Source organism: Planktotalea sp. (assembly GCF_965659345.1).
In the GTDB taxonomy this organism is placed as follows: domain Bacteria; phylum Pseudomonadota; class Alphaproteobacteria; order Rhodobacterales; family Rhodobacteraceae; genus Planktotalea.
This window is the reverse complement of sequence record NZ_CBFHVK010000021.1, coordinates 1-47730: the sequence shown is the minus strand read 5'-3', so window position 1 is coordinate 47730 and position 47730 is coordinate 1. Positions and strand designations below refer to the sequence as shown.

At 52.9% G+C, this 47730-nt stretch carries 52 protein-coding genes and 1 tRNA gene; 29 read left to right on the top strand and 24 right to left on the bottom strand.

Annotated features, from left to right (window positions below; translation table 11 throughout):
- Positions 1–309 precede the first annotated feature (309 nt).
- Positions 310–384 (bottom strand) — tRNA-Thr (locus ACTG3Z_RS15035).
- A gap of 281 nt (positions 385–665) precedes the next feature.
- On the opposite strand from ACTG3Z_RS15035, the gene murA reads away from it, so the two are divergent.
- The 7 genes from murA to ACTG3Z_RS15000 all read left to right on the top strand — a co-directional run bounded on the left by murA (position 666) and on the right by ACTG3Z_RS15000 (position 5987).
- Entirely contained in the window at positions 666–1934 is a 1269-nt protein-coding gene (murA, locus tag ACTG3Z_RS15030; RefSeq protein ID WP_439143851.1) for a UDP-N-acetylglucosamine 1-carboxyvinyltransferase, read from the top strand.
- Positions 1931–2392: a DUF2948 family protein gene (locus ACTG3Z_RS15025; RefSeq protein ID WP_439143850.1), complete on the top strand. Its 462-nt coding sequence runs from the start codon at positions 1931–1933 to the stop codon at positions 2390–2392. Before murA ends, ACTG3Z_RS15025 begins: the two co-directional genes overlap by 4 nt.
- A 72-nt stretch (positions 2393–2464) precedes the next feature.
- Positions 2465–2965 (top strand): anthrone oxygenase family protein, encoded by a 501-nt coding sequence (locus ACTG3Z_RS15020; protein ID WP_439143849.1) that lies wholly within the window; start codon positions 2465–2467, stop codon positions 2963–2965.
- 59 nt (positions 2966–3024) lie between these two features.
- Positions 3025–4326, top strand: coding sequence for a histidinol dehydrogenase (gene hisD, locus ACTG3Z_RS15015; protein WP_439143848.1), 1302 nt, complete (start codon positions 3025–3027; stop codon positions 4324–4326).
- Complete coding sequence (locus ACTG3Z_RS15010; protein ID WP_439143847.1) at positions 4319–4993, top strand: hypothetical protein; 675 nt, start codon at positions 4319–4321, stop codon at positions 4991–4993. Before hisD ends, ACTG3Z_RS15010 begins: the two co-directional genes overlap by 8 nt.
- Positions 4994–5050: 57 nt before the next feature.
- A complete protein-coding gene (locus ACTG3Z_RS15005; protein WP_375265652.1) occupies positions 5051–5530 on the top strand; it encodes a UPF0262 family protein in 480 nt (159 codons plus the stop codon).
- Position 5531: 1 nt separating this feature from the next.
- The gene (locus tag ACTG3Z_RS15000; RefSeq protein ID WP_375265653.1) at positions 5532–5987 is read left to right on the top strand and encodes an arsenate-mycothiol transferase ArsC; all 456 of its coding nucleotides are present in this window, start codon (positions 5532–5534) and stop codon (positions 5985–5987) included.
- A 20-nt stretch (positions 5988–6007) separates the two neighbouring features.
- Here the strand turns inward: ACTG3Z_RS15000 and ACTG3Z_RS14995 are convergent, their stop codons facing one another.
- The gene (locus ACTG3Z_RS14995) at positions 6008–6559 is read right to left on the bottom strand and encodes a TetR/AcrR family transcriptional regulator (RefSeq protein WP_439143846.1); all 552 of its coding nucleotides are present in this window, start codon (positions 6557–6559) and stop codon (positions 6008–6010) included.
- 58 nt (positions 6560–6617) lie between these two features.
- Here ACTG3Z_RS14995 and ACTG3Z_RS14990 point away from each other — a divergent pair, with 58 nt between their 5' ends.
- Positions 6618–7004 carry a hypothetical protein gene (locus ACTG3Z_RS14990; protein WP_439143845.1) on the top strand — a complete coding sequence of 129 codons (387 nt, stop codon included), beginning with the start codon at positions 6618–6620 and terminating at the stop codon, positions 7002–7004.
- Here the strand turns inward: ACTG3Z_RS14990 and ACTG3Z_RS14985 are convergent.
- From ACTG3Z_RS14985 to ACTG3Z_RS14970, 4 genes are all read right to left on the bottom strand, one after another.
- Positions 6991–8187, bottom strand: coding sequence for an RNA polymerase sigma factor (locus ACTG3Z_RS14985; RefSeq protein ID WP_439143844.1), 1197 nt, complete (start codon positions 8185–8187; stop codon positions 6991–6993). The genes ACTG3Z_RS14990 and ACTG3Z_RS14985 overlap by 14 nt on opposite strands.
- Positions 8184–8537, bottom strand: coding sequence for a YciI family protein (locus ACTG3Z_RS14980; protein ID WP_439143843.1), 354 nt, complete (start codon positions 8535–8537; stop codon positions 8184–8186). Before ACTG3Z_RS14980 ends, ACTG3Z_RS14985 begins: the two co-directional genes overlap by 4 nt.
- A gap of 12 nt (positions 8538–8549) precedes the next feature.
- On the bottom strand, positions 8550–9059 hold the full coding sequence (locus tag ACTG3Z_RS14975; RefSeq protein ID WP_439143842.1) for an SRPBCC family protein: 510 nt from the start codon (positions 9057–9059) through the stop codon (positions 8550–8552).
- Positions 9060–9228: 169 nt separating this feature from the next.
- Positions 9229–10917 (bottom strand): acyl-CoA dehydrogenase family protein, encoded by a 1689-nt coding sequence (locus tag ACTG3Z_RS14970; protein WP_439143841.1) that lies wholly within the window; start codon positions 10915–10917, stop codon positions 9229–9231.
- Between the two features lie 167 nt (positions 10918–11084).
- On the opposite strand from ACTG3Z_RS14970, the gene ACTG3Z_RS14965 reads away from it, so the two are divergent.
- The gene (locus ACTG3Z_RS14965) at positions 11085–11858 is read left to right on the top strand and encodes a sulfite exporter TauE/SafE family protein (RefSeq protein ID WP_439143840.1); all 774 of its coding nucleotides are present in this window, start codon (positions 11085–11087) and stop codon (positions 11856–11858) included.
- A 2-nt stretch (positions 11859–11860) separates the two neighbouring features.
- Here the strand turns inward: ACTG3Z_RS14965 and ACTG3Z_RS14960 are convergent, their stop codons facing one another.
- Together ACTG3Z_RS14960 and ACTG3Z_RS14955 are read right to left on the bottom strand one after the other, a co-directional pair.
- Entirely contained in the window at positions 11861–14254 is a 2394-nt protein-coding gene (locus ACTG3Z_RS14960; RefSeq protein ID WP_439143839.1) for an FtsX-like permease family protein, read from the bottom strand.
- Positions 14254–14910, bottom strand: a complete 657-nt coding sequence (locus tag ACTG3Z_RS14955) for an ABC transporter ATP-binding protein (RefSeq protein ID WP_439143838.1) — start codon at positions 14908–14910, stop codon at positions 14254–14256. Before ACTG3Z_RS14955 ends, ACTG3Z_RS14960 begins: the two co-directional genes overlap by 1 nt.
- A gap of 165 nt (positions 14911–15075) precedes the next feature.
- Here ACTG3Z_RS14955 and ACTG3Z_RS14950 point away from each other — a divergent pair, with 165 nt between their 5' ends.
- Both ACTG3Z_RS14950 and ACTG3Z_RS14945 read left to right on the top strand, forming a co-directional pair.
- On the top strand, positions 15076–16254 hold the full coding sequence (locus tag ACTG3Z_RS14950) for a hypothetical protein (RefSeq protein ID WP_439143837.1): 1179 nt from the start codon (positions 15076–15078) through the stop codon (positions 16252–16254).
- A gap of 14 nt (positions 16255–16268) precedes the next feature.
- The gene (locus ACTG3Z_RS14945) at positions 16269–16607 is read left to right on the top strand and encodes a VOC family protein (protein WP_439143836.1); all 339 of its coding nucleotides are present in this window, start codon (positions 16269–16271) and stop codon (positions 16605–16607) included.
- 12 nt (positions 16608–16619) lie between these two features.
- On the opposite strand, the gene ACTG3Z_RS14940 is transcribed toward ACTG3Z_RS14945, so the two are convergent.
- A complete protein-coding gene (locus tag ACTG3Z_RS14940) occupies positions 16620–16829 on the bottom strand; it encodes a SlyX family protein (RefSeq protein WP_439143835.1) in 210 nt (69 codons plus the stop codon).
- Between the two features lie 109 nt (positions 16830–16938).
- Here ACTG3Z_RS14940 and hisS point away from each other — a divergent pair, with 109 nt between their 5' ends.
- The 3 genes from hisS to hisG are packed head-to-tail and all read left to right on the top strand — an operon-like array spanning position 16939 to position 20179.
- Positions 16939–18423, top strand: coding sequence for a histidine--tRNA ligase (hisS, locus tag ACTG3Z_RS14935; RefSeq protein ID WP_439143834.1), 1485 nt, complete (start codon positions 16939–16941; stop codon positions 18421–18423).
- The gene (locus ACTG3Z_RS14930) at positions 18423–19487 is read left to right on the top strand and encodes an ATP phosphoribosyltransferase regulatory subunit (RefSeq protein WP_439143833.1); all 1065 of its coding nucleotides are present in this window, start codon (positions 18423–18425) and stop codon (positions 19485–19487) included. Before hisS ends, ACTG3Z_RS14930 begins: the two co-directional genes overlap by 1 nt.
- Positions 19484–20179, top strand: coding sequence for an ATP phosphoribosyltransferase (gene hisG / locus ACTG3Z_RS14925; RefSeq protein ID WP_439143832.1), 696 nt, complete (start codon positions 19484–19486; stop codon positions 20177–20179). The genes ACTG3Z_RS14930 and hisG overlap by 4 nt, the downstream gene beginning before the upstream one ends.
- Here the strand turns inward: hisG and ACTG3Z_RS14920 are convergent.
- The gene (locus ACTG3Z_RS14920) at positions 20172–20600 is read right to left on the bottom strand and encodes a DUF1489 family protein (protein WP_439143831.1); all 429 of its coding nucleotides are present in this window, start codon (positions 20598–20600) and stop codon (positions 20172–20174) included. The genes hisG and ACTG3Z_RS14920 overlap by 8 nt on opposite strands.
- A 155-nt stretch (positions 20601–20755) precedes the next feature.
- Between ACTG3Z_RS14920 and ACTG3Z_RS14915 the strand changes: the two genes are divergently transcribed.
- The gene (locus tag ACTG3Z_RS14915; protein ID WP_439143830.1) at positions 20756–23044 is read left to right on the top strand and encodes an adenosylcobalamin-dependent ribonucleoside-diphosphate reductase; all 2289 of its coding nucleotides are present in this window, start codon (positions 20756–20758) and stop codon (positions 23042–23044) included.
- 4 nt (positions 23045–23048) lie between these two features.
- The gene (locus ACTG3Z_RS14910; protein ID WP_439143829.1) at positions 23049–24212 is read left to right on the top strand and encodes an iron-containing alcohol dehydrogenase; all 1164 of its coding nucleotides are present in this window, start codon (positions 23049–23051) and stop codon (positions 24210–24212) included.
- 36 nt (positions 24213–24248) lie between these two features.
- On the opposite strand, the gene ACTG3Z_RS14905 is transcribed toward ACTG3Z_RS14910, so the two are convergent.
- Both ACTG3Z_RS14905 and trxB read right to left on the bottom strand, forming a co-directional pair.
- Positions 24249–26327, bottom strand: coding sequence for a bifunctional sulfate adenylyltransferase/adenylylsulfate kinase (locus ACTG3Z_RS14905; protein ID WP_439143828.1), 2079 nt, complete (start codon positions 26325–26327; stop codon positions 24249–24251).
- A gap of 165 nt (positions 26328–26492) precedes the next feature.
- Positions 26493–27434, bottom strand: coding sequence for a thioredoxin-disulfide reductase (gene trxB, locus ACTG3Z_RS14900; protein ID WP_375266354.1), 942 nt, complete (start codon positions 27432–27434; stop codon positions 26493–26495).
- 208 nt (positions 27435–27642) lie between these two features.
- Here trxB and ACTG3Z_RS14895 point away from each other — a divergent pair, with 208 nt between their 5' ends.
- Complete coding sequence (locus ACTG3Z_RS14895; RefSeq protein WP_375266355.1) at positions 27643–28143, top strand: Lrp/AsnC family transcriptional regulator; 501 nt, start codon at positions 27643–27645, stop codon at positions 28141–28143.
- Between the two features lie 9 nt (positions 28144–28152).
- On the opposite strand, the gene ACTG3Z_RS14890 is transcribed toward ACTG3Z_RS14895, so the two are convergent.
- The 5 genes from ACTG3Z_RS14890 to lgt all read right to left on the bottom strand — a co-directional run bounded on the left by ACTG3Z_RS14890 (position 28153) and on the right by lgt (position 32193).
- On the bottom strand, positions 28153–28836 hold the full coding sequence (locus ACTG3Z_RS14890) for a Hint domain-containing protein (protein ID WP_439143827.1): 684 nt from the start codon (positions 28834–28836) through the stop codon (positions 28153–28155).
- A gap of 394 nt (positions 28837–29230) precedes the next feature.
- Positions 29231–29374 (bottom strand): hypothetical protein, encoded by a 144-nt coding sequence (locus ACTG3Z_RS14885; RefSeq protein WP_439143826.1) that lies wholly within the window; start codon positions 29372–29374, stop codon positions 29231–29233.
- Between the two features lie 124 nt (positions 29375–29498).
- Entirely contained in the window at positions 29499–30254 is a 756-nt protein-coding gene (gene pgeF, locus ACTG3Z_RS14880) for a peptidoglycan editing factor PgeF (RefSeq protein WP_439143825.1), read from the bottom strand.
- Positions 30251–31315 carry a class I SAM-dependent methyltransferase gene (locus tag ACTG3Z_RS14875; RefSeq protein WP_439143824.1) on the bottom strand — a complete coding sequence of 355 codons (1065 nt, stop codon included), beginning with the start codon at positions 31313–31315 and terminating at the stop codon, positions 30251–30253. The genes pgeF and ACTG3Z_RS14875 overlap by 4 nt, the downstream gene beginning before the upstream one ends.
- Positions 31312–32193 carry a prolipoprotein diacylglyceryl transferase gene (lgt, locus tag ACTG3Z_RS14870; RefSeq protein WP_439143823.1) on the bottom strand — a complete coding sequence of 294 codons (882 nt, stop codon included), beginning with the start codon at positions 32191–32193 and terminating at the stop codon, positions 31312–31314. The genes ACTG3Z_RS14875 and lgt overlap by 4 nt, the downstream gene beginning before the upstream one ends.
- Positions 32194–32289: 96 nt before the next feature.
- On the opposite strand from lgt, the gene ACTG3Z_RS14865 reads away from it, so the two are divergent.
- From ACTG3Z_RS14865 to ACTG3Z_RS14845, 5 genes are all read left to right on the top strand, one after another.
- On the top strand, positions 32290–32529 hold the full coding sequence (locus ACTG3Z_RS14865) for an accessory factor UbiK family protein (protein ID WP_375266361.1): 240 nt from the start codon (positions 32290–32292) through the stop codon (positions 32527–32529).
- Between the two features lie 188 nt (positions 32530–32717).
- Positions 32718–33218 (top strand): YbjN domain-containing protein, encoded by a 501-nt coding sequence (locus ACTG3Z_RS14860; protein ID WP_375266362.1) that lies wholly within the window; start codon positions 32718–32720, stop codon positions 33216–33218.
- A 30-nt stretch (positions 33219–33248) separates the two neighbouring features.
- Positions 33249–34061, top strand: a complete 813-nt coding sequence (gene proC, locus ACTG3Z_RS14855) for a pyrroline-5-carboxylate reductase (protein WP_439143822.1) — start codon at positions 33249–33251, stop codon at positions 34059–34061.
- The gene (locus ACTG3Z_RS14850; RefSeq protein ID WP_439143821.1) at positions 34054–34392 is read left to right on the top strand and encodes a tRNA-binding protein; all 339 of its coding nucleotides are present in this window, start codon (positions 34054–34056) and stop codon (positions 34390–34392) included. Before proC ends, ACTG3Z_RS14850 begins: the two co-directional genes overlap by 8 nt.
- Positions 34392–35339 carry a 2-hydroxyacid dehydrogenase gene (locus ACTG3Z_RS14845; protein ID WP_439143820.1) on the top strand — a complete coding sequence of 316 codons (948 nt, stop codon included), beginning with the start codon at positions 34392–34394 and terminating at the stop codon, positions 35337–35339. Before ACTG3Z_RS14850 ends, ACTG3Z_RS14845 begins: the two co-directional genes overlap by 1 nt.
- Positions 35340–35348: 9 nt before the next feature.
- On the opposite strand, the gene ACTG3Z_RS14840 is transcribed toward ACTG3Z_RS14845, so the two are convergent.
- Positions 35349–35927, bottom strand: coding sequence for a thymidine kinase (locus tag ACTG3Z_RS14840; RefSeq protein WP_375265894.1), 579 nt, complete (start codon positions 35925–35927; stop codon positions 35349–35351).
- A 310-nt stretch (positions 35928–36237) separates the two neighbouring features.
- Here ACTG3Z_RS14840 and ACTG3Z_RS14835 point away from each other — a divergent pair, with 310 nt between their 5' ends.
- Positions 36238–36696 carry a hypothetical protein gene (locus tag ACTG3Z_RS14835; RefSeq protein ID WP_439143819.1) on the top strand — a complete coding sequence of 153 codons (459 nt, stop codon included), beginning with the start codon at positions 36238–36240 and terminating at the stop codon, positions 36694–36696.
- Between the two features lie 79 nt (positions 36697–36775).
- On the opposite strand, the gene phbB is transcribed toward ACTG3Z_RS14835, so the two are convergent.
- From phbB to ACTG3Z_RS14820, 3 genes are all read right to left on the bottom strand, one after another.
- Positions 36776–37498, bottom strand: coding sequence for an acetoacetyl-CoA reductase (phbB, locus tag ACTG3Z_RS14830; protein WP_375265896.1), 723 nt, complete (start codon positions 37496–37498; stop codon positions 36776–36778).
- A gap of 130 nt (positions 37499–37628) precedes the next feature.
- Positions 37629–38804: an acetyl-CoA C-acetyltransferase gene (locus ACTG3Z_RS14825; RefSeq protein ID WP_439143818.1), complete on the bottom strand. Its 1176-nt coding sequence runs from the start codon at positions 38802–38804 to the stop codon at positions 37629–37631.
- A gap of 190 nt (positions 38805–38994) precedes the next feature.
- Positions 38995–39831, bottom strand: a complete 837-nt coding sequence (locus ACTG3Z_RS14820; protein WP_439143817.1) for an EAL domain-containing protein — start codon at positions 39829–39831, stop codon at positions 38995–38997.
- 119 nt (positions 39832–39950) lie between these two features.
- Here ACTG3Z_RS14820 and ACTG3Z_RS14815 point away from each other — a divergent pair, with 119 nt between their 5' ends.
- Positions 39951–40523: a DNA-3-methyladenine glycosylase I gene (locus ACTG3Z_RS14815; RefSeq protein ID WP_439143852.1), complete on the top strand. Its 573-nt coding sequence runs from the start codon at positions 39951–39953 to the stop codon at positions 40521–40523.
- 18 nt (positions 40524–40541) lie between these two features.
- On the opposite strand, the gene ACTG3Z_RS14810 is transcribed toward ACTG3Z_RS14815, so the two are convergent.
- The gene (locus ACTG3Z_RS14810) at positions 40542–41498 is read right to left on the bottom strand and encodes a transferrin-binding protein-like solute binding protein (RefSeq protein ID WP_439143816.1); all 957 of its coding nucleotides are present in this window, start codon (positions 41496–41498) and stop codon (positions 40542–40544) included.
- 338 nt (positions 41499–41836) lie between these two features.
- Here ACTG3Z_RS14810 and rpsD point away from each other — a divergent pair, with 338 nt between their 5' ends.
- Positions 41837–42457, top strand: coding sequence for a 30S ribosomal protein S4 (rpsD, locus tag ACTG3Z_RS14805; protein WP_375265899.1), 621 nt, complete (start codon positions 41837–41839; stop codon positions 42455–42457).
- A 186-nt stretch (positions 42458–42643) separates the two neighbouring features.
- Here rpsD and ACTG3Z_RS14800 read toward each other — a convergent pair whose 3' ends face one another.
- Entirely contained in the window at positions 42644–43006 is a 363-nt protein-coding gene (locus ACTG3Z_RS14800; RefSeq protein WP_439143815.1) for a winged helix-turn-helix transcriptional regulator, read from the bottom strand.
- A 125-nt stretch (positions 43007–43131) separates the two neighbouring features.
- On the opposite strand from ACTG3Z_RS14800, the gene ACTG3Z_RS14795 reads away from it, so the two are divergent.
- The 4 genes from ACTG3Z_RS14795 to ACTG3Z_RS14780 all read left to right on the top strand — a co-directional run bounded on the left by ACTG3Z_RS14795 (position 43132) and on the right by ACTG3Z_RS14780 (position 46986).
- Entirely contained in the window at positions 43132–43773 is a 642-nt protein-coding gene (locus tag ACTG3Z_RS14795) for an NAD(P)H-dependent oxidoreductase (protein ID WP_439143814.1), read from the top strand.
- Positions 43774–44114: 341 nt separating this feature from the next.
- Entirely contained in the window at positions 44115–45200 is a 1086-nt protein-coding gene (hisC, locus tag ACTG3Z_RS14790; protein ID WP_439143813.1) for a histidinol-phosphate transaminase, read from the top strand.
- Positions 45197–46111, top strand: coding sequence for a prephenate/arogenate dehydrogenase family protein (locus tag ACTG3Z_RS14785; protein ID WP_439143812.1), 915 nt, complete (start codon positions 45197–45199; stop codon positions 46109–46111). Before hisC ends, ACTG3Z_RS14785 begins: the two co-directional genes overlap by 4 nt.
- Positions 46108–46986 (top strand): extensin family protein, encoded by an 879-nt coding sequence (locus ACTG3Z_RS14780; RefSeq protein WP_439143811.1) that lies wholly within the window; start codon positions 46108–46110, stop codon positions 46984–46986. The genes ACTG3Z_RS14785 and ACTG3Z_RS14780 overlap by 4 nt, the downstream gene beginning before the upstream one ends.
- An 87-nt stretch (positions 46987–47073) precedes the next feature.
- On the opposite strand, the gene ACTG3Z_RS14775 is transcribed toward ACTG3Z_RS14780, so the two are convergent.
- On the bottom strand, positions 47074–47571 hold the full coding sequence (locus tag ACTG3Z_RS14775) for an SH3 domain-containing protein (RefSeq protein ID WP_375265905.1): 498 nt from the start codon (positions 47569–47571) through the stop codon (positions 47074–47076).
- Positions 47572–47730: the final 159 nt, after the last annotated feature.

The window sequence follows — 47730 nt, the reverse complement described above, 5'->3', positions numbered from 1 at the left end:
TGCTCATGTCCGCGAGCTATCACGCTGGATTCACACAGTGAATCCTACAGTGCCCGATTTGTGCAACAAAGCCGCTCGAACGCATAGAGTCGATGCTAGGAAACAATTCGTTTCATGTTAGAGCTTTTCGAAATATCGCATGTTCGTGCCTCAGAAATGCCTTTTTTCGAATCAGAGTCAGGTCGTTTTCAAAGCGACAAGGCGTTGGTGGCAAACCTAAAGATATAGCTAACAGCTGGGCAGCTAAAAACCCTAACTGTGGGGTTCATGTGAACCGTTCGTTTCATAAAATTCTGATGTGGAAGACCCTGGTGCTGCTAGAGAGAATCGAACTCTCGACCTCTCCCTTACCAAGGGAGTGCTCTACCTCTGAGCTATAGCAGCGCCGTGTGGGCGGGTGATTAGTCCCAATCTGCCACTCGCGCAAGGGTAATCTGGACCCGCTGGGCAGGCTACGTTACAGAAGTTATATGAACACGAAAAATGACCCCAAAAAGCCCCCATCTGAAGCTGCCGCGCGTGAAGCGCGTTTAAAGGCAGCCTTGAAGGCGAATTTGGGTCGGCGTAAAGCGCAGGCAAAAACGCGTACGCGCACAGAGCAAGGATCCTCAGAGGCGTCTCAAAAAGACGTCGAGTAGGGCAAAGATAAAGAGTAGGTCAGGCACATGGATTCAATTCTCGTAAGAGGTAACGGCGCACTCAACGGGCAAATCCCGATTGCAGGTGCTAAAAACACAGTTCTCAAGCTCATGTGCGCCGCGCTTTTGACCGATGAACCGCTGACACTGACCAATGTGCCACGCCTTGCTGACATTAAGACGCTCAGCGACGTGCTTGAATCGCTTGGGTGCGAGATTGCGCAACTGGCCAATGGCCGCGTACTGGCGCTGAATGCAAGAACGCTGACGTCAAATAAGGCTGACTATGATCTTGTGCGCAAGCTGCGCGCTTCTTTCAATGTGCTCGGCCCCATGCTCGCCCGCTCGGGTGAGGCGATAGTCTCCATGCCGGGTGGTTGTGCGATTGGCGCGCGTGCGGTTGATATGCACTTGGATGCGCTCGAGCGTCTCGGCGCGTCTATTGAATTGAAAGACGGCTATGTCCATGCGACTGCGCCGAGTGGCCTGAAGGGTGCGGAAATCCCGCTCCGCTTCGCGTCTGTTGGGGCGACGGAAAATGCGATGACAGCGGCAACTCTCGCCAAGGGTACAACCGTTATCAAAAACGCTGCGCGCGAACCGGATACAAAAGCGCTGGCCGATTGCTTGATTGCGATGGGCGCACAGATCGAAGGTGCGGGCACTGACACGATCACGATCACCGGCGTTGAAAAGCTTCACGGCGCGACCCAAGCCGTCATTCCGGATCGCATTGAAATGGGCACCTTCATGATCGCGCCAATGATCGCGGGCGGTTCTGTAGAACTCCTTGGCGGTCGCTTGGATTTGATCCCATCGTTCGCTGAAAAGATGCAAGAGGCCGGCGCAATCATTGAAGAAACAAAGCTCGGCCTGAAAGTCACCAATCCCGGTAATGGCATTAAGCCTGTTAATGTGACAACAGAACCATTTCCCGGCTTCCCGACGGACCTTCAAGCGCAATTCATGGCTATGATGTGCTTTGCGGATGGCGTTAGCGTTTTGGAAGAAACCATTTTTGAAAACCGCTTTATGCACGCCCCAGAGCTGCTGCGCATGGGCGCAAACGTGGAAGTGCAGGGCGGCACAGCCACGGTCACTGGCGTTGACAAGATGACTGGTGCACAGGTTATGGCCACCGATCTGCGCGCATCTGTTTCGCTTATTCTTGCGGGCCTGCGCGCTGAGGGGGAAACACAAGTGAACCGTGTCTACCACCTTGATCGTGGTTATGAGCAGATCGAGCAGAAACTTGGCGCAGTCGGCGCAAATATTGAACGGGTCCCGGGATCATGAGTGAAGACGCACGTTTTGAAGATGGTCGTGAAGCACCGCTAAACGTTGGTGCACTTGATGCGGAGGACCTCAAGGTCCTTTCCGCTTTGGTGCAAGATGGAGTGTTTCCGTCATCTGAAATGAAGTTCGCTGCCAAAGATCGCCGTTTTGCGATTTTGCTCAATCGGTTCCGTTGGGAAGATGGTGGTAAGCGCACGCCAGAGCGTGTGCAGTCGCTGCTGAACATTTCCGAGGTGCGCAAAGTTTCGAGCCAAGGCATCGATCGCACGGACAAAGATATGATCCTCTCAGTGCTTAGCATGGAGTTTGAAGAAAGCGATGCGCCTTCTGGTCATCTCATTCTCACGCTTGCGGGTGATGGCGCGATCCGCGTGGACGTGGAAGCGTTGGACGTTTCGCTAAAGGATGTGACCCGTCCTTATCTTGCACCGTCCAAGAAAGTACCAAACCACGAATAACGTGGTGCGACGGAAAAAGCGCTGCGTTGCGTATTACCCTGCACAATCAAAAAAAGAACAGGGACACAAACGATGCAACGCCTTTTAACACCACTGGTTTTTCTTTCATTGCTGCTTTGCGGCGCGATCTTTGGTTTTTTCTATGCTTGGGTCTGCTCGACGATGTGGGGCTTGGACACGCTTGAACCCAACGTGGCGATCATGGCGATGAACGCGATGAACATTTCTGTGCGTAACGGAGTGTTCATGCCAGCATTCTTTGGCACACCCGTTGTCCTAATCGCTACATCTGTTTTGGCCTTGCTCGCAGGACAGCGCAAGGTTGCGATGCTGATTGGCGCAGGGGGACTTGTGTACATCTTTGGTGCATTTATCCCAACGGCAAGCATTAACGTCCCCATGAACATCGCGCTCGAGCAGTATAATACGCCGCTGATCGCTGAAGATGCCGCCGCAATCTGGGCGGAGTACTCGCCGCGTTGGCAGTTCTGGAACACCTTTCGCACTATTGTCTCCGGTATCACGCTCTTACTGGTAAGTTTCGCGCTTTATGCGTTGCCGCGTCGCGCTTAAGCGCTCTTGAGGCTCCCTATGTCGCGCGCTAAGTCAATGCCGAGACATGAGGGATGCAGATGCCACAATTTATAAGCACAACCGACGCTGATTTTGAAAGCCGTTTCAACGGTCTTCTAAATGCTAAGCGTGAAGATAGCCCGGATGTGGATGCCATCGTCGCTGACATTATCGCAGATGTACGCGCGCGGGGCGATGCTGCGGTGATTGAGCTTACGTCGAAGTTTGACCGTTTGGATCTTAAGCCTGAAACGCTTGCCTTCTCGCCCGAGGATATTGAAGCCGCTTGTGCCGCTGTCCCAGATGCAGAGCGCGCAGCGCTAGAACTCGCAGCGCAACGCATTAGAGCTTATCACGAAAAACAGATGCCTCAGGATGCAAGTTGGACGGATGATGCCGGCGCAACGCTTGGCTGGCGTTGGAGCGCGGTGTCAGCTGCGGGTCTTTATGTGCCCGGCGGTCTCGCGTCCTATCCTTCGTCGGTCCTGATGAATGCAATTCCCGCTAAGGTGGCCGGTGTTCAGCGTCTCGCCATCGTTGTGCCAACCCCTGATGGCATTGCCAACCCAGCGGTTTTGCTTGCCGCGCGTATCGCCGGCGTAGACGAGATTTACCGTATTGGCGGTGCGCAAGCGGTTGCAGCCTTGGCGTATGGCACCGACACCATTCAGCCTGTCGATAAAATCACAGGTCCGGGGAATGCTTTTGTTGCGGCCGCCAAGCGTCGTGTGTTTGGTAAAGTCGGTATCGACATGATCGCGGGTCCGTCCGAGATCCTTGTGATCGCTGATAAGGACAACGATCCAGACTGGATCGCACTTGATCTGTTGAGCCAAGCAGAACATGACGAAAGCGCGCAATCGCTTTTGATTACAGACGATACAAGTTTCGGAAAAGCGGTTGCCGCCGCTGTTGATAAACGTCTTGAAACATTGCAGCGCCGCGAGATTGCAGGAAAAAGCTGGCGAGATTTCGGCGCTATCATCACGGTCTCGGATCTCGACGAAGCAGCGATGCTGTCTAATCGCATCGCGCCAGAGCACTTGGAACTCTGCGTCGCTGATCCAGAAGCGCTTGGCGAAAAATGTGTCCATGCGGGTGCGATCTTCCTTGGTCAATGGACCCCTGAAGCCATCGGCGACTACATCGGTGGCCCTAACCACGTGCTGCCTACCGCACGATCAGCGCGCTTTTCTTCCGGTCTTTCCGTAATGGACTTCATCAAGCGCACAACACTCGCGCGTATGACACCCGAAGCCTTGCGCGCGATTGGCCCGTCTGCTGAAATTCTTGCAACATCTGAAAGCTTAGAGGCGCATGGCCTGTCTGTTACAGCGCGTTTGCGAAAGTTGAATGAGTAAATCGACAAGCTATCGACTGAGATATCCACGCGCGACTGTCATTTTGACAGCACTGTTCTTGGGCGCTTTCGTCTATCTATTCCAAACATTTTGGCTTGATCGCGCAACTCTGCTCGTACCTTGGAAGACAGCGTTAACCGCAATGGTTTTGCATGTTTGGACCCTGCCTGCGGTCGAAGGCAATATGCTTGCCTTGAATCGGCGCGGAACCAGCTGGCAAACATACGCAGCGAATGTATATGCCAGCGGATATACTTGGGGGGCGCTGATGTTTCTTGTGCTCGCGCAGCCCTCACAGATCTTTATCGATGGTGTCGTCTGGCTGTCTGCGGGAATGATATACGGGTTTGCTCTGGCGATGCTCGCGAAACCCGAACAAATCGCACAGCACGGCATCTTTTATGATGATGAGCATATTTTGGATCAGGGCGGCGCGCGCCGCGTGCTCTTTATTATCTGGCCGTTTGTCACGATAGGGTTTGTTTTATTGCTCTTGGGCCTTCCGCCAGCGGAGGGTTGGAATGACGCCTATATCCCCTCACAACTCTTGATCTTTGCAATGCTATGGCCGCGTCCTTACGCACCGTCCTTGGCGTGCAAACGTGATGATGTGATCTTTACGTTCGCAGGGTTGGGAATGTTGCTTGCCGTGTTGTTCATCGACTAACTTGCTGCGCGCGCATGCTTGCGATATTCCAAAGAGATTAGAAAACTGAGTTTAAAAATGTCACGCATCGCCCACATTGAAATCGACGACAGCAATCTGCCTGCGCCCACGCCCGAGATCGAGCAGGAGCGCAAGGTCGCCGTGTTCGATTTACTCGAGGACAATTCATTTGTTCTGCCTAAGCGCAAGGACTGGGACACGCCGGAAGGTCCTTATGATCTGACACTTGCCATCCGTGAAAAACGGCTGGTGTTTGACATCAAAACCGAAGCCAAAGAAGTCGCTGCCGAATTTCATCTCTCGCTAGGCCCATTTCGCCAAGTGGTTAAGGATTATTTCCAGATTTGCGAAAGCTACTTTTCTGCGGTGAAGAACCTGCCGCCAAGCCAGATCGAGACAATTGATATGGCGCGACGCGGGATTCACATGGAAGGCAGCCGAATTTTGCAAGAACGCCTCGAGGGCAAAGCAGAAATCGACATCGATACAGCACGCCGGCTCTTTACGCTGATCTGCGTTTTGCACTTCGGAGGTTAGGTTGGTCAAAGAGCTTCCTCAGTCCGTTCTCTTTTGCTGTGATCATAATGCCGTGCGCTCCCCTATGGCCGAAGGGATCATGAAGAAATTCTACGGTCTTGAGACATATGTTCAGTCTGTCGGTGTCCACAATGATCTCGAGATCGATGGATTCTCAATCGCAGCCTGTGCTGAAATGGGCGTTGAATTGCAGCGGCATCGTTCGCGCTCTTTTGATGAGATGGAGCAATATGGCGATGACCTGAGCTCGTTTGATTTGGTCGTAGCTTTGTCGCCTGTCAGTCAAGCGCGGGCATTGGAATTGACGCGTGTGTTTCATCTAGAAGTGGAGCTTTGGCCAATTGCGGACCCAACTGCCGTCGGCGAAACACGCGACGCAAAGCTTGACGCATATCGACAGTCGCGTGATCAGATCATCCAACATTTGAAAGCAAAATGGGGCGAGCCTCAGGCTTAGGGTCAAAACTCTTTTGCGGCTCAGTCTGTTTCAGACATTGCAATCATTAAATCGGTAAGCGTCGATAGCGCTGCACTTCCGGTTTTATCGCCAACCTCCGCGATTTCTTGAAGCCCGATCAAGCTTGCGTAAAACAGTCTTGGCAAATCTGGATTGCCCAAGCCCAACTCGTTGAAAATGTCGCTGACGTAGGCCAGCCTTGCTTGATCAACGTCGTGAACCGCTTTTGCAACGTTCTCATCGCCTTTGGCCCATGCGCGTATTGCGGGTTCTGCGCCAATGCCGCCGTAATGGTCTTCCGGCGTGGCGGAGGCCTGAGACAAAGCGCGCAGTTTTAGAACGGGAGAGGGGATCGCCTCCACCAGCGAAATGATTGCTTGGGTTGCCTGCTCTTCCCAATGCGAAAGCATCGCGGCCTGAAAGGCAGGCACATCTTTAAAATGCCAGTAGAAGGAGCCTTTGGTGGTCTTGAGATGACGTGCCAACGGTTCTGCCTTCAAGGCCTGCGGGCCCTGTGTGGTAAGCGCGCGAAATCCGGCTGCGATCCAGTCAGTTTGGGATAATCTACTCATTCGTAAAACATACGTCAGCGTATTGACAGGTTCAAGCAGTCTTACTATACGCATACGTATGGAAAATCGAAAAGCAAATATCGCGCTTTGGAGTGCAGCAGCTTTGATGGGTCTCACCACAGGGGTTCACCTTTTTGCGGGCACACCCGAAATTATGGGTCCAATTCTTCAGGCAGATTTGCATTCTTTTATCAAAGCAACAGCGATGGTTGTTTGGCATGTGGCCACGCTTTTGCTGGCGCTCATGACATTTGGCATCGCCTATCTCGCAAAGCGCCGAAACGCTGCGTTATCGCTCTTTATAATCTTGATACACCTTAGTTTTGCAGGGCTTTTTCTGTGGTACAACATCACAGTGTTCAGCGGGCTATTCGCGCTTCCGCAATGGACCGTTTTTCTGATCGTGCCAGGGTTGATGGGCTATGCACTGCTTAAAGACGCGTAACAACAGCTAAGCGCCGTGCAGCCAAGAACGCTCGCAATGCGGACTCAGGCGTCAAAGCCAATGCTGTATCATAAGCACTGATAGCGGCATTCAAATGCCCTCTCGTGGCCAAAAAATGTGCGCGTGCGGCGTGATAACTTTGATGGCCCGCGACCAATTTAGGATCAAGAGCATCAAGCACCGCAAGGCCCGCATCCGGCCCATGCACATGGGTCAGCGCCGCCGCATATCCGATTTGCGCGCCAAGGCTGGGATAGAGCTGACATAGCCCCGCATATAACTGCGTGATGGCGCGCCAATCCATGTCATGCCCATCAATGCGCCGCGCGTGGACGGCTTGGATCGCGGCCTCTAGCTGAAAGCGACCCATCTTTTCCAAGGCACTGGCACGCTGCAACAACGCCTGCGCACCCCGCAGCAAAGGTTCGTTCCATTTCCTCGGCTCCTGCTCATCCAAAGGCACAAACATGCCCTCGCAGATCCGTGCCTCGCGCCGTGCCGCGGCAAAGCCAAGCAGGGCCGCCAGCCCCAAAGCTTCTGCAGTATTGGGGAGTTGCGTGCTAAGGACATCCGCTAAAAACAGTGCTTCAATTCCCAGATCATTACCGGTTTCCAGCCAATCCAGCGCGTATGCGCCATAAATCGCTTCCATAACGCTGCTCAGTCGCGGGGCGAGTGCATCATCCTTGGGAATAGCAAAGGGCATGGCATTCGCTTTAATCTTCGCCTTCGCGCGCACCAAACGTTGCGCCATTGTGGCTTTGGGTACAAGAAAAGCACGGCCAATCTGTTCCGCGTCCAAGCCCATCACACATTGCAGCATCAAAGGTGTGTGCATTTTCCGATCAATCGCTGGATGCGCGCAAACGAACATCAATTGCAAACGCTTGTCAGGCACTGTGCGCTCCGGTTCTGCGATCAGCTCTGGCATATCATCCTCGGGGGCAAGTTTGGCATCACGCCGCTGGCCATCAATCATGCGATTGCGCGCAACGCGGATGAGCCAAGCGTCGGGATTGTCGGGAATGCCTTCAACGGGCCAACGGGTTAGCGCTTTGGAAAACGCATCGCTCAAGGCGTCTTCGGCCGTTGCAATATCCGAACTGCGCGATGCAAGAATGGCAAGCAAACGGCCGTAGCTGGTGCGCGCAACATCTTCCGCTGCGCGCACCGCGTCGATCATAAACTGTCCATCGCGGAGGCGCGGATTTCGACCTTGCCAAATTGCGCGGCGGGGCATTTGCCAGCCCATTCAATGGCCGTATCCAAATCCGGCACATCAATCGCAAAGAAGCCGCCAAGCGTCTCTTTGGTTTCTGCAAAAGGGCCGTCTTGCACTTGGACAGAACCGCTTGCCGCGCTCAAAGTCGTCGCGGTTTCAACGCCTTGCAGCCAATCGGTATCTACGAAGACGCCTGCCTGTTGTAGCGCGCCAATGTAGGCACCGTAGACCTCTTTCTGTGTGGCCCAATCTTCGGGCGTCATGTCAGCAAAGTCAGCAGGGTTCGAGTAAAGCAAAAATGTATAACGCATGATTTTAAGTCCTTATGCAGCAGTGTTGAGGTTTGAGAGGCCCTGATCGAGAGTTTTCCCGATCATTCCGTCCATGAACAGCCCAAAAATGCGGGCGATGGGATTGCGACCAAGATCGGCTTCCATGCGCCATTCGACGGCGGAACCACCAGCGCTGGGGCGAACTTCGACGATTTGCTTGGGTTGTCCCATTGCGCCCATGTCGATGTCGAACGTGATGGACGTGTCTGTCACGCGCGCCACGGTCTGGCTGCCTTTGCCGTCTTTGCCGTCAAAGTGAAAACCGGACCCAACGCCGCTGGATGGCCCGAACAGCGTGATCTTGAGGTTTTCATCCGATGCTTTGTAGGGGTTAATCTTTTGATACCCTTCATTGGAGGCAAGCAACGCAATCACGTCGCTTGGGCTAGCATCTACCTGCGCCTTGCGCATGACTGTCACATCACGTGGCAAAAGCTGTGTGGCGAGTAGGGCTGCTGTGATAATGCCTGCGCTGATGGCTGCTGTTGTAAGAATGGTCATTTTAAGTCTCCTCATTGGTGAAAAGCAAAAGCGCTTTCATGAGGATGACGAACGAAGATCACGCCAATCGACACAATCGACAAATTTTTTTGAAAAAAGTTTTTGCGCATAGAAAAACCCCCGAAACAAAGTCTCGGGGGCTCATCAAACTATAGGCGCTCTGCGCGTGCTACCCGAGAAGACGACGCGCAATGACCTGAGCTTGAATTTCTGCGGCACCTTCAAAGATATTGAGAATACGCGCGTCACACAGAATGCGTGAAATTTTATATTCCAACGCGAAACCATTGCCGCCATGGATCTGCAACGCATTGTCGGCAGCCGCCCAAGCAACACGGGCACCCAACAATTTCGCCATGCCTGCTTCAAGATCGCAACGACGGCCTTCGTCTTTCTCGCGTGCAGAAAAATACGTGAGCTGACGCGCCACCATGATCTCCACTGCCATCATAGCTAGTTTGCTAGAAACGCGTGGGAAGTTGATCAGGCTCTTGCCAAATTGTTTGCGATCCTCGGCATACTGCATCCCGATATCGAGCGCGGATTGCGCGACACCAATCGCACGCGCCGCCGTTTGGATGCGCGCGCTTTCAAACGTCTCCATGAGCTGCTTGAAGCCTTTGCCCTCTTCGCCACCAAGCAAGTTTTCACCTTTGATGTGAAAGCCGTCAAACGCCAGTTCATATTCTTTCATGCCGCGATATCCGAGCACCTCGATCTCGCCACCTGTCATCCCGTCGGTTGGGAAAGGGTTCTCTTCCGTACCAGGCGTTTTCTCTGCAAGGAACATCGACAGACCTTTGTAATTGTCCGTCTCAGGGTCCGTACGCGCGAGCAATGTCATGATCTGCGTGCGCGTCGCGTGTGTGATCCATGTCTTGTTGCCCGTGACCTGATAATCACCGTTCTCATCTTTCACAGCGCGCGTGCGCAATGCACCAAGATCAGACCCTGTATTCGGTTCCGTAAACACAGCTGTTGGCAAAGTTTCAGCAGAGGCCAATTGTGGCAACCACTTCTGCTTTTGCTCTTCCGTGCCGCCGGCTATAATCAATTCCGCAGCAATCTCAGAACGCGTGCCCAAGGATCCAACACCGATATATCCGCGTGAGAGTTCTTCAGAGACAACACACATCGACGCTTTGGAAAGACCAAAGCCCCCGTATTCTTCAGGAATCGTCAGACCGAAAACACCCATCTCGGCCAATTCGTCGATGACCTCCATCGGGATCAGCTCGTCCTTGAGATGCCAATCATGCGCGTGTGGCTCGATCTTCTCGAGAGAGTAGCGGCGGAATTGATCGCGGATCATTTCCAGCTCTTCATCAAGACCGGACCCACCAAACATTGTTGCGCCGGCTTGCTCTTGCATCAGCTCAACCAAGCGCGAGCGCGCAGCTTGCGTGTTGCCACCCTGCGTCAGCGTCATCACAGAGTTATCCATCATGGAACGCATATCGTCTTGCCCAAGACCGATATCTTGCAGGCGCAGAATCTCTCCCTGATTCATCGGGATGCCGCCATAAATCTGCCAGAGGTACTCGCCAAAGGTGATTTGCAAAAGCAGTTGCTCTAGTTCGTTGAACTTGCCATCCGCCTGTTGACGCTCTGCCCAGCCTTGCATTTGGCGCAGGCTTTCTACATATGTCGCCAACCAAGCCAGCCCGTGGCTAGCCGTTTGATTTTGCTCAATAAGGCTTCCAGAAATGCGGCCATCTTCGGTCACGGTCGCACGCAATTTCTCTCGCGCAATGTCAAAGATTGCCTCAACAGGGCCAAGGGCTGCTTTTGTCAAATGCAGCAGATCCGGCAAAAGAACGGGGGCTGTTAAAGTCATGTCTTGTCCATCATGGGGCATCGCGGGTCTCCTAAAATCGGTTGCCTTGGAATAATCCTTTCGCACTTGCAGCGCAACTTAAATGCGCGACCAGTGCAAAATTTGTTTTTATATTGCGCATTGACCCGTCGAGCTTACGCCCTAGCAAGGCGCTCGCACGTCGCCAAGCGCGCTGCTAAGACGGGGCCATGGACGCATTCTTTTCGATTCTGTCGCTACCACTATTAATTATAGCACTTTGCATCGCCTTTTTCGCGGGGGTGATCAAAGGTATTGTGGGTTTTGCGATGCCAATGATTTTGCTCTCTGGCATCAGCACGTTTGCTGACCCTGAATTGGCGTTGGCCGCGTTAATCCTGCCGACTTTGGTCACCAATGCGATGCAAGCGCTTCGATACGGTCTGAGCGATGTTTGGCGAACTATGAAGCGGTTCAAGGTATTTTTAAGCGTCGGTGCATTGATGCTTTTTGGAGCAGCGCAGCTTGTTCCTGTTTTGCCAACCAATCTATTGCTGTTGGTCATTGGACTTGCGGTAACTTGTTTTGCACTCTGGCAGCTCTCCGGACGTGCGCCAGAACCGGGCAAATGGTCACAGAATAAAATCCTCGATGTAGGGATCGGCGCGTTTGCTGGTCTGATTGGTGGACTTTCGGGTATTTGGGGGCCGCCTACAGTTGCATATCTCACCGCAATCGGGACCCCGAAAAAGCAGCAAATGCTCGCTCAAGGCGTGATCTATGGGTTGGGCGCAATTCTGTTGATGCTGGGTCATTGGAAATCGGGTGTGTTTAACAGCGCGACCTTCCCTTTGTCGCTTTCTCTCTTGCCCCCCGCGGTCCTTGGCATGTGGCTGGGGGCGCAGATTTCTGATCGCTTTGATCAGGCAACGTTTCGTAAAGTGACGCTTTTGGTGCTCATCTTAGGCGGGTTAAACCTTTTGAGACGTGGCTTGTTTGGCTAGCGCTAGCGCCCGCTGGAAAAGACTTGCAACAATTGATGCGGAGCAATGCGCGCCAAACGCAGGGCTGGCCAAGTCGCCGCAATCACGGCTGCAAGTAGGGCAATTGCTGCAAGGGTTAGATAGGATTTCGGGAAAACGAACATCGGCAATTGCCATCCGAACGCCGCAACATTCACGACCGCCAAAAGCACCCAAGACAAAGCCAGCCCCAATGGAATAGCCAAGACGGTGACGACAAGCGCCAATGCGACCGAGCGGAGCAATTCGAGCCGCCCCAGCTGTGCGCGCGTCACACCAAGTGCCCAGATCGGCGCAAGTTGTGGCAGCCGCATCTGCGCCAGTGTCAAAAGGCTCATCATGATCGAAAAGCCAGCAACGCTGAGCGTCAGAATATTAAGCGCAGCAGTGACAGTGAAGGTTTGCTCGAAAATTCCGAGTGACAGCGCTTTGATCCGCGCTTGATTGGCGACAGCATCAGGTTGCACGTCGACGGTTTCAATAAGCTTTTGAGTGATTTCTTCGATGTTCTCGGGGGCCACACGTAAACCAAAGCGCACTGCCGACACATCCGGATAAAGCGTTCTAAAGGATGCTTCGCCGATGATTATCTGCGGTGCTGGGTTGCCGTAATCAGAATAGATCCCGATGATCTCTTGACCCTCTGCACTTGGCACCAAATCACCAACAGAAAGCTCAGCGCGCAACGCGAGTTGCTCGTTGATAATTGCTGTTCCTGGCTCTTGCAGGCGATCCCAAACATTGTCGGTCTGTGCTAAAAGGGGCCAGTGATCGCGGTAGGTCGCATGATCATTCACGCCGTAAACATCACCCGATTGACCATTCAAAATAGCAGGCGCGCTGACAATTGGTAAGAATGCGTCAACGTCATTGGCCAAAACGCGTTGCATCGTTTCGGCCTGATCAGCGCTTTCTAAGGTCACATATAATTCTGATGCCAACCGCTGATCGAGCCACCCTGTGAAGGTCAGACGAAAGCTTGAAACCATCGTGCTGACCCCGACGTTGGTGGCAATCGCCAGCATGAGCGCCATCAGCGCCATCGACAGTCCCGGCACTTGTGAACGCGTATCTGCCCAGAACCATTGCGGCATCGCCTTTTGGCTCAAGGTTTCCGCCAGGGCCAAGCAGCGATTCAACGTCCAAGGGAGCAGAAAGGCAGCACCGATCAAAAGACATCCAAGCAATAGAAACCCTTGGACAAGACTGCCCGCAAGGGTGCTAAGCAACACAGCAACGCCCAAAAGGGCAATGCCCAAAAGCGCCAAAATCGTCATAATCCGGCGTGACGCATGCGCCCAAGCTTGTGGTGTCCCCGCATCCATCAAAGGCAAGCGCGCAAGGCGTATGAATGTCCCAATGCTGGCAATTAATGTGCCACCGACTGCCATACCAAGACCCGAAACCCACCAAGACGCACGAATTTGAAGCGTTCCAGCAACATCCGCCCCATACAGCCCACGCAGGGTCGCGGCGACGTCGGGCAACAAGGCTGCGGCGATAAGATAGCCCAACAAGATACCAAAAAGGCCCGCGAGTGTCGCAAAGATTAAAAGCTCCGCAATCAGCAAACTAATGAGCAACCGCAAAGAAACGCCAAGCGCGCGCAAAGTGCGAAACATTGTCCTACGCTGCTCAAAGGCGAGACCAATCGCGCCGTAAACGATGAACAAACCCACTGCAAAAGACAGCAGGCCAAAGGCTGTGAGATTCAAATGAAAGCTGTCTGTAAGACGCGCAATCTCTCCGTTGTCTTGCGTGGCGGCCCTGTAACGCAAGGATTGTGGCAGGGTCGTGGTCTCTTTCATATTCGTGGGCAAAACAAGCAAACGATCCAAAGTATTCCCACGCTCAGATAACTGTGCAACAGCACCGATGTCGGCGATGGCTGTTCCTTCAGCAAGGTCTGGCGCGACCCTATAGTCCCAGCCCAAGGCATCTATCGCTGCTTCACTGCCCTTTGCCACCAATGCAAAGCCGGAACCGCCAAAGAATTGGTTGATTGGAACGCTCTGGATATCAAACGATCCTGGCAGGGTAGGGGCGGTCAGGGGATCAATCCCGAGGATACGCAGTGTTTGGCCATTCAGTTCTAGCGTTTCGATAATTTGCGGTGTGACAAGCCATCCGTCTCGCCGCAAAGCGACGTACTGTGCAACCCGCAAGGCCTGCCCATCGTTTGATACGATCTGCGCTAACTGGCTTTGATCTACCTGTGCTGCCGCTGCGCCATAGGTTGCGCGCGCTTCGCTGTTGATGGCTTGCACGCCGGACCAAAGTGCTGTGGCCAACGCGAGGCCAACCAGCAACGTGAACAATTGCAAAGGTGAACGCCACCAATGCGACAGCAATGCGCGAAGGGCAGGGACGGCGCGCATCAGCTGATCACACCGCTGCGCAGGGTAAGTTGACGATCAAGGGCACCTGCGTGTTTTGAAGAATGGGTCACCATCAACAACGCTGTTTCAGTTTCGCGCGTGATCTCCAAAAGCAGGTTTAACACCGTTTGCGCAGTCTCTTCATCAAGATTTCCTGTCGGCTCATCTGCCAAGAGCAAAGCGGGCTTTGCAGCCAATGCCCGTGCAATCGCGACGCGTTGTTGTTGCCCACCGGAAAGCGCTTCGGGAAATTTGTTCAGTTGATCACTGAGCCCCATACGCATCGCTAATGTCGCGCACCAACCCGCGTCGTAGCGTCCTGCAAGTTGCGCTTGAAAAGCGATGTTTGCATCAATGCGTAAACTTGGGATCAGATTGAACTGTTGAAAAATGATGCCAACCAAACCGCGCCGCAGTTCTGCGCGTTTGGTATCGCTGGGCACAGCCATATTTTGTGCTTCAACCAGAATGCTGCCTGCGTCTGGTACATCAAGGCCCGCAATCATGTGCAAAAGCGTGCTCTTGCCCGATCCGGATTCCCCCATAAGCGCAAGGCTTTCACCTGCCTTGAGCGTCACTGAGACTCCACGCAAGACTTGCGTACGCGTTCCTGCAACTGCGTAGCTTTTATGAACATCACTTGCGTCCAAGATCATGTGATCACTCCAATGGCTCCGTCCTACTAGATAGGGGTGGCTACCCGCTTTCAAGCAAACCTCAGCTTATTGGACAGCTTTGACGATGCTTTCGTTTACGAAGCGCTACAATTCATCTAAAAGCGCGCCTACTTGCTTTTCTGGGCCAACGTGTGGATCGATCTGTTGAAGAAAACTTTTACTCTTATCGCGGCGTGTACTCTGCTCACGGCTTGTGGCGATCCGCTCGCTAAGGTGGACAAGTTGTCCTCGGTCGAGCTCGCACCTGACACAGAAACTGTTGCCGCTCTTCCTGATCCTGCACAACAAGTGCGCACAGGTGGTTTGTTTTCCAATCTGTTCAATCGTGGCGCAAATCCTGAACCCAGCACTGCGGCCATCGCGCAAACGGATAGTGCTGTAAGTGAAGCTTTGGGTCTCGAAACGCCTATGGTCGCAAGTGCCGCGGCAAATGAAAGCCTAACAGAAGTTGCTGCAGCCGTTGCGGAACCGACGCAACCGGCACTCCCCGAAAGACGCGGGCTGTTTGGTTTCTTGCGCGCGAAAGAGACGGCTCAACCAGCGCAACCAGTCGCACAAATTGTTGCTGATGCGCCTGCCGCTACCGCAACATCAGTTGAGCAAGCGGTTGCTGTTGAGCCTGAAAAAGTTGCTGAAGTGACGCAAACAGTTCCTGAAGCCATAGCGCAACCGCGGCGTGGCTTGTTCGGTCTTCTTGCAGGCGCGCGCGCAAAAGACAAAAGCGATGATGAAATCAAAGTGCGCACGGCGGCTTTGACCCCCACAATTGAGCCAAAGTCGCTTCCAAGAAAAACACCGCGTTCCAACACGCGCAATCGCAAGCACAAAGGTCCCGACGCTCAGATTGTTGCCTTTGGGACGAGACTCCCGTCCGGTGTCGTAGCGCGCGTGTGCGATTTGCCCGGCGGCCGTCTTGGTAAAGAGATTGAAAGGTTTCCTGCGCGCGGACGCGGTTACAAACTCATCGATAGTAAACCGGGCTCCAGCGCCACGCGCCCCTTCTACGTGACAGGGTTTGATGACAACTGTGCACGTACGTTTACAGCCGCTTTAGCGCTTTTCGGTAGCCCAACGATGCATGAACAACTACGCTATGGTTTGCCGAGCAAAGTGCAGCCTTACAGCCTGACCGATAAAGCCTACGAGGGCATCAAACGCTCTGTCTGTGGTGCCGCTAAGAACAAGCCTTGCGGTGCGAGCATCTCTAAGCTTGAGAAAAACACCGTCTTCATTTCTATGTACGATCGCATTGGCAGCAATGCGTCATGGTCGAATATTCTTGTGCATGACGGCTGGGTGTTGGCGGCTGATCGTAAAGGCTAGCTTCGGAGAAAAAAGTGCTCAAATTTATGACCTTGTTTGCGGCAGATATGGGTGCCACCTGTGAGGTCTATCGTGCCATTGGCCTCACTTTTGTCAAAGAAAAGCATGGCAATGGGCCTGTACATTATGCGCATGAAAGTCAGGGTCTCGTTCTGGAAATCTACCAGCGAGCAGGGGTTCAGAATGATGGTCTGATGCTCGGGTTTGATGTGACTGATCTTGCTCTGACAAAGAGTAATTTACAAAAGACAGCAGCAAAGCTGGTGAAAGATATCAGCGCTATTGAAGCTGGGAAAAGAATGATCTTTTCAGACCCCGATGGGCTTCAAATCTATATTCAGCAAATCGATTAAGTGGGTGCTTGATCAATAATGCGGCGGACGCTCATCGCCCAGAACAATCCCACCGCCGCCTTGGCTTTCTCGCTCACCTTCGCGCTCCATGAGCATTTGCACGCGGTGCGTCAGGATCGCAATCGCACGTTCTTGGCGCGCAACGACGTCAGACAAATCATCTGTCGTTTTCAACAAGTCTGCGATTTTCTCTTCGAGCGTTTGAAGTCTAATATCTGTCATAATTTGGCGCTATCACGGCATCACGCCAAGCGCAATTCGCGCGCGCCTGTTGCCCCGCTCGCCCTTGGGCGGTAAAGGGCAAGCACGCATGGATAGAAAAGAGAGACCCATGGCCAAAGTCAAAAAAGCCCCCCGTCCCAAGGCGCAAGCGCCCAAAGGATTTCGCGACTATTTCGGCGCCGAAGTAACAGAGCGCTCCGAGATGCTGCAAAAAATTGCAGGGGTTTACCATCGCTACGGGTTTGACGCGTTGGAAAGCTCTGCTGTGGAGACGGTTGAGGCACTGGGTAAGTTCCTACCAGACGTGGATCGACCGAACGAGGGCGTGTTCGCGTGGCAAGAGGACGAAACAGCCGATTGGCTCGCACTGCGCTATGACCTGACCGCTCCTTTGGCGCGGGTTTATGCGCAAAATCGCAATGACCTACCAACACCATATCGCCGTTACGCAATGGGTCCGGTGTGGCGCAATGAAAAGCCGGGTCCGGGGCGCTATCGTCAGTTTTATCAATGTGATGCGGATACGGTTGGCGCTGGTTCTGTCGCGGCCGATGCTGAGATTTGCGCGATGCTTTCTGACACTTTGGAAGTCGTTGGCATTGAGCGTGGCGACTACATTGTGCGCGTCAATAACCGTAAAGTTTTGAACGGCGTGATGGAAGTCTGCGGCATTGCAGGCGATGACAAAGCGGATGAACGTGGCATAGTTTTGCGCGCGATAGACAAGCTGGATCGTCTGGGCGAAGACGGCGTGCGCGCGCTTCTTGGGGAGGGGCGCAAAGATGAAAGTGGCGATTACACAAAAGGCGCGGGTCTAAGCGGTGAGCAAGCAGAAATCGTCATGGGGTTCATGTCGGCAAAACGTGCCACTGGCGCTGAAACAGCGGCGCGGTTGAACGAGTTGGTTAAAGGGTCTGTCGTCGGCGAAACGGGTGTGAGCGAACTGCTCACGATCGCAGAGCTGCTGGAAGCACAAGGATATGGATCTGACCGGATCGAAATTGATCCATCGGTTGTGCGCGGACTTGGCTACTACACAGGCCCTGTTTTCGAGGCAGAACTGACATTTGAGATCCAAGATGAAAAGGGCCGTCCGCGAAACTTTGGTTCTGTTGCGGGTGGTGGTCGTTATGACGACCTGGTGAAGCGTTTCACGGGGCAAGAAGTTCCTGCAACGGGCGTTTCTATCGGCGTTGATCGCCTGCTTGCGGCGCTGCACATGAAAGGCCGAATTGAGAGCCATTCAGCTGGTCCCGTCGTCGTGACAGTCATGGATAAGAACCGCATGGCGGATTATCAGGCAATGGTTGCGGAGCTGCGAAACGCTGGTATCCGGGCTGAGGTCTATCTGGGCAATCCCAAGAATTTCGGAAATCAGCTAAAGTATGCGGACAAGCGCAACGCGCCGATTGCCGTGATCGAAGGTGGTGACGAAAAAGAGAATGGCGTCATTCAGATCAAAGACCTGATCCTTGGTGCGAAAATCGCTGAAAGCGCGACTTTGGAAGAATGGAAAGGCCGTCCCAGCCAATACGAAGTGCCGCGCGGTGATCTTGTTGCGAAAGTGCGCGAAATTCTGGAAAGCCAGTCCTAATGACCAAAGTCTCTGCGAAAGCGGCGTCCTTGCGCGCGCACTTTGAAACGCTTGGTGCGTTGCCTGTCGAAACGGCGATCTTGCAGCCTGCTGGCACTTTGCTTGACCTGTACGGCGAAGACATCCGTGGGCGCGCCTACATCACCTCTGATGCTCTACGTGGGGAGCAAATGCTGCGCCCGGATTTCACAGTACCCGTCGTTCAAATGCATATGGAACGCGGGGCGGATCCTGCGCGCTACACCTATTCCGGCACTGTTTTTCGCCGTCAGGAAGAAGATGAAAGCCGACCAAATGAATACACTCAGGTGGGCTATGAAGTTTTTGATCGCGCAGAACCTATTTCTGCGGATGCAGAAGTTTTTGCATTGATTGCGTCTGCACTAAGTGATGCGCCTGTGCGCGCGTCCACGGGTGACATTGGTATTTTGGTCGCGGCAGTTTCTGCGTTGGAAACCTCTGATGCGCGCAAATCTGCGCTGTTGCGACACATCTGGCGGCCACGCAAGTTTCGTGCGCTGTTGGAGCGCTACTCAAAACCGGTGAAGGCACGTGATGTTTTGGCTTTGGCTGATCCGTTTGAAAGTGCTGGTCCTGAAATCGGTTTGCGGCGTAAATCTGATATATCTCAGCGGCTTGATGAGCTTCGCGCAGACCAAGAGATCGCCCCAATTTCCAAGCGAGAAATGGAACTGATTAACGCGCTTTTAAACGTGCGTGAAATGTTGCCATTCGCGTTGGAACAACTGCGGGATCTTGCGGTTGATTTGCCTGCGATTAGCCCCGCTGTTGAACGTTTGGGCGCACGTATGATCGCGCTGAAAACGCGCGGAGTGGATGTGAATAAGCTTGAATTTGAAACAAGCTACGGACGCTCATTGATGGAATATTATGACGGTTTCGTCTTTGGTTTTTATGCTGAAACCCATGCTGATCTGCCACCCGTCGCGACAGGTGGGCGCTATGACGCACTGACAAAGCAATTGGGCCAAGGTGCTGAAATTCCAGCGGTTGGTGGCGTTATCCGCCCTGATCTACTGATCGAATTGGAGCGCGCAACATGACCCTCAAATTAGGCGTGCCCTCAAAAGGGCGTTTGATGGAAAAAACGTTTGAATGGTTCGGTGCGCGCGGCATCGAGTTAAGCCGAACTGGGTCTGATCGTGAGTATGCGGGTGCTGTTCGTGGCGTTGACGGCGTCGAACTTGTCTTGTTATCAGCGGGTGAAATTCCGCGCGAACTGGCTGCGGGCCGCATCCATTTGGGTGTGACTGGCACAGATTTAATCCGTGAAAAGCTAAGCAACTGGGAACAACGCGTCGAAGAGCTTGCGCTTTTGGGGTTTGGACATGCGGATTTAATTATTGCCGTGCCTGACTTTTGGGTCGATGTGCGCACGCTTGAGGATCTTGATGCCGCCGCGGCAAAGTTTCGCGCGCGAAACAACTTCAGATTGAGGATTGCTACGAAGTATCACCGTTTGATCCGTGAGTATCTACGTCAAAACGGCGTCGCCGATTACCAATTGGTGGATAGCCAAGGCGCAACTGAAGGCACGGTAAAGAATGAAACGGCTGAGGCCGTTGCTGATATCACGTCCACGGGTGAGACGCTTCGTGCGAACCATTTACGTTTGCTGGATGATGGTCCCGCGCTAAAGTCGCAAGCGACTTTGTTGCGCTCGAGAACGGCGGATCTATCCAAAGATGAGGCTGCTTCTATGAAAGTGATGATTGCCAAATTAGGGCTTACCTAACGCCAATTTCGGCCAAGGCAGCGCTAAGTTCTGCTGGGATCGGCTCTTCATGTGTCCGTCCTTCAGGAAGATCAGCGGGTGCATCCTCTGGTTTGAGATAGCGCCAGCCTTGGAAAGGGCGTTTCAGGGCGTGTTGTGTGCGAATTAAACATGGCTTTAGCACAATCGCGCATCGGCGAATGCCATCGTCGCCAATCACTTCATCAAGGCGCAAAACAGGTTGGCGTGCTTGAATAACGCCCTTGATTACCCAATAGATCGAGCCACCTCGCACAATCTCTGGCTCACGTTTGGGCCACATGCGGGTGACATGCCGGCAAAGACCATCATTCGCCGCAGCGCGCATTTGCTGCCATTCCTCGAGTCCTTCGACCGATTCTGTGCCAACGCTTAGTTTTATAAGGTTAATGTGCTTGTTCACAGGTTTTTTCCAATTTTGACACAACATATGGTATGTGAGTTATGCGCAACATCAAGGGCTTGTATTTTCGCGATATGCCTAAAAGTTCGTTGCCGCCTATTGATCGCGCCGTTAGTAGGCTATCTTAAACGTCTGCACATCAAGGGAATCGCCACATGAACCGTTTTGCCGCGCCTATCGCTGAACAGATTTGGGATATGAAATATCGCTTCAAAGAAGCGGACGGAACGCCGATCGACGCAACGGTTGAGGACTCATGGGGTCGCATCGCCAAAGACCTCGCAAGGGTCGAAAAAGATCCTGAGCATTGGGAAGAGCAGTTTTATGCTGCTTTGGAAGACTTCAAATATCTTCCAGCCGGTCGGATCACCGCGGGCGCAGGCACAGCGCGCAACGTGACGCTGTTCAATTGCTTTGTGATGGGCACGATCCCAGATTCTATGGGTGGCATTTTTGAGATGTTGAAAGAAGCCGCGCTGACGATGCAGCAAGGTGGCGGCATTGGCTATGATTTCTCTACGATCCGCCCCAAAGGCGCAGATGTTAAGGGCGTAGCGGCAGATGCGTCCGGCCCGTTGAGCTTTATGGATGTGTGGGATGCAATGTGCCGTACTATTATGTCCGCAGGTTCGCGCCGTGGTGCGATGATGGCGACCATGCGTTGTGATCACCCTGATATTGAAGATTTCATCACGGCGAAATCCGATGCCGCACGCCTACGCATGTTCAACGTATCCGTGTTGATCACCGACCCGTTTATGGAAGCGGTAAAGGCCGATGCGGAGTGGGACTTGAAATTCGAGGGCGAAGTCTATCGTACTGTGCGCGCGCTTGATCTGTGGAACAAGATTATGCAGGGCACGTATGATTATGCGGAACCTGGTGTGATTTTCATTGACCGTATCAATAAAGCCAACAACCTTGGCTATTGCGAAACGATTGCGGCGACGAACCCGTGTGGTGAGCAACCGCTTCCACCTTATGGCGCGTGTTTGCTTGGCTCAATCAACCTTGCACGCTTGGTCGCTGATCCGTTCGAGGCAGAGGCATCAGTCGATATCGTAGCGTTGAATGAGCTGGTCGCGACGGCCGTGCGCATGATGGACAACGTGGTTGATGCATCCAAATTCCCGCTTGAAGCGCAAGCGCGTGAAGCAGCGGCAAAACGTCGGATTGGCCTTGGCGTGACGGGTTTGGCGGATGCGCTTTTGATGGTCGGTCAGCGCTACGGATCAGAGGAAGCGGCGCGTCAAACGGACGAATGGTTGCACGCAATCGCGCGCGCCGCATATCTCGCGTCGGTTGAGCTTGCTAAGGAAAAAGGGCCCTTCCCGTTGTTTGATGCAGACGCCTATTTGGCGAGCGGCGCAATGGAAGACATGGACGAAGACGTACGTGAAGCCATCCGTGAGCACGGCATTCGCAACGCTTTGCTCACGTCTATCGCGCCGACTGGGACAATCAGCCTTTATGCGGGCAATGTTTCCTCAGGTATCGAGCCTGTGTTCGCTTATGCCTACACGCGCAAGGTCTTGCAAAAAGACGGATCGCGCACGGAAGAAGAAGTCGTTGATTACGCCGTTCAAATGTGGCGCGACAAGTTTGGTGATAAGGAATTGCCAGACTATTTTGTGAACGCGCAAACACTGGCACCGCTTGATCATGTGCGCATGCAAGCTGCGGCTCAAAAGTGGGTCGATAGTTCAATTTCCAAGACGATTAACTGCCCTGAGGACATTGCGTTTGAGGACTTCAAAGAAGTCTACATGGAAGCGTGGGATACTGGCTGTAAAGGCTGCACAACCTACCGCCCGAATGATGTGACCGGTTCTGTTTTGAGCGTGTCCGAGGACAAAAAAGAAGCACCTGACGTCGTTGCCAACACTGACGCAGAGCCGATGCGCCCGCATGGGGACGTCGTGTATATGTCTGAGCCACTAGATCGCCCGCAAGCCCTTGAAGGGGCGACATATAAGTTGAAATGGCCTGACAGTGAGCATGCGATTTATCTGACGGTGAACGATGTGATTGAAGGTGGTCGCCGTCGTCCATTTGAGGTGTTTATCAACTCCAAGAACATGGAGCACTTTGCATGGACCGTTGCTTTGACACGGATGATGTCAGCGGTGTTCCGTCGTGGTGGCGATGTCAGCTTTGTCGTTGAAGAGCTGAAAGCGGTCTTTGATCCGCGCGGTGGTGCATGGGTTGGTGGGAAGTACATTCCTTCCATATTGGCGGCGATTGGTGGCGTCTTGGAGCAGCATTTGGTTCAGATCGGCTTTCTCGAAGGGGAGGGCATGGGCCTGAAAAGTGACCCACAGGCTGAAATTGTGAGCATGCCGCAGAACCGCGGTAAGTCTTGCCCGAGCTGTGGCCAGTATGATTTGCGGATGGTTGAAGGCTGCATGACATGCGGGAGCTGTGGTCACAGCAAATGCGGGTGAGCTAATGTTGTCAGGAACAATCGGCCGCGTTCAATCGCCCCGTGTCATTAGAATTGGCGGTGGGGTGGCTTTGGAAGTGGCCGACGTTCTTGAGCAGTTGGGGCTCTCGAAACCCTTAATCGTTACAGATAAAAATCTCATCACTTTGGGCCATGTCGCAACAGTTACGGATGTTCTGGATAGTGCAGGAGTGGCTTGGGGTGTGTTTGACGATGTTGTCGAAGATCCCACGGATACTTGTGTTGATGCTGGTCTGAGCGCGTTTGCCCAAAGCGATTATGATTGTGTCATAGGGCTTGGTGGTGGCTCCCCTATGGATACGGCGAAAGCCATCAGCTTCATGAGCAACAACGCAGGTCACGTGCGCGATTACAAAGCGCCATATCAGATTGATCGCTGCGGACCGCCTGTGATTTTGATCCCAACGACGGGTGGTACTGGCTCAGAATTGACCCGTTGGTGTGTGATCACTGATACGGAACGGACTGAAAAATACAATTTGTCGGGGCTCGCCTGTGTCGCCACTGCGGCTTTGATCGATTGGACATTTACGACGACAAAACCTTGGCGGATTACAGCGGATACGGCAGTGGACAGTTTGACCCACGCGATGGAAGCCTATGTGAGCCGCCGTGCGTTCGCATATACCGACGCTTTTGCTTTATCTGCCATGCCGCTCATTTCTGAACATGTGCGCAGCGCTTGCCATGATCCAGAAAATGCAATCGCGCGCGAAGCGCTGATGCTTGCGGCGTCGCAGGCGGGTATGGCATTTTCAAACGCATCGGTCGCATTAGTGCATGGCATGAGCCGCCCGATTGGTGCGCATTTCCATGTGGCGCATGGGCTGTCGAACGCAATGCTTTTGCCGGCTGTTACGGCATTTTCGGTCAATGATGCACCGGAGCGATACGCAACCTGCGCGCGGGTGATGTGCTGGGCTTCTGAGCGCGAGAGTGATGAGATGGCCTGTGCGAGATTGGTTGAGGAATTGACGCGTTTAAACGATGATTTGAAGGTGCCGTGCCCTAGCGAATTAGGCCATGCAAAAGATGATGCTATGTTTTCTGTGATGGCGGAACAGGCACTTGCGTCAGGATCGCCCCAGAACAACCCGCGTATCCCGAGTGCGGATGAAATTATTCAATTATATCAACAGATTTGGTAGAAAAGGGCGCGCATGTCTACGCGCCCTCTGGTTCACTTACTCGGCAGCGATCAGGCCCATGCTTTCCAGCTTGAGGATCACTTGGTGCGCGCAGTTATCAACGTCGACATTCTCTGTCTCAACACTAAGCTCTGGGTTCGCAGGTACATCATAGGGATCTGAAATACCCGTGAATTCCTTGATCTTGCCTTCACGCGCGAGCTTGTAGAGGCCCTTGCGATCACGGCGCTCACATTCCTCGATCGAGGTGGCGACGTGGATCTCTACGAAAGCACCGAAGGCTTCAACGTCTTCACGTACCGCACGTCGTGTGGTTGCGTAGGGTGCGATCGGCGCGCAGATTGCAATACCGCCGTTCTTGGTGATTTCTGAAGCCACATATCCGATGCGACGGATGTTCAGGTCACGGTGTTCTTTGCTGAAGCCCAGCTCAGAGCTGAGGTTCTTGCGCACGATATCGCCATCCAAAAGGGTCACAGGACGACCGCCCATTTCCATCAACTTCACCATCAACGCGTTGGCGATTGTTGATTTACCGGAGCCAGAAAAGCCTGTGAAGAAGACCGTAAAGCCTTGTTTGGAGCGTGGTGGTTTGGTCTTGCGCAGCTCTTTTACGACTTCGGGGAAAGAGAACCACTCTGGGATCTCAAGACCTTCGGCCAAGCGGCGGCGCAGTTCCGTGCCTGAGATGTTGAGGATCGTGACCTTGTCTTTGTCCTCGATCTCATCAATCGCTTCATACTGTGCGCGTTCATCAACCCAAACCATGTGTTTGAAATCGACCATTTCGCAACCAATTTCAGACTGGTTCGCACGGTAGAGTTCTTGGGCATCGTATGGGCCGTAGAAATCTTCGCCTTGTGAGTTGCTACCGGGGCCAGCGTGATCGCGGCCAACGATGAAATGTGTGCAGCCGTGGTTTGCGCGGATCAGACCGTGCCAAACGGCTTCACGTGGACCAGCCATGCGCATAGCGAGGTTCAGGAGAGACATTGAAGTAGTGGAGCTTGGATATTTGTCCAGCACCGCTTCGTAGCAACGTACGCGCGTGAAATGATCGACGTCGCCAGGCTTCGTCATGCCAACAACAGGGTGGATCAAAAGGTTTGCTTGCGCTTCTTTCGCGGCACGGAAGGTGAGTTCCTGATGTGCGCGGTGCAAGGGGTTCCGGGTTTGGAACGCAACAACTTTGCGCCAACCCATTTTGCGGAAATACGCGCGAAGCTCATTTGGTGTGTCGCGGCTTCCACGGAAATCGTAATGCACAGGCTGTTGGATCCCTGTGACGGGTCCACCGAGGTAGATCTTGCCCGCTTGGTTATGAAGATAGTTCACTGCTGGGTGCGCATCGTCGTCAGCACCGAAGACTTTTTCGGCTTCATTAGCCTTGTTGGGTTCCCAACGATCTGTGACCGTCATTGTTGCAAGGATGACGCCTTCTTGATCGCGAAGCGCGATGTCTTGGCCAAGCTCAATGGACTGTGCGAAATCTTCAGACACGTCCAAAGTAATCGGCATGGGCCAAAGCGCGCCGTCTGCGAGACGCATGTTTTCGACGACACTATTGTAGTCTTCTTCGCCTAGGAAGCCTTTGAGCGGGTTGAAACCACCATTCATCAAAAGCTCTAGGTCGCAAGTCTGGCGCGGCGATAAATCGTGTGATGTAAGGTCTGCCGCTTCCATCTTCATCTTTTGTGCGGAATCATAAGAGACATATAGCTCTGGGATTGGGGCAAGGTTGTTTTGCATTAGCTTGGTCCTGTGTTTGAAAGGGGCAAGGCCGCTCGTCGTGCCAGTTAATTCGGCATGAAGCGCGTCATATTCTGCGAATTTGCGGGTGAGAAAGTGATCTGTGAGACGGAGCTTCTCAGCTGCGCCGCGCAATGTAAGGGTGTAAGCAACGCGTTGACGTTTGTCGGAGCTGTTGCGGTCGCTTAGACGGACGAAACCAGCTTCAGTTGCGCTGCGCAGAAGTGTGTTTAGCCGTCCGAGTGAGATGTTCAAAGCCGTTGCCATCGCACGCTGCGACCCTTCCGGCGTCAGATCGATCTGACGCAAGAGCCGGAAGAGCTGATCTTCTTCCTGAGGCAAAGTTTTGATGTCTGCGTGCTGCATGAGACGTCCATAAAGGTTTGTTCATCCGTGAACAAACTTCGTATCATCTATGTGCAGAATTAAATCAAGCGGCCATTTTGTGGCACAATGTGGCGTGTCGTAGATGCAACGAAAAACGCCCCACGAAGTAAGTGGGGCGCTATTAAATAACCATAAAACAGAAGGTTAGTCGTTCTCAGCCAGCCAGCGTTCGGCCTCGAGTGCGGCCATGCAACCCATACCTGCAGAGGTTACGGCTTGGCGATATTTGTGATCCGTTAAATCGCCTGCAGCAAAAACTCCGGGAATCGAAGTGGCTGTGCTGTCAGGTTGCGTGACGACATAGCCGCCCATATGCGTTTCCAAAACGTCGCTGACGAGTTCATTGGCGGGCGCATGACCGATGGCAACGAATACGCCCTTGCATGGTAGGTCTGTGATTTCGCCTGTCTTGGTGTGCTTGACCTTAACACCTTCTACACCGAGGGGCGCATCAGTGCCGTAGACTTCTTCGATCTCGTGAAACCAAAGCGTTTCGATCTTCGGGTTTTTCATCAAGCGATCCTCGAGAATCTTCTCAGACCGGAGTTCATCGCGGCGATGCACAAGCGTTACTTTGGACGCGAAGTTGGTTAGAAACAGGGCCTCTTCCACAGCGGTGTTGCCGCCACCTACAACGACGATTTCCATGCCGCGATAAAAGAAACCATCGCAGGTTGCGCAGGCAGATACGCCGAAGCCTTTGAACTTTTCTTCCGATGGCAGGCCAAGCCATTTTGCGCGCGCGCCGGTCGCAAGGATAACGGAGTCGCACGTATAGAGCGTGCCGCTGTCGCCTTTGGCTTTGAACGGGCGCTCGGAGAGGTCGAGGTCAGTAATGATATCACCAATGATTTCTGTGCCCATCGCCTTGGCGTGAGCTTCCATACGGATCATCAAATCGGGGCCTTGTACTTCGGAATCGCCGGGCCAGTTTTCGACTTCCGTTGTCGTTGTCAGTTGGCCGCCAGGTTCGATACCTTGCACCAAAATAGGGTTCAACATCGCACGACTGGCATAGACGCCGGCGGTGTAGCCAGCAGGGCCGGAGCCGATGATAAGAACTTTGGAGTGACGTGTCTCGGCCATATGCGCGCTGCCTTTTGCTAAATTTCGTGGCTCTCTATAGCGGGGAATCAAAGGCGCTAAAAGCGCCAAGCAATCCAATCACCCGATTGCGATGTTTGTGTGAGCAAATGAATGATAGGATAATTTTCTTGCGCACTTGCGAAACATTATTGCGTGTACCATGTGGTTTGTATTACATCGGCAAAGTACACTCATCGGAGGGACACGCATGGCTGGTACGCGACTCGACCCAATTGATCGCAAAATTCTTGCTGAATTACAGGCGGATGGTCGAATGACCAACGTTGAACTCGCCAAGCGCGTCGGAATTTCCGCGCCCCCCTGCTTGCGTCGTGTGCGTACGCTTGAAGAAGCGGGTTACATTAAGGGCTATCATGCTGATGTGGATGCACGCGAACTTGGCTTCGAGGTGCAGGTGTTTGCAATGGTCGGGCTGCAAAGTCAGGCAGAGGCAGATCTGAGCGCCTTTGAGGAGCAGTGCCGTAATTGGCCGTTGGTACGCGAATGTCACATGCTCAATGGTGAAGTTGATTTCGTTTTGAAATGCGTCGCACCTGATCTGAGCTCATTCCAGAGTTTTCTGACCTCCGAACTTTTGACCACGGAAAATGTAGGAAGCGTGAAAACCTCGCTCGTCATTCGTGGGGCAAAGGACGAGCCAGGTGTTCCATTTGACGTGCTTGAAGAGCGATTGAGCCAGTCAGACTGACTTAATCGCTTAGTAGCGGGTCAAGCTTTCCAAAGTTTCTTTGGACATTCGTGGATAGGCCAAAGCGCCGAAGTCCTCGAAGCGATCAATATCTGGAAACAACGATAAAAAGAGCGAGCGCATGTTTTCGCCAAGCTGATCTTCTGCGCCTTTTCCCGGGTGGTAAGTTTCGACTTCGCGACCGTTTGCATAGATTGCTGTGTGTTTTTTAGTGCGTAGATGAAACAATCGCACAGGGCTAGGCGGTGAAACGAGAAAGGTGGAATGACCATCTTCAAGGTCGCGCGCAGGCGTGAGAACGCAGCTAACCCCTATCTTTTCTTCAAGCGATGGGGGCCTTTGTAACAAGCGGGCATTCTCGCCAAGAAGAACGTCGCCAAGCGATCCTATATTTGAATACCCATCAGAGACGAGACGAATAAGCCCTTTAAGGGACGATGTCGGGAGGGCTTGCGCAGGTACAAAGCTGGTCGAGCCGATCCAGATCAAAGGCTCAGGATCGCCATTAACCGTATCAATCAAATCGCCGGGAAGCAGGTCTTCGACAGCAACCGGACCCATAGGGGTCGAGATGAGAGTGCCACGCGCAAAGGCGGAACAGGCTGATTCAAAGAGGTCAGTGGCAGGCGCAAGATGGTGAGAGGTGCGCGCCGCGCCACAGGGAAGGAGGGAAGCAATCTCAAATTTGCGCATGAGAGGTTGAGTGCGCTGAGAACGCTCCTGGGAGGGAGAGTACCGATCAGTTGTGACCGGGAGGGAATATGTATTTTCTGCCCGCAATGCGGGTGAAAGTTGGTTCGCCATGAATATACCTATCGAGGTATGTCACAACCGCGTCGGCCCCCACCGACAACGACGACCGGACAAGTCGTTAAATCTGAATTATGAATGTCATGCCCGTTGGGCGTGTGTCAAAATTTAGGTTAATTTCTTCATTACTCTTCACCAATGCTGCTCGTTTTGAAGGGACTGTTTCGCCAGAAAAAGGCAAAGCTGCCACATTTGTGCCCAGAAGTGGGCGTGTTCTGCTTATGTCGCGCCGAATCGTGGTGCGTTTAGAAGTCGTGAAAACGCTCCGATCTGAAGATCAGGCCGACTTGAGTTCTTTTTTCTCAGTGTTGCGCTTGGCTATGAAGGCCGCACGTCGTGCACCGCGCTCAAAAGGGAGCGCCGGAACTTCGGATTTAGCTGTGTTCACGACAGATGCTATGAAGCGTGCTTTGGGTTTCATGGTTAATCCTGCCTTATGCTCGTTTTTGTTTACCTATCGGTAACGGTGATGCCGCTTGATTAGGGCGGCAAAGTGGCAGGCATTAGGTGGATTTAGGTTAATAGCGCGGACACTGTGTGATTGTTCACAATCGAATAACAGAGATGAGCCGCCCGTAGTCGGCTTCCTTGCGGTGCGTTGTGCGGCGATAGGAGTAAAAGCGTGCCTCATCCGCGTAAGTGCAGTGACCGATCCATTCCGCTGTGCCAACGCCTGCGTCGCGCAACATGTGTAAGCCAAAGCTTGGAAGGTCAAATTGCATACGATCGTTTTCGCCATTTGCAAAGAAGCGCATGAAATCGGGGTCCGTTGCGACGAAGTCCTCGAAAAATTCTGGGCCAACTTCATATGCTTTTTGTGAAATGCAGGGACCAATGGCCGCTGAGATATTGGCACGTTTCGCGCCAAGCGCTTCCATCGCGTTAACTGTGTTGGAAAGAACCCCGTTCAAAGCGCCCTTCCAACCCGCATGTGCCGCGCCGATTACGCAAGCGTCAGCGTCGGCAAGTAGGACTGGTTGGCAATCAGCAGTAAGAATACCTAGGGCAATGCCCTTTTGGTTCGTCACCATGGCATCTGCTTTGGGGCGCTCATCGGTTGGTTCAACGATTGTTACAACATCCGCGCTGTGATGCTGATGAACCCCAACCAGAGCATTCACCGAGGTCCCTATGTGATCTGCAACGCGCGCACGATTGGTTTGAACCGCTGGTGCGGCGTCATTTGAGCCAGAGCCACAGTTCAAGCCTTCATAAATGTCGGTTGATACACCGCCTTTGCGAGTGAAAAAGCCGTGCTTTATGGCGTGCAGTGAGTCAGCCTTGAGCGTTTCTATCGTCATGTTTCATATCCCGCTGGTGGATTTGTGCCGCTTGGAAAGAGCGCGAAAGTTTTGAATATCGTCCCCATTTCATCAGGATGGGTCAAGCGTCTGTGCGCCGCGATATGCTGTTTCAAGTCTGTACCGTTTAGGTTTTTCGCAAGCGCTTGTGCGCGATCTGTAATGCCGAGACGTTCAAGGAATATCCCTTGCGGCGTGATACGCGAGTGGGCGCAGGGTAAATCAGCGACAAGCACTTCAAAATCAACATGCGCAGTGAGATCGCTTTCGCCGGGTTTATAAAGGGCAGCAACTTTTTCATGCGCACGCAGCGCTTGCAAAGTGTCGCCAAGGGAGCGCCAATCGCCATAGTCAAAAATCAGGGCAGCGCCGCCATTTGCATCGACCCGCTTTGCGAGGCTTTGCATAATCGTGGGCGCTTGCGGGCAGAATTCAACAAGATCACCGTCTTTTGTATCTTCAAGACGATGTGCAAGTACACTCAAAGGTGCGCCAGCGCTCAGGCCGAATGTCAGTGCTTCGCCTTCAATACCGACTTGCCGTTCGCGCCAAGAATCGCCGTCGCGGATCATTTGATGGATTGGCAGTGCATCAAAGAACTCATTTGCCACAAGGTAAAGCGGCACATCGGTGGGCAATTCTTCCGTATGATCATGCCAAGTCGGTGTCACGTTTTGCAGCGTCTGTGCTTGAACTTTGCGTAAGCGTTGTGACGCCTCAACAAGGTGAATCTCGCAGGCCGCTGCAAAGGCTGGAACTGCTTTTACAGTGCGTAAAATATCAGCCATTAGAGTGCCACGCCCAGGACCAAGTTCCGCCAAGGCGATACGCGCGGGCTTGCCCTGCTCTATCCATGTTTGCGCAAGCGTTAGGCCAATGAGTTCGCCAAACATCTGGCTTACCTCAGGTGCCGTGATGAAATCACCAGTCGTACCAAAGGGGTCGCGCGTGCTGTAGTATCCATGCTCTGGATGAAACAGGCAGATTGCCATGTAGTCCGATACGCTGATCGGGCCTTGCGCTTTGATCTGCGCGGTTAGGATCTTTTCGAGCGGGGTCATGCTTTACGGGCGCGCAGTATGAACCATATGCCGATGAGGATCATCGGGATCGACAGGAGTTGGCCCATCGTAAAGCCATATCCTCCTGTTTGCAGCGCGAGGCCAAGGGGATTGCCTTCAGTGATGAATTGCGCGTCGGGTTGGCGTACGAATTCCACAAAAAAGCGTGCAGCGCCGTACCCTGCAAAGAATATTCCCATTATTGTGCCGGGAAACTTAAGCGCATCGCGTCGCCAGACGAGCCACAAAATGACAGTGCCGAGGATCAACCCCTCGAGCAACGCTTCGTAAAGTTGTGAAGGATGTCGCGCGCAGATATCTATCAATGAGCCACATTGTTGCGCTGCTGCGTCAGGGAATATGACGCCCCATGGAAGATCAGTCGGACGGCCCCAAAGTTCTGAATTGATGAAATTCGAAATGCGCCCAAGGAACAACGCGGGTGCAACGGCAAGCGCCATCATGTCCGCCGTATGAAGTTTGGAAATACCGGTGCGCGCGCAGAAATAAAGACCAGCCGCAATCACACCAAGGAGGCCGCCGTGAAACGACATCCCGCCTTGCCAGATCATGAAACTTTCAAGTGGGTGAGCAAGGTAATAGGCAGGTTGATAGAACACCACATACCCAAGACGCCCGCCAACAATTACGCCCAAAATCACCGAGGTGAGCAAATCCTCCACTTGCGCAGGTGTCATCGGGGATTGATCGTTGGGCCAAAGCCGCGCGGCTTTCACAGCCATCAGCGCGAGCCGCCAACCTATCAAAATACCCACAATATAGGCTAGCGCATACCACCGCAGCGCAAAGTCAAAGCCGAACAGGTCGATGGAAAAAATCTCTGGTGAGATTGGGGGGAACTGGATCGCTGCCTGCATTATGCTCTGCCTTGATGTCATCTGCGCCGAGTTGACGCCTTGTGGCTTGGTGCTTTCAAGCCCATATATCACTCAAATGGAGCGACGGAGGCAAATATGCAAACTCGAAACAAAGTTCTAGACGATATTTCGCAACTGATGACCAATGCAATGGGCGTGGCGCAGGGTGCAAAGACAGAAGCCGAGACGGCGATGAGCTCTTTGGTGGATCGCTGGCTGGCAGATCGCGACTTTGTCACGCGCGAAGAATTCGACGCAGTACGCGCGATGGCGCAAAAAGCGCGCGAAGAAAACGCTACGCTGAAAGCGCGCCTTGATGCCTTAGAAGCCAAGTAAACGCACGAAAGACTAAGAATTTATGAAGACCTGCTGCATCTTGTGGCAGGTCTTTTTTTGTCCACAACTTATTGCGGTTATCCCCAAGTTATTGCTTTACAGCTGCGCGCAACACCCCCACGATATATGGTAAGCAGTCTGCAGGCGTCTACTAGATGGGCGATGTATAACCACAAATGGGGGTGACCATGGCCAATCTCGAGCAGTTTATCGAAGACGATATTCATCCGATTGATCTGGTGGAGCATGTGGCCGAGCATCACGAGTGGGAATTTGACCGCATTCACGATGATCAAATTGCGATGAACGTTGAAGGCCAGTGGCGCAATTATGCGATCACGCTGGCTTGGTCAGCGTATGATGAAACCTTGCGGATGATTTGCACCTTTGAAATGGAGCCGCCGAAAGCCAAACTGCCCCAACTTTTTGAAATGCTAAACGCGATCAATGATCGGTGCTGGGCCGGTGCCTACACGTATTGGGAAGAACAGCAGTTGATGGTGTATCGCTACGGCTTGGTTCTTGCGGGCGGTCAGGTCGCTGGCCCCGATCAGATCGACACGATGATCAGTGCTGCCGTGACAAGCGCAGAGCGATATTATCCTGCATTGCAACTTGTCATTTGGGGCGATCGCAGCGTTGAAAACGCGCTCGATGTTGCCATTGCAGAGGCCTACGGCCGCGCGTAACACTTTCCCCAAAGAAATTCGGGGGTACACATGAATATGGATGCTGTCGCGGCACGCGGCTTGGTGCTGCTGGGATGCGGTAAAATGGGCTCTGCAATGCTCGCGGGTTGGCTCGAGGGCGGATTGCCTGTTGGTTCGGTTTGGGTGCAAGATCCCTTTCCATCAGATTGGTTGAAAGCCACAGGTGTGCATATCAACGAAGGCTTTCCAAACGCCCCTGCGGTCGTTTTGATCGCCGTGAAGCCGCAAATGATGGGCGAGGCTTTGCCCGCGTTGGCGGCTTTGCCGAAAGACGGCACGGTCTTTTTGTCCGTCGCTGCAGGAGTATCGATTGCATCTTACGAGGATGCGCTGGGCAAGGACGCCAGCATCGTACGTGCCATGCCGAATACGCCGGCAGCGGTGGGCAAGGGAATCACGGCAATTATTGGAAACAGAAATTCTACGAGCGCGGACTTGGACTTGGCCGAGGCATTACTGAGCGCAGTCGGGCAAGTGGTCCGCTTGAGCGAGGAAAGCCAGATGGATGCGGTCACGGGCGTGTCCGGCTCTGGTCCTGCATACGTTTTCTACATGATCGACGCGCTCGCCGCGGCGGGTGTTGCGCAAGGATTGCCAAGTGATTTGGCGATGCAGCTCGCCAAAGCGACAGTTGCAGGGGCAGGGGTCTTGGCGGAAACGGCGAACGAGACGCCCGAGCGATTGCGCATCAATGTGACTTCGCCAAATGGCACGACGCAGGCGGGGCTTGAGGTTTTGATGGGCGAGGATGCACTTGCACCGCTCATGGCCGCGACAGTGAAAGCTGCAACAGATCGTTCAAAGGAATTGGGCAATGGTTGAGATAACATTTGATGACTTTATGCAGGTCGATATCCGCGTGGGGCGGGTTATCCACGCAGAACCTTATCCAGAAGCGCGCAAACCTGCGATCAAGATGCAAGTGGATTTTGGCGGTGAGATTGGTGTGAAGAAAAGCTCTGCACAGGTCACCGCGCATTATACTCCTGAGACCTTGATCGGTCGGCAAGTTATGGCGGTTGTAAATTTCCCGCCGCGCCAGATTGGGAAGTTCATGAGCGAAGTGCTGGTCCTTGGTGTACCCGACGCAGATGGCGAGGTTGTTTTGATCGCGCCTGATCAAGATGTCCCAAAAGGTGTGAGATTGTTCTGATGAAACTGCTTATGACCCGTCCCCTTCCGACGCCAGTTGTAGATGCCGCGCGTCAAACGTTTGATGTGAGCGTGCGCGAGAACACATCAGTATTAACAGGTGATGAATTGCGCGCGTCCTTGCGAGATTACGATGCAATCCTTCCCACTTTAGGTGATCTTTATAGTGCTCAAGTGTTCGCTGATGTGCCGGAACCTCGTGCAAAAATGCTCGCTAATTTTGGGGTCGGGTTTAACCATATTGATGTCACTGCTGCGAAAACGGCGGGCCTTTTTGTCACCAACACACCGGGTGCGGTGACTGATGCGACGGCTGATATCGCGATGACCCTTATGCTCATGAGCGCGCGGCGCGCGGGTGAGGGGGAACGCTTGGTGCGCGCGGGCGCTTGGGAAGGGTGGCATCCGACCCAAATGCTCGGACTGCATTTAAGTGGCAAACATGTCGGCATTGTCGGTATGGGCCGGATTGGTCAGGCGATTGCACGGCGTTGCCACTTCGGGTTTGGGATGAAGGTTAGCTATTTTAATCGCTCAATCAAAAAGATGGATTTTCCTGCCGATCAAATTGCGACCTTGAATGAGCTTGCTGCTCAAGTGGATGTGCTGGTGGTTGCTGTTCCGGGGGGATCAACGAAGCATTTGGTAGACGCAGAGTTGCTTAAATCCATGCAGCCACATGCGCATCTTATCAATATCGCGCGTGGTGAAGTGGTTGAAGAAGAAGCACTGATTGCAGCCTTGCAATCGCGTCAAATCGCTGGCGCTGGACTTGATGTGTATGAGTTTGAACCCAAGGTCCCCGATGCGCTGAAGGTGATGGAAAATGTTGTCCTGCTTCCGCACCTTGGTACGGCAACGTTAGAGGTGCGCACGAGCATGGGGTTGATGGCTGTCGAAAATGCCGTGGCTTTCGCAAAGGGCGAGGCATTGCCGAACCCTGTTTAAGAGCGTTTTTTAGCGGCCTGTTGCTTCGCGCCAATGACGGCGACACAGTGAGACATAAACCTCATTGCCACCGATTTGAACTTGTTCGCCTTCGGTTAAAGCACGGCCATTTTCGTCCTGTCGAATGACCATCGTTGCCTTTTTCCCGCAATGACAAATGGTTCGCACTTCGCGCATTTCATCGCTCAACGCCAACAAAGCCGCAGAGCCAGGGAAGAGCTTACCGCGAAAATCGACGCGCAAGCCGTAGCACATGATAGGGACCTTTAAGTCATCGACCGCGCGCGCGAGCTGCCATACGTGGTCTTCTGACAAAAACTGCGCTTCATCAATGAATACACACGCACAAGGGCCTTGTGCCAAACGCATTGCAAGTTTTTCGTAAAGATCGTCTGTATCATCAAACGTATCAGCATCTTTGCCGATCCCAATTCGGCTTGCGATACGGCCATCCCCAGCGCGGTTGTCAAAACGCGCGGTTAACAAATGTACGTTCATACCGCACTCGATATAGTTATGGGCGGCTTGAAGCAGGACAGTCGATTTGCCCGCGTTCATCGTTGAATAGTGGAAATACAGTTTGGCCATACGTGCGTTTTGCCCAAAGCTGCAGGCACTGGCAAGTCGGCTTTGTGGCCCAGAAAAACAAAAGGGCGTGTAAAGCAGAAACCCCTGACCCTCACACGCCCAATACTCATGACACCAACTTTGACGACCCACCGCAGAAAGCGCTTTGGGTCGCCCTCTTTGGTTTACACCCTAAACTTAGGGTCACTCGTTACTCACACGCTCTGAAACCATCAGAACGGTTTACAAATCTCACATTCCCGCTAAATGATGCATGGGAATGTAATTAAGAACTTCCCCCCAAAAGTCTTGGGGGAATTGGGGATGCGGTATGGCCGGAGTTGGCAGCTATCTAAAAAAGCATACGGAAGCTTTGGTGAAAGACGTTGGCATCGAGCCAGCTTGCGAGCTTACCGGAAAATCCAAAGCGACACTCGGGCGTTACTATTCGGACAATGACGAGCACGCGGACCGCTTTATGCCGGTCGACGCAGTCGCCGCATTGGAAGAAGCCGCATCTTACCCACATGTGACAGCAGCGCTGGCCGAATTGAAGGGAATTACCCTGTCATTTGACGAACGTCGCAAGAATTCAAATGATAAAGGCGGTGTGAATCAAGACGTTATCGCCCTTAGTCAGCGATTTGCGATGTTGATGGCTGAGTACAATCTCTCCATCGAAGATGGCGTCATCACAATGAATGAGGCAAAGCGCTTGTTGAAAGAAACAGTCGCGATCCAGCAAGTCCTGATTGATATGAAGTTGCACTTGGAAGACGAGCACACGTAAGCGCTCCCTTCGATATTCAACACATGAAAAAAGCCCCGATTTGATATCGGGGCTTTTTTCGTTTTAGGATAAAGTGCTATTAGACGAAGAACTGAGCGCCGTTCGCAGAAATCGTCGAGCCATTGATGAAACCCGAATCGTCAGATGCAAGGAACGCAACGCAGCGCGCGATTTCTTCTGGCTCACCAAGGCGACCCGCAGGGATTTGACTGATGATGCTGTCGCGCACTTTTTCAGGAACGGCCATAACCATTTCTGTCGCAATGTAGCCCGGGCAGATTGCGTTTGCTGTAATGCCTGCGCGCGCGCCTTCTTGCGCGAGGGACTTCACAATGCCCAAGTCGCCGGCTTTTGTTGCCGCGTAGTTGACTTGCGCGAACTGACCTTTTTGACCGTTGATCGAAGAAATCACGATAACGCGGCCAAACTTGTTTTCACGCATGGAGGGCCAGATCGGGTGAACAGTGTTGAACACGCCTGTCAGGTTGGTGTCGATCACTTGGTTCCACATCTCTGGTGTCATTTTGTGGAAAGGCGCGTCTTTGGTGATGCCAGCGTTTGCAACGACAACTTCGATCGCGCCAAGATCAGCCGTGACCTGAGCGATGCCCGCTGAGCTTTCTTCGTAGCTTGCGACATTCCACTTGTAGGTTTTGATCCCTGTTTCTGCCGTGAATGCGGCTGCGGCTTCGTCGTTGCCCGCGTATGTGGCTGCGACTGTGAAGCCGTCTGCCTGAAGCTTTTTAGAAATAGCAGCGCCGATGCCGCGTGAACCGCCTGTGACGAGTGCAACTCTTGCCATGATGTAGTCTCCAATTATCAATTGCGTCAGTAATCTTATTACTGATCGCGATAGAATTTAGCAATAATGTTTCGTGAAGGATTTTTAACGTTATGTGAGGGAGGTTTGATCCCCCCCCTCACATCCTTAGTTACGCACGTTCGAGGCACATAGCGACGCCCATGCCGCCACCGATGCAAAGCGTTGCGAGACCTTTTTTCGCATCGCGGCGCTTCATTTCAAAGAGAAGCGTGTTGAGGATACGCGCGCCAGACGCTCCGATTGGGTGACCAATCGCGATTGCGCCGCCGTTGACGTTTACGACCTCCGGGTTCCAGCCCATGTCCTTGTTGACAGCACAAGCTTGCGCCGCAAACGCTTCATTCGCTTCTACGAGATCAAGATCTTCTGCTTTCCAGCCAGCTTTTTCCAAAGCTTTGCGGGATGCGTGGATCGGGCCAACGCCCATGATGGACGGATCAAGACCTGCAGTCGCGTAAGACGCAATACGCGCGAGCGGCTCGATGCCGCGTTTCTCTGCTTCATCCGCAGTCATCAACAATGCACCTGCCGCGCCGTCGTTCAAGCCAGAGGCGTTTGCCGCTGTGACGGAACCATCCTTGGTAAACGCTGGGCGCATCTTTGCCATTGCTTCAAGGTTTGCGCCGTGGCGGATGTACTCGTCGCTATCAACAATGATGTCGCCTTTGCGTGTCTTGACGACAAACGGAACGATCTCGTCAGCGAATTTGCCAGCTTTCTGCGCAGCTTCTGCTTTGTTCTGGGAGGAGACAGCGAACTGGTCCTGCATATCACGGCTAATTTGCCACTTTTCTGCAACGTTTTCGGCTGTTTGGCCCATGTGGTAGCCGTTGAACGCATCCCAAAGTCCATCGCGGATCATGCTATCGATGTACTTCATGTCACCCATTTTGTGACCTGCGCGCAGATGTGCGACGTGGGGGCTCAGGGACATGTTTTCTTGACCACCTGCGGCAACAATGCTCGCATCACCAAGCTGGATGTGTTGTGCAGCAAGCGCGACAGCGCGAAGGCCGGAACCACAAACCTGGTTAATAGACCAAGCCGAGGATTCGATAGGGAGGCCTGCATTTACGTGCGCTTGGCGTGCTGGGTTTTGCCCTTGGCCTGCGGTCAGAACCTGCCCCAGAATCGTTTCTGAGACGTCAGCGGCGTCTATGCCCGCGCGTTCAACAAGGCCTTTCAACATTGTTGCACCCAAATCATGTGCAGGCGTATTTGCGAAGGAACCCGTGAAGCTGCCAACGGCAGTCCGAGCGGCGGAGGCGATTACAATATTTGTCATATGACCCTCTGTCTTTTTGTGGCGAAGAACTCTGTCACCAAGTAACAGCTGCCAAATTGCTTGGGCATCTGCTACGTGCGTGTCTATCTTTCCGCCGCGTCAATAGCCTGTGCAAGGGTTGCGTGTAAACTGTCAGGGTGTCTCAGCCAAAAGCATAGGGTCAGGGTTGAGCATTTTGCATGGCTCGGATTTATGCGCTGGCGCGCAGCGCTGTTGTGTTTTCTTCCCAAGGTGGGCGAACCGTCGGGGCACCGAAATAGTAACCTTGCAAGCAGTCAATGTCGTTTTCGGCGAGGAAAGTTGCATCGTCACTATTTTCGACAAACTCGGCGACGGTGAACATGTCAAAGTGCTGGGCAATAGAGACTAACGCGCGCACCAACACCTGATTGTCAGGGTTGTGGGCGATTCCACGGATAAACTGTCCATCAATTTTGATCATGTCGAAGTAGAAATCCCGCAGGTATCGGAAAGAAGTATATCCAGCACCAAAGTCGTCGAGCGCAAAGCAAACGCCCCGCTCTTGCAGATCGGCCATGAACGCAATGACAAGTTCTGGCACAAGCATCGCAGAGGTTTCTGTGATCTCCATTATCAAACGTTCACCAAGCGTTGGATCATTTCGTAGGTTGCGATCAAGGACACGCTTCCAACGACCATAACCGATAGAGCGTGCGGACATATTGATTGAAAGTCGCAAGGTCGGGTTCTTGCGAAGTGCGCGCAGGCCCTTTTCCAGAGCGAGGCAATCAACAATGCGCCCCATTTCTGTTTCTTCAATCACGTTGATAAACTCACGCGCAGGAATGATACGACCGGTTTCATCCAAAACACGAATAAGGCCCTCGTAAAAAGCCACGTCACCCGTACTGGCCATGATTGGCTGATAGGCCAGCATTACTTGCTTATGCTCAAGCGCAGAGCGTACCATTTCAAGGGTAGAGCGATCGCGTTGGTTCACCGCAGCCGAGAGCGGGTCATCATAGCTGTGTGGATCAAGTTGGCCACGTTTGCGATTTTGCTTCATTTCAGTCCCCTTGAAAATCAAGTGATTGATAATCGCGAAACATCTAACAATAGATTAATATTCCCATTTTGTTCTAATTTGATTAGAACAGAAGGTGATTTTGATTGAAGGGTATTGAGATGGGTGAAATCTGTGGCTGGGCCGGGTCTGAAGAGATTTACGTTCATTATCACGATACTGACTGGGGTGTTCCGGAGTATGACAGCCGTGCGCTTTGGGAAAAGTTGATCCTTGATGGGTTCCAGGCTGGGCTGAGTTGGATCACCATCTTGAAAAAGCGAGAGAATTTTCGAGAAGCGTTTGCTGGATTTGAACCAAACATCATAGCAGGTTGGGGCGAAGACGACATCGAGCGCCTATTGCAAAATCCCGGTATCATTCGCCATCGCGCAAAGATTGCAGCGACAATAACCAACGCGCGTGTTTGGCAAAGTATCGAGCAAGAGCAGGGGTTTGATCGCTATCTATGGGATTTTGTAGGCGGTGCGCCGATCCAGAACTCTTGGCGTACACTTGATGAGGTGCCGCCATTCACAGAATTGTCTACAAAAGTTTCGAAAGATTTGAAGAAACGTGGCTTCAAATTTTGCGGTCCGACGATTGTTTATGCCTTTATGGAAGCGGTTGGCATGGTGAATGACCATCTTGTGAGCTGTCCGCGCCATGAAGAGGTGAAGACGCTGGTACGCTAGCTAGATCGCTTGGCAGTTCTATTTTGCGATGAACGTGCCAAAGACAAGACCGTCTTGACTGCTGGAAACGATGACACCGCCGACTTCAGCAGGTGTTAGCGTGTCTGAACTGTCCCTTTTCGCGCCGAAGAACTGGCCAGATGCATCGTTGTCCGCAGACGTGCCGGTTGGGCGAACGCGTTCACCATTCTTGAACATTTTGACATTGGTGCCAGAAAACAAAGACCCATTCAGCGACATGCCGCGCGCCGACAGTCTGTCGATCTGGCTACCGAGTTGTATAACCGGTTCATCAACCTGGAGCGCGGCGTTCACCTTGCCGGTTGCGAAATTCACATCGACTTCACTAGAGGCCGTATGATTGATGATCCTTGGGGCGGTGTCTGGGAAATTCGAAGGGTAAATCTCGGTGACTTCTCCAAAGCCAGAAAAGGTTGCGGTGCCGGACATGGGCATGTCGGCGACGCTGGTTGCGATGCCAAACACACCTGCGGTCGCGTTTGTGCCGTCTTCAATCGCATAGCGCGCCGAGAACTGGTAGTCAGCCTGATCGACAATCATGGTCAGCGTGTCATCGGAAAACTCTTGAGCAGAGTTTTGGCCGTCCGGATCCTGAAGTGTGAAAACAGTATCACCAAAGTCGAGGCTGCGCCCGTCTGGTCCTATCGTACCACTGGCCAGGTTAATCCTAAGCAGCGGCGCTGTTTGATTTGGCGTCAAAGAAACACCGCTGATCATGCGGGTCTCCTGTTCGGGTGAAATAAGCGGGTTGTAGGGTATCGGGTCCTGCACTTCAGGTTCTGGAGGGGTTTCGGGTTGCGTTTCCACAGATGCTGTCTTCGCAGGTGTGACTGTGATTTCGGTTGGCATTTCGGCAGCGACGGTCGTGATCGTGTCCGTTGATGTTTGTGACACACAGGCGGACATAAGGAACCCCGACATGAGCGGAAGTGGGATGAAGGCAAAGCGTTTCATGTGAGGTCCGCAGTTTCAGGTCTTAGTTCTGATTTGCTATGCATTTTTGGCAAAACTGTGGTCATCATAAAAAGAATTAAGGGTCCGCGAAAGACATATCCCTTCATGCGCCATATCGTGCTTTTTGCCGCGCAATAATTGTTTATTCGCAATAATCATCCAAACACCTTCATGAGCGGTTGACTCATCTTGGACGCTAAGTATATGCGCCCCTTCATTGGTGTTGGTGGCCCCCGCAAGGGGATGCCTGTCGGGATACGCTCTTTTTATACCTTCACGTATAGAGCAAATCCAAAGGACAGCACCTTTCAAAATTGAAACTTGAAAGGATCCAGATTGTGACCAAGCGTACATCTGCCAAATATAAAATTGACCGCCGTATGGGCGAAAACATCTGGGGTCGTCCGAAGTCCCCAGTGAATCGCCGTGAATATGGCCCCGGCCAGCACGGTCAGCGTCGTAAAGCCAAAGTATCTGACTTTGGCCTTCAGTTGCGTGCAAAGCAGAAATTGAAGGGCTACTACGGCGATTTGACCGAGAAGCAGTTCAAGAAGATCTTTAAAGAAGCGGACCGTGTTAAAGGCGATACAGGTGAAAACCTCATCGGCTTGCTTGAGCGCCGCCTCGATGCGGTTGTTTACCGTGCAAAGTTCGTCCCTACAGTGTTCGCTGCGCGCCAGTTCGTGAACCACGGCCACGTCCGTGTGAACGGCAAAAAAGTGAACATTGCATCTTACCGCGTTAAAGAAGGCGACGTTGTAGAAGTACGTGACCGTTCCAAGCAGATGGCAGCAGTTCTCGAAGCGACTCAGCTTCCAGAGCGTGATGTGCCTGACTACATGGAAGTAGACCACTCCAAGCTGACAGCGACATTCACTCGCACGCCTGGTTTGTCTGATGTTCCATACCCAGTCGTGATGGAACCAAACCTCGTCATCGAATATTACGCACAGAACTAAGGTTCTTTTGCTGAAAATTATGAAAGGCCCGCAGCATTTGCGGGCCTTTTTTTGTTGGATTCAGGGCGCTATAAAATTAGGTGCTGGGGGTCTGATATGCGGATAACCCGCTAATTCGCTGCAGTTGTGCAAATGAGTGCTATCTCGATCAGATTGAGGCGTCAGGATGAATAGACTGATAGTGTGCTATGTCGCTTTAGCATCATAAATTTCTCGCGCGGAATCGATTTTAGCAAGGTTACCTAAGGCCCAGTGCCCTAATGCATTGACCGGCTCGCGGAATGATTGACCCATCGGTGTGAGATTGTATTCCACCTTTGGTGGGATCGTCGGATGATAGGTCCGGTTGACCAATCCGTCTCGCTCGAGCTCTTTCAACGTCAGGCTTAGCATCCGTTGCGAAATACCCAAATTGCGCTTTAGCTCATTGAAGCGAAGGGTTCCGTATTGGCCCAGAGAAATAATCACAAGAACGCTCCAACGATCACCAACGCGCGATAAAACTTCGTTGATGCGCTTGCAGTCGGGGCATTGAGCCGAATCTAACATATCGGTTCCTTTTGTGTGACCGAGTATCTTTGATGTGCGTTCTTGTGCGGCGTGTTGGTTCTGAATATGTCTCTGGTTACTAATATATACTGCACAGAATACGTGCCTACAATAGGAACAAATACATGACCGACAGCACTCTTCTCGAACAGTTGAACTGGCGCTATGCGACTAAAAAAATGGACACAGCCAAGGTGGTTCCACAAGAAAAGCTTGATGTTATTATCGAAGCAATCCGGATGGCTCCAACATCGAGCGGCACGCAGCCCTTTGAACTGCTCGTTGTAACAAACCCGGAGAAATTGGCGGCCATTCGAGAAGCGGCAGGCGGTCAAGCGCAGATAACAGATGGGTCTCATCTTCTGGTTTTCGCTGCGTGGGACAATTACACAGCCGATCGTATCGACGAGGTGGTTGATCTTAACGTTAAAGCGCGCGGCGATTTGCCGATGTTGCATGCATACTATGACAATCTAAAGAACAACTATGTACCGCGCGATGCGGCAGTGAACTATGCACACGCTGCACGCCAAGCTTATATTGCGCTTGGAATTGCGCTGGTAGCTGCGGCAGAGCAAGAAGTCGACAGCACCCCGATGGAAGGTTTTGACCCAAGTAAAGTTGATGAAATTCTAGATCTAAAATCGCGCGGATTGCGATCAGTCGTGCTGTTGCCTCTTGGCTACCGTGACCCGACTGGCGATTGGTTGTTGCCGATGGGCAAAGTGCGCAAGCCACTCGAAACGATTGTTACGCACGTCGATTAATCTTTGCGGGGTTTAGTGCGCTTAGTCTGCTGCCTAAAGAATTGAAGATAACGCAAAGCGGTCATTGGCCGCTTTGCGGAAAACAAGCACAGTTGGTTTATCCACGCATCGCAAAACCGCAGTTTTCGTGAGAACCGTTCTGCGCGCGCATTTTCTTCCTATCGACTGTTTGAGGACCAAACGTCGCTGCAAAGCAGAAAAATGCAACGAGATCTCAGGGTTGCATTGCCAAGGCTTTCGAACAGTCCATAACTCATGCTGCTATGTGCGTGCTTGTGAGCAAATCTTTCGCGCTAGCCTTCCTATCCCCTCACGGCTAAAACGCCTTAAAGGAGACAGACATGAGCAAGATTAGACCACAGCCCGGCATACTCGATATCGCGCTATACCAAGGCGGTGCGGCCCATGTTGAAGGCGTGAGCAATGTTGTCAAACTGTCCTCGAATGAGAACCCTTTTGGACCATCACCCGCAGCTATAAAAGCTTATGAAGCTGGAGCGCGCTTTTTGCATCGCTATCCATCTTCTGATCACAGCGAACTGCGCGCGGCGATTGCGTCAGTCTATGATTTAGATCCAGAACGTATCATTTGTGGTGCCGGTTCGGATGAGATTATTGCGTTCTTGTGTCAGGCCTATGCGGGCAAAGGGGATGAAGTCATTCACACAGAACACGGCTTTGCAATGTATGCGATTTCTGCGCGTGTCGCTGGGGCGAAACCTGTTGAAGTAAAAGAGCAAAGTCGCGTCACAGATGTTGATGCGATCCTCGCAGCATGTACCAAAAAAACAAAGCTTGTCTTTATTGCCAACCCTAACAATCCGACAGGCACGATGATTTCCCTGTCAGAGGTTGAGCGCTTGGCGGAAGGGTTGCCCGAGCAAGCGATTTTGGTGCTTGACGGTGCCTATGCCGAATATGTCGAAGAGTATGATGGTGGCGCGGCTTTGGTAGACGCGCGCGACAACGTTGTTATGACGCGCACATTTTCCAAGATTTACGGCCTAGGCGCTTTGCGGGTTGGTTGGGGATATGCACCCAAGGCGATCATTGATGTTCTGAACCGCGTCCGTGGCCCATTTAATCTGAGCGATGCTGGCTTGCGTGCTGCTTTAGCCGCGATGCAAGATCAAGCTTACATTAATCAGTGCCGAGAGGCGAATGCGAAGTGGCGTGATTGGCTTTCGCACGCTCTAGCAGCGCACGGTGTGCCATCTGATGTAAGTCTCGCTAACTTTATTCTTGCGCGTTTTGGCAGTGATGAGGAAGCTGGCGAGTGCGATGAATACCTTAAAAGCCAAGGCCTGATTGTGCGACGTGTTAAGGGTTACAAACTGCCAAACGCTTTGCGCATTACGGTGGGTGATGAAGCCTCCTGCCGTCAGGTTGCGCATGCGGTTGGACAGTTCAAAGGCGGCGCGCGATGAGCCAGGTTTATGAACGCGTTGCGCTGATTGGCCTCGGGCTGATTGCGTCCTCGCTCTATTGGGCGTTCAAACGCGATGATTTGGTTGGCGAAGTGACGGGCTATGCGCGCTCAAGTGAAACACGTGATATCGCGCGAGAAATAGGCCTGTGTGATCGCATTTGCGACAGTGCTGCAGAAGCCGTTGCAGGTGCTGATCTTGTAGTCCTTTGTGTGCCTGTTGGTGCGATGGACGCAGTCGCCCGCGAGATTGCACCGGCTTTGAAGGCTGGAGCGACGGTGACGGACGTTGGTTCGGTCAAACAAGCTGTTATAGCTGCGGTGCAACCGCACTTGCCTGACACAGTGCATTTTGTGCCCTCACATCCGCTTGCGGGTACTGAGCATTCAGGTCCGCGGTCGGGCTTTGCTGAACTGTTTGAAGAGCGCTGGTTTTTGATCGTACCCGTTGAGGGTAGTGATGTATCCGCGGTGGATCAGCTTGAAATATTATGGCAAGCGATTGGATCGAAAACAGCACGTATGGATGCAGATCATCATGATCGCGTGCTGGCGGTGACGTCACACGCCCCACACCTCATCGCTTATACAATGGTTGGGGTTGCTGATGATCTTAGCCGTGTGACCGATAGCGAAGTGATCAATTATTCAGCGGCGGGATTTCGCGACTTTACGCGTATTGCCGCGTCAGACCCTACCATGTGGCGCGATGTTTTCTTAAACAACAAAGACGCGACGCTGGAAATTTTGGGACGCTTTACAGAAGAGCTTTTTGCTTTACAGCGCGCCATTCGCACGGAGGACGGAGATATGTTGCACGACTATTTCACGCGCACACGCGCGATCCGGCGTGGCATTGTTGAAGCGGGGCAGGATACCGATGCTCCTGATTTTGGACGAACGAAAACATGAAACATGTGATTGCTGCGATTTTGATTGGCTGTTTAGCAATGCCCGCAGCTGCGATTGCACCCGATACTTCAACGCGCCCACTTGCAAGGGGGCAAGAGCCTGCGCAAGCTTTGACGCGCCCGAAGCTCCGTCCAGAAGCCAAGGCGCTGTTAGCTATCGAGGCAGCCTTGCCAAGTCGTCCGAAGTTACGCCCAGCATCTGAACAGGAAAAGGCAATGGGCGCGGGTGCGCAGGTTATTCTGGCCTCTGCTGCTGTTGGACTGCCACAATCACTTCATCCTATGACGCGCCCAAAGGGTTTGGCAGAGAAGGTCATGGGCCAACGTCGCCAAGCCAAACGCGAACTTGCCAAAGGTGCCGTTTGCGGTGATCCCGCAATTCAAGGGGATGCTGTTGGCGCTGTGCCGGGTCGTATTCGTGGATGTGGCGTTCAGAATGCTGTAAAGGTGCGATCTGTTTCTGGCGTTGTTTTGAGTCAATCATCGGTGATGGATTGTGGCACGGCAAAAGCATTGAGAGCCTGGATTGATAAGGGTGTGAAGCCCGCACTTGGCAATCGCGGCGGTGGCGTAAAGTCCTTGCGCGTTGCCGCGCATTACGCTTGTCGCACCCGCAATAATCAAAAAGGCGCCAAAATTTCAGAGCACGGCAAAGGCCGCGCGATAGATATTTCTGGCATCAAGTTGAAGAATGAAGAAGTGATTACAGTTTTGAAAGGGTGGCGTTCAGCCAAAAACGGACCTGCTTTGAAGCGTATGCACAAAGCGGCCTGTGGGCCGTTTGGAACAGTTTTAGGGCCAAATGCTGATCGCTTCCATCATGACCATTTTCATTTTGATACCGCGCGCTATCGCTCCGGCAGTTATTGCAGGTGATGGTTTCGGATCGCTGTGCGATCCGACCGGCTGGGGGACTAGTCCCCCAGCCGGTCGGATATTTTCAGAGAAAGGAAGAGATGTGCTTTATTCGCGTAATTCTTCTGGTTTAACACCCCAAAGAGAGGCTTTAGGTGCCCAACCTTTATAGCCCGAAGACGTGAGGCGGCACCATGCGGGACCGCATTTACCTAAACGCGCGATGACGCCGTGTTCTAAGCGCGCCATTACTGGCGTTGATGGATCCGCGCGTTGATAAAGGGCGAGCATATCTTGTTCAATCAGCACGTAGCGTGTGCCAGAAAGCAATGAGTAATGGACCCAACCGCCTGCGCCATCGCGATCACGCACGCGCCGCCAGTGACCGTGTTCTGCGGTGATTTCTAGGGGCATGTCGCGACGTTTGAAGACCCAGTCGATACGATGGCTGAGCGATGGTCCACGGCGGACATTGCCTTCGCTCGCCTTTAAGGAAACGTATCGTGGCAATGGCAAATTGGTCACCGCCCCGCGCTCTGATGCGCTGGCAGTTGCTGCTATAAGCGCGAGCATGCCTGCTCGCAAAAGCGTCGCAATTGGTTTCATTGACGGGCCTGTATTTTTGACTGCGTAATATTATTGCGCCTCGCTTCTTGTAGGTGGCGGCGCTTTTAGGCACTCTGCACGTCAATAGCCTGTTTGAAAAGCCGCAAGGAGAGCAAGATGCCATCAGAACGCTTAAGTGTTGTCGTGACGCGACGCCTG

Coding starts and splice junctions, on each gene's coding strand:
- murA (WP_439143851.1), top strand. CDS start 666: ATGGATTCAATTCTCGTAAGAGGTAACGGCGCACTCAACGGGCAAATC.
- ACTG3Z_RS15025 (WP_439143850.1), top strand. CDS start 1,931: ATGAGTGAAGACGCACGTTTTGAAGATGGTCGTGAAGCACCGCTAAAC.
- ACTG3Z_RS15020 (WP_439143849.1), top strand. CDS start 2,465: ATGCAACGCCTTTTAACACCACTGGTTTTTCTTTCATTGCTGCTTTGC.
- hisD (WP_439143848.1), top strand. CDS start 3,025: ATGCCACAATTTATAAGCACAACCGACGCTGATTTTGAAAGCCGTTTC.
- ACTG3Z_RS15010 (WP_439143847.1), top strand. CDS start 4,319: ATGAGTAAATCGACAAGCTATCGACTGAGATATCCACGCGCGACTGTC.
- ACTG3Z_RS15005 (WP_375265652.1), top strand. CDS start 5,051: ATGTCACGCATCGCCCACATTGAAATCGACGACAGCAATCTGCCTGCG.
- ACTG3Z_RS14995 (WP_439143846.1), bottom strand. CDS start 6,559: ATGAGTAGATTATCCCAAACTGACTGGATCGCAGCCGGATTTCGCGCG.
- ACTG3Z_RS14990 (WP_439143845.1), top strand. CDS start 6,618: ATGGAAAATCGAAAAGCAAATATCGCGCTTTGGAGTGCAGCAGCTTTG.
- ACTG3Z_RS14985 (WP_439143844.1), bottom strand. CDS start 8,187: ATGATCGACGCGGTGCGCGCAGCGGAAGATGTTGCGCGCACCAGCTAC.
- ACTG3Z_RS14980 (WP_439143843.1), bottom strand. CDS start 8,537: ATGCGTTATACATTTTTGCTTTACTCGAACCCTGCTGACTTTGCTGAC.
- ACTG3Z_RS14975 (WP_439143842.1), bottom strand. CDS start 9,059: ATGACCATTCTTACAACAGCAGCCATCAGCGCAGGCATTATCACAGCA.
- ACTG3Z_RS14970 (WP_439143841.1), bottom strand. CDS start 10,917: ATGCCCCATGATGGACAAGACATGACTTTAACAGCCCCCGTTCTTTTG.
- ACTG3Z_RS14965 (WP_439143840.1), top strand. CDS start 11,085: ATGGACGCATTCTTTTCGATTCTGTCGCTACCACTATTAATTATAGCA.
- ACTG3Z_RS14960 (WP_439143839.1), bottom strand. CDS start 14,254: ATGCGCGCCGTCCCTGCCCTTCGCGCATTGCTGTCGCATTGGTGGCGT.
- ACTG3Z_RS14955 (WP_439143838.1), bottom strand. CDS start 14,910: ATGATCTTGGACGCAAGTGATGTTCATAAAAGCTACGCAGTTGCAGGA.
- ACTG3Z_RS14940 (WP_439143835.1), bottom strand. CDS start 16,829: ATGACAGATATTAGACTTCAAACGCTCGAAGAGAAAATCGCAGACTTG.
- hisS (WP_439143834.1), top strand. CDS start 16,939: ATGGCCAAAGTCAAAAAAGCCCCCCGTCCCAAGGCGCAAGCGCCCAAA.
- ACTG3Z_RS14930 (WP_439143833.1), top strand. CDS start 18,423: ATGACCAAAGTCTCTGCGAAAGCGGCGTCCTTGCGCGCGCACTTTGAA.
- hisG (WP_439143832.1), top strand. CDS start 19,484: ATGACCCTCAAATTAGGCGTGCCCTCAAAAGGGCGTTTGATGGAAAAA.
- ACTG3Z_RS14915 (WP_439143830.1), top strand. CDS start 20,756: ATGAACCGTTTTGCCGCGCCTATCGCTGAACAGATTTGGGATATGAAA.
- ACTG3Z_RS14910 (WP_439143829.1), top strand. CDS start 23,049: ATGTTGTCAGGAACAATCGGCCGCGTTCAATCGCCCCGTGTCATTAGA.
- ACTG3Z_RS14905 (WP_439143828.1), bottom strand. CDS start 26,327: ATGCAGCACGCAGACATCAAAACTTTGCCTCAGGAAGAAGATCAGCTC.
- trxB (WP_375266354.1), bottom strand. CDS start 27,434: ATGGCCGAGACACGTCACTCCAAAGTTCTTATCATCGGCTCCGGCCCT.
- ACTG3Z_RS14895 (WP_375266355.1), top strand. CDS start 27,643: ATGGCTGGTACGCGACTCGACCCAATTGATCGCAAAATTCTTGCTGAA.
- ACTG3Z_RS14890 (WP_439143827.1), bottom strand. CDS start 28,836: ATGCGCAAATTTGAGATTGCTTCCCTCCTTCCCTGTGGCGCGGCGCGC.
- ACTG3Z_RS14885 (WP_439143826.1), bottom strand. CDS start 29,374: ATGAAACCCAAAGCACGCTTCATAGCATCTGTCGTGAACACAGCTAAA.
- pgeF (WP_439143825.1), bottom strand. CDS start 30,254: ATGACGATAGAAACGCTCAAGGCTGACTCACTGCACGCCATAAAGCAC.
- ACTG3Z_RS14875 (WP_439143824.1), bottom strand. CDS start 31,315: ATGACCCCGCTCGAAAAGATCCTAACCGCGCAGATCAAAGCGCAAGGC.
- lgt (WP_439143823.1), bottom strand. CDS start 32,193: ATGCAGGCAGCGATCCAGTTCCCCCCAATCTCACCAGAGATTTTTTCC.
- ACTG3Z_RS14865 (WP_375266361.1), top strand. CDS start 32,290: ATGCAAACTCGAAACAAAGTTCTAGACGATATTTCGCAACTGATGACC.
- ACTG3Z_RS14860 (WP_375266362.1), top strand. CDS start 32,718: ATGGCCAATCTCGAGCAGTTTATCGAAGACGATATTCATCCGATTGAT.
- proC (WP_439143822.1), top strand. CDS start 33,249: ATGAATATGGATGCTGTCGCGGCACGCGGCTTGGTGCTGCTGGGATGC.
- ACTG3Z_RS14850 (WP_439143821.1), top strand. CDS start 34,054: ATGGTTGAGATAACATTTGATGACTTTATGCAGGTCGATATCCGCGTG.
- ACTG3Z_RS14845 (WP_439143820.1), top strand. CDS start 34,392: ATGAAACTGCTTATGACCCGTCCCCTTCCGACGCCAGTTGTAGATGCC.
- ACTG3Z_RS14840 (WP_375265894.1), bottom strand. CDS start 35,927: ATGGCCAAACTGTATTTCCACTATTCAACGATGAACGCGGGCAAATCG.
- ACTG3Z_RS14835 (WP_439143819.1), top strand. CDS start 36,238: ATGGCCGGAGTTGGCAGCTATCTAAAAAAGCATACGGAAGCTTTGGTG.
- phbB (WP_375265896.1), bottom strand. CDS start 37,498: ATGGCAAGAGTTGCACTCGTCACAGGCGGTTCACGCGGCATCGGCGCT.
- ACTG3Z_RS14825 (WP_439143818.1), bottom strand. CDS start 38,804: ATGACAAATATTGTAATCGCCTCCGCCGCTCGGACTGCCGTTGGCAGC.
- ACTG3Z_RS14820 (WP_439143817.1), bottom strand. CDS start 39,831: ATGAAGCAAAATCGCAAACGTGGCCAACTTGATCCACACAGCTATGAT.
- ACTG3Z_RS14815 (WP_439143852.1), top strand. CDS start 39,951: ATGGGTGAAATCTGTGGCTGGGCCGGGTCTGAAGAGATTTACGTTCAT.
- ACTG3Z_RS14810 (WP_439143816.1), bottom strand. CDS start 41,498: ATGAAACGCTTTGCCTTCATCCCACTTCCGCTCATGTCGGGGTTCCTT.
- ACTG3Z_RS14800 (WP_439143815.1), bottom strand. CDS start 43,006: ATGTTAGATTCGGCTCAATGCCCCGACTGCAAGCGCATCAACGAAGTT.
- ACTG3Z_RS14795 (WP_439143814.1), top strand. CDS start 43,132: ATGACCGACAGCACTCTTCTCGAACAGTTGAACTGGCGCTATGCGACT.
- hisC (WP_439143813.1), top strand. CDS start 44,115: ATGAGCAAGATTAGACCACAGCCCGGCATACTCGATATCGCGCTATAC.
- ACTG3Z_RS14785 (WP_439143812.1), top strand. CDS start 45,197: ATGAGCCAGGTTTATGAACGCGTTGCGCTGATTGGCCTCGGGCTGATT.
- ACTG3Z_RS14780 (WP_439143811.1), top strand. CDS start 46,108: ATGAAACATGTGATTGCTGCGATTTTGATTGGCTGTTTAGCAATGCCC.
- ACTG3Z_RS14775 (WP_375265905.1), bottom strand. CDS start 47,571: ATGAAACCAATTGCGACGCTTTTGCGAGCAGGCATGCTCGCGCTTATA.